Source organism: Rossellomorea sp. NRS-1567 (genome assembly GCF_050467885.1).
Classification (GTDB): domain Bacteria; phylum Bacillota; class Bacilli; order Bacillales; family Bacillaceae_B; genus Rossellomorea; species Rossellomorea aquimaris_C.
In genome coordinates this window covers 56,771-113,015 of record NZ_JBITPL010000006.1, presented here as the reverse complement: position 1 = coordinate 113,015, position 56,245 = coordinate 56,771, and the positions used below count along the sequence as shown (strand labels likewise).

The following is a 56,245-nucleotide window of genomic DNA, read 5'->3' as shown; positions in this document are numbered from 1 at the left end:
GTTTTCAGGGAATAAATTTTAATTTACCCCTTGAAAAATTTGAAAAATATTATATAATAATATTTGTCATTGTAAGCAATATGTCTGGTGATAATGGCGAAGAGGTCACACCCGTTCCCATGCCGAACACGGAAGTTAAGCTCTTCAGCGCCGATGGTAGTTGGGGGATCTCCCCCTGTGAGAGTAGGACGTCGCCAGGCTATATCATTCCGCAGTAGCTCAGTGGTAGAGCTATCGGCTGTTAACCGATCGGTCGCAAGTTCGAATCTTGCCTGCGGAGCCATTGCTTCCATAGCTCAGCAGGTAGAGTGCTTCCATGGTAAGGAAGAGGTCACCGGTTCGAGCCCGGTTGGAAGCTTTTATATTTTTATTCAGAATGGCCCATTGGTCAAGCGGTTAAGACACCGCCCTTTCACGGCGGTAACACGGGTTCGAATCCCGTATGGGTCACCAAAGTTTTTTGCGGAAGTACATAATGGAGGATTAGCTCAGCTGGGAGAGCATCTGCCTTACAAGCAGAGGGTCGGCGGTTCGATCCCGTCATCCTCCACCAAGTTTTTTGCGAATGCAAAATAAACCTCATTATTTGAAAAAATGTTTGATAATCATATACGCCGGTGTAGCTCAACTGGTAGAGCAACTGACTTGTAATCAGTAGGTTGGGGGTTCAAGTCCTCTTGCCGGCACCATTTTTTTTAGCTGGAGGGGTAGCGAAGTGGCTAAACGCGGCGGACTGTAAATCCGCTCCTTCGGGTTCGGCAGTTCGAATCTGCCCCCCTCCACCACTGTATATTTAAGTGTAAAATGGACATCCTATAAATGTCCCTTTTTTATGCCATTAAAGTAATTATTGGGCTATAGCCAAGCGGTAAGGCATCGCACTTTGACTGCGACATGCGTTGGTTCGAATCCAGCTAGCCCAGCCATTACGAGCCATTAGCTCAGTTGGTAGAGCATCTGACTTTTAATCAGAGGGTCGAAGGTTCGAATCCTTCATGGCTCATCACACATTTTCTCACATGCTACCTAAGGTGTGAGAATTTCTCTATAATCTATAACATATGGGGCCTTAGCTCAGCTGGGAGAGCGCCTGCTTTGCACGCAGGAGGTCAGCGGTTCGATCCCGCTAGGCTCCACCAGATTTTTTTGCAAAAGCAAAATAAATGTCCTTTATGTTTGCGAAAGCAAAAAATCTATCCGCTTACGAAGCGTTAGCGGAGTGAAATAACCATACATACGACATGATTAAACCTTGAATCTTTTAGGAGATTTGAGGTTTTTTTGTTTGTGGTAGACAATTAGGTACAAAAATCATTCTATCCTCAGGAAAATCATTTCAAATTTCAACCTTTTTACTCAAAACTAAACAAAAACAGCCAGAACCCCTTTTAAAAAGCCGAATATCTGTCCTTAAAACCATATTAGCAAAAGGATATTTTCAAATTTCCTATATTTGTTTTCAAATTTAAGATTTTATTTTCAATTTTGGACTATTTATTTTCAAATTCCAGATTTTATTTTCAAATCGCTTTTTACCAAGGACCGTCACCACAATCGATTCCACACTAGCACCTTCGTCCAAAACCCGCCTACATAATCTTACACCAAAACACAGAAAACCCCTCTACACACGCATATATATACACAATCCTGTCCAGTTGAACCATGGGTCATAGTATGGATAGAATAGAGGTGTAAATAAATTTCGAATTGGGGGAATTTTTCATGAAGAAAAATATTTCTATTATTGGTGTACCGATGGATTTAGGTCAAATGCGTAGAGGCGTGGATATGGGGCCGAGCGCAATCCGTTATGCCGGGATTGTTGAGCGTCTTGAAAACCTTGGATATGACATTAAAGACTTGGGTGATATTGAGATTGGCCAGGCTGAGCGAGTACATAATAATCCTGATACGAATTTGCGTAATTTGAAAGCGGTTGCTGAAGCTAGCGAGACGTTGGCTGGTAAGGTGAACGATGTAATCGGGAGTGGAGATTTCCCATTAATCTTTGGCGGAGACCATAGTATTGCGATCGGAACATTGGCTGGTGTGTCTCCTCACTATGAAAACTTAGGTGTGATTTGGTATGACGCACACGGTGATTTGAATACAGGGGATACGTCTCCGTCAGGTAACATTCATGGAATGCCTCTTGCGGTAAGCCTGGGCATCGGCCATGAAGAGTTGACGGGTATCGGGCAGAGCTCACCAAAGATCAAGCCTGAGAATATCGTCATTATTGGAGCTCGTTCTTTAGATGAAGGAGAAAGAGAGTTAATTAAAGAAAAAGGCATTAAAGTATATACGATGCATGAAATCGATCGTCTTGGTATGACGAAGGTAATGGAAGAGTCCATTGACTACTTGAAGGACAGAACGGATGGAGTCCATTTATCACTTGATTTAGATGGATTGGATCCAAGCGATGCTCCTGGGGTAGGAACTCCTGTTCTTGGTGGAATAAGCTACCGTGAGAGTCACTTAGCGATGGAGATGCTGGAAGAGTCAGGATTGATTACATCTGCAGAATTTGTTGAGGTAAATCCTATCCTCGATGAGAAGAATAAAACCGCTACTGTTGCTGTAGCGTTGATGGGATCACTATTTGGAGAGAAATTACTATAATCTAAAGCAAAAAAATAAGGCTGAGAACCCTTCAAGGTTCTCAGCCTTCATCTATTTCCCTTCAATGGTGCTTGACCACTTGGTATTGATTTAATAGATCGTCAAGACGAGTACTCAAATCGACTACTTGCTCGTCGGCAAAGGATGACTTTAATGCTAGTTCGACCATTTGGCGACGGCAGTCTTCAATTTGAAATAATAAATCATTCATTCTTCCCCTCATTTCGAGATCCTCCCACAATAGAAATAATTAGTTCCTTTATACCCTTTTTCTAATAATTGTAAACATTTTTCCCGGAAAATTTGTTAGGATAGTAATATAAAAAATTTGAAACCTTTTGATAGGAAGTTACGTATATAAATATAGCCGCATAGAGCGGAGGTTGTGAAATGGAAGCGTTAGTGAAAAAGCGGATTAAGCAAGTATTGAAAGGTGATCAGAACGCCTTTGCCGAATTAGTCGAGCTTTATAAGGATAAAGTGTTCCAAATCTGCTACCGGATGCTTGGAAATCGTCATGAAGCAGAGGATATTGCCCAAGAGGCTTTTATCAGGGCATATGTCAATATTGAAACCTTTAACCAGAAGAGAAAGTTCTCGACCTGGCTATTCAGGATAGCGACGAATCTTTGTATCGACAGGATCCGTAAGAAGAAACCGGATTATTTCTTAGATGCAGAGGTAGCGGGAACTGAGGGCTTGACGATGTACTCACAAGTGGCTGCGGATGTTCAGCTGCCTGAAGAAGAAGTAGAGAATATGGAGCTTCAGGAAACCATTCAAAAGGAAATTTCCAAGTTGCCTGAGAAGTATCGATCGGTCATTGTCTTAAAATATATCGAGGAGCTTCCTCTTCAAGAAATCAGCGAGATATTGGATCTACCCCTGGGAACGGTTAAAACAAGAGTACATAGGGGGCGTGAAGCTCTCCGTAAACAATTAAGATCACTGTAGAGAGGGTGAGTGAATATGAAACCTTGTCCTGAAGAAATCATCGAGTATATGCACGATTATTTAGATGGAGATTTAAATAGAGAAAAAGAAGAAATGCTGAAGCATCATTTACAGGAATGCAGTGGGTGTCAGCATCACTTTCATGAGCTGAAAAAAGCTATTGCGTTTGTACAGAGCACTTCTCATATTAGTGCTTCTGCAGACTTTACGGATAAACTTATGTCAAGATTGCCGAAAGAGAAGAAGAAAGTGGGCGTTAAGAGGTGGTTCCGCCACCATCCGCTACTCACGGCTGCGGCCCTATTCCTTTTCTTTATGACCGGCAGCTTCTTAACTTCATGGAATGACGATCAGGATTTTTCATTTACGAAGAATGCGAAGTTAGTGGTTCAGGATCATACGGTTGTGGTGCCTGAGGGGGAAGTCGTGAATGGAGATCTGACGGTCCGGAATGGTGATGTGAAAATTGAAGGAAAAGTAACGGGGAATGTCACGGTCATTAACGGAAAGCAGTATTTGGCTTCAGCGGGAAGCGTGACTGGAGAAATCCATGAAATCGATGCGGCCTTTGAGTGGCTTTGGTACCAGATCAAAAAAGGGGCTAAAGACACGGTGGATTGGGGAAATTCGCAACTTGAAGAAAAGTAGGATAAAATAGAGGGGATGGAAGTAAGGTCCGTCCCTAAAAAGGACTGACATGTATGAATCCATGTCGGTTTTTTTATGTAAAAACGTGAGTTCATGAATAGAAGAGAAAGAATCATGAAGCCGTGGGTGTCTTTCATTTGACAGTGATAAAATATGCTATAATAGGAACGTTACGAAAATGGAGAAGCCACACATGGCGGCTTACGCTTTCGATTAAGCTATTGGAGGATGTAATATGCCGTTTATCGATATTTTTTCGGATTACTCCGCGCTGGATTATGTCTCGGATATAGTAGATATACTCGTAGTATGGTTTGTAATCTATAAACTGATCATGCTGATAAAAGGAACGAAAGCAGTACAATTATTAAAAGGTATTTTTGTCATTATCATTGTAAGAGGTCTTAGTAGTATCTTTGGATTGGATACACTGGGGTGGATGATGGAGCAAGCCCTCACATGGGGGTTCCTGGCGATTATCATCATCTTCCAGCCTGAACTCCGCAGAGCCCTTGAACAATTGGGAAGGGGCCGTTTATTCTCAAGGACGGGACTGCAGGAAGAAGAAGAGCAGGAGCAGATGATCGAAGCAATGACGAAAGCCGTAAGCTATATGGCAAAACGTCGAATTGGTGCCCTCCTTACTCTCGAACGGGAAACAGGGATGAGTGATTATATTGAAACAGGTATACCACTCGATGCCAAGATTACGTCCCAGTTGCTCATTAATATCTTTATTCCCAATACACCTCTTCATGATGGAGCTGTTATCCTTCAAAAAAATCAAATTGCTGCAGCGGCTTGTTATCTTCCCTTATCGGAAAGCCCGTTCATTTCGAAAGAATTGGGAACAAGACACCGGGCAGCACTTGGCGTCAGTGAGGTAACAGATAGTATTACGATTGTTGTATCAGAAGAAACGGGAGCTATCTCCATTACGAAAAATGGAGAGTTACATCGCGACCTCTCTTTGGAGCGCTTCACAGAAATTCTTATGGTAGAGCTCATTGGCGATAAGACAAATGCTTCCTCGACGAAATGGAGTTTTAGGGGGAAGAAAGAAAATGGATAAATTCATGGAAAGTCGTTGGTTCATGCGAATTGTGGGGCTGATGTTAGCATTCATTCTCTATCTGTCCGTCAACTTTGATGATATTCAGAAGACGGCTAACAACAATAACGGCAACTCTCAAGATGCGATTGAAACGATCCAAGACGTCCCGCTTGAAGTTTTCTATGATCGTGAGAATTTAGAAGTGAGCGGCTTGCCTGATACGGTGAATGTGACTGTAGAAGGATCTAAAGCGATTGTGCAACAAGCCAAACAAGTGAAGGATTTCAGGGTCTATGTAGACTTAAATGATATCGGTATCGGTGAGCATCAGGTGAAAATAAAGATAGATAATATTTCTGAAAAACTCGATGTGAAACTCGATCCGGATACTGTCAATATATCGGTTCAAGAAAAGGTAACCGAAGAATTTACGATTGAACCTCAATTCAATGAGAGTATTTTATCCAATGGATATGAAGCAGAAGGACTGGCTGTTGATCCGAAAACGGTGAAAGTGACGGGCTCTAAGGATGAAGTGGAACGGATTGCCTATGTCATAGCCACCCTTGATCTTGATGAGGAAATCAATGAGAATGTGACAAGGGAAGCCAGGGTGCAAGTCTTAGACCGTGAGTATAATAAATTAGATGTTCAAATTGATCCGGAAGTGGTCGATGTGACCGTTTCGGTTGTAAACAAAAGTAAGAGTGTTCCCGTGACGATTAAGCAAAAAGGCAGTCTTCCAGAAGGGACGACGCTGGAGTCGATTTCAATTGATCCTAAAGAGGCAACCATTTTCGGCAGACAGGATGTACTGGACACAGTAGAAGAGTTGCTTGCAGAAATAGACCTTTCTAAGATTACGAAGGATTCAACCATTACGGTACCACTCGCCCTGCAAGATGGCTTAAATAAAGTGGCTCCTGAAGAAGTTAAGGTGAAGGTTGATGTCAACACAACCGAGGAAAAGAGCCTGTCAGGTCTTGAAATCACCCCACAAGGATTAGCCGAAGAATATGAATATACCATCATGTCACCTGAAGAAGGTGTCGTCGATGTAGCGATGATAGGTCAGAATGCACAGGTGAGTAAAGTGACGAAGGAAGACTTCTCACTTGCTCTTGATCTTTCAGGGCTCGAGCCCGGTGAACATGAGGTGGAAATAGAGGCAGAAGGACCGGAAGATATTGAATGGACCCTGTCTCAGCAAACAGTGAAAGTAGAAATTAAAGAAAAGAACACATCAGCATAAGAGCTGTAAAAAGGAGAGAATGACAATGGGTAAGTATTTTGGAACTGATGGAGTAAGAGGTGTAGCGAACACAGAATTAACACCGGAATTAGCATTTAAGCTTGGACGTTTTGGTGGTTATGTTCTAACAAAGGATGCTACGCGCCCCAAAATATTGATTGGAAGAGATACTCGAATTTCCGGACATATGCTGGAAGGAGCTCTTGTAGCCGGACTTCTATCAATTGGTGCTGAAGTGATGCGCTTAGGTGTCATTTCAACTCCAGGGGTAGCTTATTTAACAAAAGCGTTAGGTGCTCAAGCTGGTGTCATGATTTCAGCTTCTCATAATCCTGTAGGGGATAACGGAATTAAATTCTTCGGACCGGATGGTTTCAAGTTATCGGATGACCAGGAAAATGAAATTGAAGATCTATTAGATCAAACAGTTGATCAGCTTCCTCGTCCAATCGGTGCTGACTTAGGACAAGTAAGTGACTATTTCGAAGGCGGACAAAAATATCTGCAGTATTTAAAACAGTCAGTAGACGAAGATTTCGATGGTTTACATATTGCGTTAGATTGTGCACATGGTGCAACATCCGCTCTTGCTACTCATCTGTTTGCTGATTTGGACGCTGACATCTCGACGATGGGAGCATCACCAAACGGGTTGAATATCAATGAGGGTGTAGGATCTACCCACCCTGAAACACTTGCTGAGATGGTGAAAGAAAAAGGTGCAGACCTAGGTCTTGCCTTTGATGGTGATGGTGACCGTATTATAGCAATCGATGAGCATGGACAAATCGTGGATGGTGACCAGATCATGTACATCTGCGGTAAATACTTGAAGTCACAAGGTCAGTTAAAACAGTCTACAGTCGTATCTACAGTCATGAGTAACCTTGGCTTCCATAAAGGGCTTGAAGAGAATGGGATCCAAAGCATTCAAACTGCGGTTGGAGATCGTTATGTAGTGGAAGAAATGAAGAAACACGGCTATACTCTTGGCGGTGAGCAATCAGGCCACATCATCTTTCTGGAATACAATACAACAGGAGACGGTCTGTTAACGGGTATCCAACTTGTGAACATTATGAAAATGACCGGTAAATCATTATCTGAACTAGCGGGAGAAATGCAAAAGTTCCCACAAAAACTTGTGAATGTACGAGTGACAGACAAGCACCATGTAACGGATAATGAAACAGTTAAAAAAGTGATTCAAAAGGTTGAAGAAGAAATGAACGGAAATGGACGTATCCTTGTTCGTCCATCTGGAACTGAACCATTAGTACGTGTCATGGCAGAAGCTCCTACTGAAGAACTTTGTGATCGATATGTAAATGAAATCGTACAAGTTGTTGATGAAGAAATGGGTCTGAACGAATAGTGGAATTTATATGCATAAGGGGTCAATACGTGCCCCTTATGCATATTTAATAAGTAGAGTACAATTGAATATCATCGAACTACCGTTCTGAAAACGACAGTTGTCTCCCAAGGGTTTATCACTGCTCTGTTTCGGGAACATGACAATAGGATAACAACTTCTTGTTCTTGTAAGATTTATATTGACTAGGGGAAACCTGCTAGTGTATGATGATTTTGTTTTCGTTTTTCAAATTATATGGAAATGAGTTAAGAAGGAAAGGTGGATAGTAAGCAATCATCCTTATAAAGCGCCAGGGCTAAACGATGGATACGACAAGGATCGTTTAGTTGACGAGGTGGAGGTTTATCGAGCATTCGGCGGATGCCTCCCGGTTCGTATGTGTCACCGAACCGAAAGTTTCTTCCTTAAATCGTTGAGGCAACTTAATGGACAAAGGGAAGAAAAAAGTGGCTAAACATACTAATGACAAACAGAGATAAGGGGGCAAGTTGTCCCCAAAAGAGTTCTTGCCCCCTTGCATGTTCAGGGAGGATATATTAATTATGTGTGGAATTGTTGGATATATTGGAAGTTCAGATACTAAGGAAATTCTTTTAAAAGGTCTTGAAAAGCTTGAGTACCGCGGTTATGACTCTGCAGGTATTGCCGTTCAAAATGATGAAGGCATCCATGTGTTTAAAGAGAAGGGTCGTATCGCCGACCTTCGCGGTATCGTTGATGAGAGTGTATCAAGCAACACAGGAATCGGTCACACTCGCTGGGCTACGCACGGTGTACCAAGCAAGGTGAATGCTCACCCTCATCAAAGCAATTCAGGCCGTTTTACAATCGTTCATAACGGAGTAATCGAAAATTACTCTCAGCTTAAGCGTGAATATTTAACGGATGTAACGTTAAAGAGTGACACGGATACGGAAGTCATCGTTCAGCTAATTGAAAAGATTGTAGAAGAAGGCAACACGGTAGAGGAAGCTTTCCGTCAAACGCTCATGCTTCTTAAAGGGTCTTATGCCATTGCTCTTTTAGACGCTGAAAATGATGAGACAATCTTTGTAGCGAAAAATAAAAGTCCACTGCTTGTAGGTCTTGGAGAAGACTTTAACGTTGTAGCAAGTGATGCTATGGCGATGATTCAAGTAACAGACCAATACGTTGAACTTATGGATAAAGAAATGGTTATCGTAACGAAAGAAAAGGTTGAAATTCAAAATCTGATCGGTGAAGTAATGGAACGTGCTCCTTACACCGCTGAAATCGATGCGAGTGATATCGAAAAAGGAACATACCCTCACTATATGCTTAAAGAAATCGATGAGCAGCCACTAGTGATGCGTAAAATCATTCAAGCTTACCAAAACGAGAGCAATGAGCTTCACATCGATGAGCCGATCGTCGGCGCGATGAAGGAAGCGGATCGTGTCTACATCATTGCATGTGGAACGAGCTACCACGCTGGTCTTGTTGGAAAGCAATTCATCGAGAAGAGTGCAGGAATTCCTGTAGAAGTTCATGTAGCAAGCGAATTCAGCTACAATATGCCTTTGCTTTCTAAGAAACCATTATTTATCTTTATTTCTCAAAGTGGTGAAACGGCAGATAGTCGTGCCGTACTGGTTCAAGTCAAAGAACTTGGTCATAAATCATTAACGATCACAAACGTAGCGGGTTCTACGCTGTCCCGAGAAGCGGATTACACATTGCTTCTTCATGCCGGACCTGAAATCGCCGTTGCTTCAACTAAAGCGTACACAGCTCAGCTGGCAGTACTTGCGATCCTTGCACACGTTGCCGGGCAGGCATGTGGAAACAACCAGGACTTTGACCTTGTTCAAGAGCTTGGTATTGTTGCCACTGCGATGGAAGCACTTTGCGATACGAAAGAAGAGTTCGAAGATATCGCACGCGAATATCTGTCAACGACCCGCAACTGTTTCTTCATCGGTCGTTCACTGGACTTCTATGTAGGTCTGGAAGGCGCTTTGAAGCTGAAAGAAATCTCTTACATCCAGGCAGAAGGATTTGCCGGAGGAGAGCTTAAACACGGTACGATCGCTCTGATCGAAGAAGGAACACCGATCGTTGCACTTGCAACTCAAGAAGAAGTAAACTTAGGCATCAGAGGAAATGTGAAAGAGGTAGTCGCTCGTGGAGCAAACCCTTGTATCATTTCCATGAAAGGCTTAGAAGACGAAGAAGATCGCTTCGTCATCCCGGAGGTTAACCCATTGTTAACACCTCTTATCTCTGTCATCCCATTACAATTAATTTCTTACTATGCTGCTCTGCACCGCGATTGTGATGTAGATAAGCCGCGTAACCTGGCGAAGTCCGTTACGGTTGAGTAAGGGTTAAATAGATGGAAACCGGTTGGTCCCTTGGGCCAACCGGTTTTTTTATGCTATTAGGTGTAATATCTTATAATCTCCTGTATGTGGAATGAATATATTCACCTTTACTTTCAGAGAATCATTTGAAAGGTCATAGATAGTCAAATAAATTATAATGAATAAATTGGAAAACAGCTTTATTCTTTATAAAGAACGTGATAATGTTTATTAAAGAACAAAATTTATTGTAAAGTGAATATAAGGGGGAAAAATGAAATATGAGAAAGGTAAATTCTAATTTCTCTAAGACAAACGAATTGTTAGAGGGAAATGTATCAATTTTTCTAGATTTAATACGAGGGATATCAGCTATTTTAGTAGTAATGGAACATTTGAGTTCTAGATTGTTTGTAGGCTATGGAAATGTACAGAATCAAAATGTACTATCCAAGATTCTATATCTTTTAAATATTCTAGGGGGACCTTCAGTAATAATATTTTTTGTGCTTAGTGGCTTGTTCATCTCAAGGTCTGTTCTAAAAGCAGTTTATGAAAATAAATGGTCATGGCAATCCTACTTGATCAATCGTTTATCGAGACTATTTGTTGTGTTAGTACCTGCTTTAGTACTCACGTTAATCTTAGACATTATTGCTGTAAATTTCTTTGGATACGTTGGATATACAAATATTTTTCAAAATCTAAAAGCTTTTATTGGAAATTTATTTTTTCTTCAAAATATCTTTGTTGGAGTCTATGGTTCAAATGCGCCATTATGGAGCTTGAATTATGAGTTTTGGTACTATATGTTATTTCCGGTATTATTACTATTATTCTTTAATAAACAGGGAAAAGTTTTTAAGCTTTTATACACTATAATAGCAATTTTAATATTTTCAACTGTTGGAATGAAAATGAATTCCTATTTTTTTATATGGTTAATTGGAACATTCGTCCTTTTATTACCGAGAGTGAATTTTTTAAGGAGAGGGTTTGTTCCGGTATTAGCTCTTATTTTAGTATTTGTAGCTATGATTGTTAGACCTCTTGTGATGACCGGAAGACTGTTTACAGACAAATGGACAGAGAATCTCTTTGTTGTAGACCTTTTTGTTGGTCTAGCTTTCGGTTTTTTCATCTATACAATGTTACATATAGTAGCTGAAAGAATAAGGTACATCGAATTTAGTGAGCTAGGTAAGATTTCAAAATTGATTGCCGGATTTTCATTCAGCCTCTATTTAATTCACTATCCTATAATAAATACTGTTTACTACTGGGCAGCAAAGAATGGTTTCTCTGGCTTACAGCCTAATTTAATATCGGTTATTGTGGAAGTTGTTCTTGTTCTACTTGTTTGTATAACCGCATATTACTTCTCGAGAATAACGGAAGCTCAAACTCATGTTATACGTAAATTCTTAAATATGAAAACTAATACTTTTATGTTTAATAAAAGAAATAAAGAAATTAGAAAGCAGAAAGTTGCAGGATGAAAAATCCACTTTCACTCTACTGTTTAGTAAAAGATAAACATGTTTACTTTTAATAAATCTAATAAATATTTAAAAATAAATTGACATGTTCTTTATACAGAACTAGAATAGAAGAAGAATAGATTGAATGAAGAAAAAATAGGTACATTAGCTTAGAAGATGTTTTTCTGAAACGACTTTCTTGCATGGAATCTTTTTTTTTGAACCTGATGTTCGTTATAAAGAATTAGGTATTCTCTCATAAGTGTTTCTCAAAATAACTTCAATAAAGGTGGTTTCCATGGGAAGTTCTAAACAACCGAATTATATTGTGAACAATGTCGCTAGAGAAATAAACTTAAAGGAATATTATGAGGTCATTAAAAAAAGAGCTTTGCTCATTATCCTGATCACATTTGTAACTACTGTTGCAGGCTACTTTTACAACTCCTACACACAAACCAACCTCTATGAATCATCAACACGGGTGATCATTGGTTCAGACAGCGGAAATATGAGTACTTTAATGGTTATGATAAAGGACCCGATCATTATGGAGAAGGTCAGAAATGAATTGAATCTTTCCCGATCCCCTGAAGGAATAGCCAATCAAATTACGGTGGCTCAAATTGATGATTCGCAAGTAATAAAAATCTCAGCTATTGATGCAGATCCTAAAGTAGCCATGGCAATTGTGAATTCGACAGCCAAACTTTTTAAGAGTGAAATCGCTACTATTTTGGATTTCAAAGGAGTTCAATTATTATCTGAAGCGAAAGAAAATCCATATCCGATAAATCCACCAGGGAACCGGATCACGATTATTGCTTTTGTCTTAGGAATGATTACAGCTATCGGACTGGTATTCTTATTAGATTCGCTGGATCAGACCATTAAAACGAATAAGGATATCGAGGAATACTTGGATATAACGGTACTTGGAAAAGTATCCAATATGAATAAGAAGAAATTTGTCACCAAGCGGAAATCTCAACCTGAAATGGAGTTAAGGGGTGACACAGTTGGAATTAAATAGGAAGAAACAATTAAGTAAGATGAAAAGAAGACATCTTGTCACTTATTCCCATCCAGAGTCGATTATTTCTGAACAGTTTCGCGAAATTAGAACGAATATGAAATTCATCAATAAAAGTGAGAACAAAATCTTCCTCATCACATCACCCAAGGATGGGGAAGGGAAATCAACCATGGTCGCCAATTTAGCAGTTTCCATGGCACAACAGAAAGAAAAGATACTAGTGATTGATGCCAACTTAAGGAAGCCGATTATTCATTCGATCTTTAAAATTCCGAATGAAAAGGGGCTGACGAATGTATTGACTGGGAATGCAACGCTAGAAGAAGCACTGTATCAAACAGAGGTAAGTCGATTAGAAGTATTAACAAGCGGATCTCACTCCTTTAACCCTGCTGAACTATTAGAAACGAAGAGGATGAAGGAACTTCTTAAGACACTAGCTGAGTTATATGATGTTGTGCTAATCGATGCTCCCTCTGCGATAAAGTCAACTGAAACGAGAGTCATCGCCAATCAATGTGATGGAGTCGTGTTAGTGCTGAATAAAGGGAAAACAGAGATCGAACAGGCAATAGAAACAAAAAAAGTGCTGGAACTTGCCCATGCTAAGATTGTTGGGGCCATTCTGAATGAAGGCTAAAAAATTTTAAACCGCATGTTCGTTATTGAGAATTTGATGTGCGTTAAACTTGAATATTCTATCGGTGATGTCTCCTTACCGTTATCCATGGAGGCACTCGGTCATGCTGTGGGTTGAATAAACCTTAGACGCTAAGTCGTCGATGGTGTGGTGTGAGGATGGGTTAGATGCCCATATTTTTAATGTTTTTATGTAGGAAATCTTTTTCCAAAGATAGAGTACATAAGGACATTAATTGAAAAAAGGAGATGTTATGAAGAAATGACTCAATTAGATGATCAACCTAAATCGATTAAGAAAGCGATCAGGTACATAAAGCAGGATGCCTCGAAGGAACAGCTGGAAGAAATCAGAAAGCTATTGGACTACGCTATATATAAGAGAATGAGAGTTCTTGCCCCGAATAATAACAAAGCAACGAACTAAGGAAAGGAGGCATAGTATGACATATCGACAGAGATTATCCCTATTTATTCTAGTAGATTCCCTTATTGTCCTGACCGCTGTCTTCGTTAGCAAAATGCTGACCAGCTCCACTATCCAGGTCATAACCATTCCTGTCATCATCAGCTCTATCACAATGCTCATCAGCCACCAAATATTTTCACTTAAGTTAAATCTTTATAAGAAAGCATGGGAATATGCAAGCATAGGGGAATTATTAATCATTTTTAAAGTAGTAAGCTATTCGGTTCTTTCAGGAGCGATCATCCAACAAGTAGCCCTGCAGGAGATCCAATTCAGACTTCTTGCCGTTACTTGGATGCTTCACTTAATGCTCATTGGAGGTTCAAGATTTGTATGGAGAGTCTACCGTGACACCTTTATCTCCAAGATAGATAATCGAAAACGGACATTAGTGGTGGGCGCCGGGGCAGCCGGCACGATGGTAGCGAGACAACTTCTTAAAAATGATGGGGATCTGGTCCCTGTTGCATTCATTGATGACAATATTAGAAAGCAGAAACTGGACATATTAGGAATTCCAGTAGTTGGAGGGGTAGATCGAATTGAAAAAGCGGTAGCCCAATATGATATCGAACATATCATTATTGCTATTCCCTCTCTTAGCAAACAAGAGCTGAATACAATCTTTCAGGAATGCTTGAAAACCAAAGCGAAGACTCAAACCCTTCCGATGCTGGAGGATTTGATTACAGGGAAAATATCGGTCAATCAATTCCGTGATGTACAGGTAGAGGACCTATTAGGCAGGGATACAGTAGAAATCGATATGTCCAGCATTTCAGAGTATGTAACAAACAAAGTGGTCCTTGTTTCAGGTGCTGGGGGGTCAATAGGATCTGAAATATCCCGACAAATTTCTCAGTTCAAACCGAAACAATTAATCCTCCTTGGACATGGAGAAAACAGTATTTACTCCATTGAAATGGAGTTGAAAGAAGCGTTTGCCGGAAAGGATATTGAATTCATACCTGTCATTGCTGATCTCCAGGATGAGAAGAAGATGATTCAAGTGATGAATGAACACACTCCGGATGTCGTCTATCATGCAGCGGCCCATAAGCATGTACCACTGATGGAGCGAAATCCAGAAGAAGCTGTCAAAAACAATCTTATCGGTACAACAAATATAGCCAAAGCCGCAAGCTGGAGTGGAGTCAAAACCTTTGTCATGATTTCCTCCGATAAAGCGGTGAACCCCACCAGTGTCATGGGTGCTACGAAACGATTGTCTGAAATGGTCATTCAAAGCATGGATCAAACGAGTTCAACGCGTTTTGTCGCCGTTCGATTTGGAAATGTATTAGGGAGCAGGGGAAGCGTCATCCCTTTATTTAAGAAGCAAATCGAAAAAGGTGGTCCCGTAACGGTTACACACCCTGATATGGTCAGGTACTTCATGACCATTCCTGAAGCATCGAGACTTGTCATTCAAGCGGGTGCACTGGCCCAGGGCGGAGAAATCTTCGTATTGGACATGGGAGAGCCGGTGAAAATTGTCGATTTGGCCAAAAATCTGATCAAGCTCTCAGGACATTCCATCGAGGAGGTTGGACTGAAGTTCACAGGTATGAGACCAGGGGAGAAGCTATACGAGGAACTTCTGAAGGATGAAGAGATCCACGAAGAACAAATCTACCCGAACATCTATATAGGAAAAACCGCACATCTTTATTTAGAAGAAATCGATGAAATTATTGAAACCTTTAATGATATGGATCGAGCTGCACTGAGAGAAAAATTAGTTACTTTAGCCAATACAAAAGAAATAGTTGAGCCAAAGCCAGTCATGTCTATATCAAGCTAATAGGAGTGATAATCAATGAAGGTAAGAAAAGCAATTATCCCTGCCGCTGGACTTGGAACAAGGTTTCTTCCAGCAACGAAAGCCATGCCAAAGGAAATGTTGCCGATTGTCGATAAGCCAACGATTCAATACATAATTGAAGAAGCCATTGAGTCGGGAATTGAAGATATCATCATCGTCACTGGAAAAGGAAAGAGAGCCATTGAGGATCATTTTGATCATTCCTTTGAGCTTGAACAGAATCTGCTTGATAAAGGCAAATTCGAATTGCTATCTGAAGTTCAAAAGTCTTCTAAACTAGTAGACATCCACTATATTCGCCAAAAGGAACCAAGAGGATTAGGTCACGCCATCTGGTGTGCACGTAAATTTGTGGGGGACGAACCATTCGCCGTTTTACTTGGTGATGACATCGTCAGAGCTGAAACCCCTTGCCTTAAGCAAATGATCAATCAATACAATCGATACCAATCTTCTATTCTGGGAGTTCAAACCGTGAATGAAGAAGAAGTATCCCGTTACGGCATTGTAGATGCTAATCAAATCGGTGATCGGTTTTATGGAGTGAACGGGCTTGTGGAAAAACCGGCAAGAGGAGAAGCCCCTTCAAATCTTGCGATCATGGGCCGATATATCCTAAGTCCACGAATATTCGATGTGCTGGAAAATCAGCCACCTGGAGCGGGAGGAGAAATCCAGCTGACGGATGCCATTGCCGAACTGAACAAGCACGAAGCGGTGTACGCCTATGACTTCGAGGGAACTCGCTATGATGTGGGTGAGAAGATGGGCTTTATTCAAACCACCATTGAATTCGCGTTACAGCGGGACGATTTAAAAGACAATTTGTTGGATTATCTTTCAACCGTCATGGATCGGGAATTAGCAAAGAAAGTGCAATAAGGTGATGGAAATGAGTAATTCGATCCTGTTTTGTGCAACCGTCGACTACCACTTTAAAGCTTTTCATTTACCTTATATGAAATGGTTCAAGGAACAAGGCTGGGAGGTCCATGTTGCAGCGAGTGGCGAAATGGAGCTTCCTTATGTTGATAAGAAGTTTACCATTCCGATTCAGAGATCACCGTTATCTCTGACAAACATAAAGGCCTACCAAGAACTAAAAGATATCATTGATGGACATCAGTATAGGCTGATTCATTGCCACACACCCATGGGAGGAGTGCTGGCTCGATTGGCATCTCGAGGGACAAGGGAGAATGGTACAAAGGTAATCTATACAGCTCATGGATTTCATTTCTGCAAAGGTGCTCCCATTCAAAACTGGCTGATTTATTATCCCATTGAAAAAATGTTGTCACGCTATACAGACTGCCTCATTACGATTAATGAAGAAGACTATACCTTGGCAAAACACCGATTCAATATTCCCACCATTGAACATGTTCATGGAGTGGGGGTAAACACCGAAACCTTCCAACCTGTTTCCGAAAAGGATAAAGCAGAAAGAAAGAAGTCATTTGGGTATCAACCAGATGACTTTTTACTATTTTATGCTGCCGAATTCAACGAGAACAAAAACCAACAAATGCTGATTAAATCGTTAGCATTCATCAAAGAAGAGGTTCCAAATGCGAAGCTGTTGCTTGCAGGAGAAGGAACCCTGCAGCATCCATGCAAGGAACTGGCAAAGAGGTTAGAAGTTGAACACATGGTCCATTTTCTGGGATTTCGAAAGGATATTTCTGAAATTCTTCCAATGTGCGATGTGGCGGTTGCATCAAGTCTTCGTGAAGGACTTCCGGTGAATATGATGGAAGCAATGGCTTGTGGACTGCCAATAGTGGCGAGTGTGAATCGGGGACACAGGGAGTTGGTGAAGGACCATCAAAATGGTTGGATTGTATCTCCAACAGATATTGAAGGCTTTTCTCATAAGCTTAAACTCCTTGCTGCGTCAGAAGATATAAGAAGGCAGATGGGAATGACCGGAAGAGACATGATTGAGAGTACATTTAGTGTCCAACGAATAGTAAATGATAAAAGTCGAATTTACCAATTTTATATGAAAGAGAAGGAGGTGGAAAAATGGGCAGTCCATTGAGGGTTCTGCATGTGGTCGTGAATATGAACCGTGGCGGAGCAGAGACACTGATTATGAATCTGTACCGGAATATCGATCGAACGAAGGTTCAATTCGATTTCTTAACATGTAAAGAAGGTGTTTTCGATTCTGAAATTCTTGAGATGGGCGGAAAGATTCATAGGATTTCTTACGTGACAGAAGTTGGGCACTCAGGGTATGTAGAAGAACTGGATATATTCTTTAAAGAACATTCCTATTATCAAATTGTTCACTCACATCTGGACAAGATGAGTGGGTTGGTTTTAAGAGCTGCAAAGAAAGCGGATGTTCCTGTAAGAATTGCTCATAGTCATAATACCCAGAGTGAGGGAGGAACAGGGGCAAAGGTTTATAAATGGTTAGTCGGCCAGCAGATAAAGCGGAGTGCTACTCACTTGTTTGCTTGTTCAAATGCTGCCTCTAAGTGGTTATTCAGAAATCAGGCAGATAAAGCACAGCTTATAAAAAACGGAATCGAGTTCGATAAATTTCAATTTTCCTTCTATATTCGAAATCAGGTTAGAGCTGAACTTCAGCTAAATAATGACACGGTGGTTTTAGGTCACGTTGGAAGGTTTTGTGAACAAAAAAATCATATGTTTTTACTCGAAACCTTTGCCGAGATTCACAAAAAAATACCCGATTCAAAATTAGTCCTGGTGGGGGACGGACCTTTAAAAGGGAAAATCATCGATAAAATACGAAGTCTGCATTTACAACATGCGGTCATGATTCTGGGCGTAAGGGATGACATTCCTTATTTACTACAGGCATTCGATATTTTCATATTGCCGTCTTTTCACGAGGGTCTTCCGGTTACATTGATTGAAGCACAAGGTGCAGGATTGCCTTGTTATATTTCAGAAACCATTACAGAAGAAGTAGACATGGGAAATGGTTTAGTTCGTTTCTTACCTATTACGAATAAGAGAGTTTGGGTGGAACAGATAGTGAAGGAGAAAAATACACAGTCAGCAAGAAATATCTCTCATGCTGCCCTTACTCTTAAAGGTTATGACATTCGTAAAACAGCTGAAGATACTGAAAAGTCATACATCATGCTGGGAGGGAGAACGGGATGAAGCAATTAACGGTCTTCACTCCAACCTATAACCGGGCATTCTGTCTTGGTCAGTGTTATGAAAGTCTAAAAAGGCAAACAAATAAAAATTTCACTTGGCTGATCATTGATGACGGGTCAACAGATCATACAAATGAACTTGTGGCGAAATGGATCAAGGAGAAACATTTTCACATTATTTATCACTGGCAGGAAAATCAGGGAATGCATGGAGCTCACAATACCGCCTATCAATTAATCCATACAGAGCTGAATGTATGCATCGATTCCGATGATTATATGCCAGACGATGCTGTTGAAAAGATCCTGTCATTTTGGAATGATCATGGAAGCTCTAAAGTAAGTGGAATGATTGGGTTGGATGCCTACCATGACGGGGGTGTCATCGGAACAAAGTTACCAGACACAGTTGGCTCTTCCACCTTATTTGATTTATATAATAAATATGGGGTAACAGGGGATAAAAAATTAGTCTACCGTACAGAGTTAACGAAGAAATACCCTTATCCCATCTTTCATCAAGAAAAATACGTCGGCCTTGCGTATAAGTACTTCATGCTTGATATGGAATATAAAATGCTTCTGATGAATGAAGTGATCTGTCGTGTGGAATATTTAGCTGACGGATCTTCCGTAAATATGTTGAATCAGTATCGGAAGAATCCGAAAGGGTTTGCCTTTTACCGGAAAGAACTGATGAAATTGCCATTCGCCAGTACTACGTTTAAATTTAGGCAGGCGATTCATTATGTTTCCAGCTGTTTAATCAGTCGGAATTGGAATTTTATGAGTGATACGCCTAATAAACGATTAACTCTATTGGCACTCCCTTTTGGAATCATGCTATACCTCTACATCAATCAGAAAACAAAAATAGCCGTTAATTGACAAATGATTTTCTTTTGAAAGGATCCTATTAATGACCATTTTATGGATTAATCTTTTCCTGGTCTTCCTTTTCTCCTCTTTCTCCAGGTATGCCGCTTCAACTGGGACGATGACAATGACAAGTCCGGTTCCAATCAGGCCGAATAAGCTGATAGCCATTGGTGCGTTGTTATCCCTTGTACTTGTATCGGGACTTCGCTCAAATATCGGGGATACTTACTTCTATAAGCATGCATATGAAGTAAGCCAGTTCACCTGGGAGTATATCTTAAGCCAAAAGGATATTGGTTTTGGCATCCTTCAAATGGTGTTGAAAAATTATGTTTCTGAAGATCCACAAGTACTGTTGTTTACAACAGCGTTATTGACTAATACCCTGATATTTTTCGTATTATACAAGTACTCAAGGATGCTTGAGCTTAGCTTATATGTGTATATAGCCGGGGGATTATTCCTTATTTCTATGAATGGGATCAGACAGCTGCTTGCGGCGGCAATCATTTTCACAGCCACAAAGTATTTAATAGATGGTAACTGGGTGAAGTACTTTACTATTGTCATTATCGCTTCTTTCTTTCATCAAAGCGCACTCATATTGCTTCCAATATATTTTTTAGTTCGGTCAAAGGCATGGTCCAAATCAACGGTTGTACTCATCATTTTCGCTCTCATCATTGTAGTGGGATTTGATCAGTTTACCTCTTTCTTGTTTTCAGCCATTGAGGACACCCAATACGGGCACTACAAAGACTTTGCAGAAGGTGGCGCGAACATCTTAAGAGTACTCGTTGAGATGGTTCCCATTGTCATTGCCTATCTTGGGAGGGATAAGCTACGAGAGATCTTCCCTGAAAGTGATGTGATTGTTAATATGGCTCTCCTGGGATTGGTGTTTATGTTGATTTCTACTCAGAATTGGATCTTTGCCAGGTTCTCCATCTATTTTAGTTTATACCAGCTGATCCTCATATCCTGGATCGTTAAATTGTTTGAAAAAAAGGATCGAAAAATCATTTATCTTGGAATTGTGAGTTGTTATTTTCTGTATTTTTTTTATGAAAATATTATAAGTTTAAACATTCTTTACAAGAGTGACTATATTAATTGGTAAGAACGGAGGATGAATATGGCTATATTGATTACTGGCGGCGCAGGTTATATCGGAAGCCACACATGCATTGAACTATTGAATGCTGGCCATGACATTATCGTAGTGGACAATTTTTCAAACAGTAAACCTGAAGCACTCAAGAGAGTTTCAGAAATCACGAGAAAATACTTTCGAACATACTGTCTTGATTTGCAAAACCGGGAAGGTCTGGAAAAGGTATTTACAGATAACGACATTGAGGCGGTGATTCATTTTGCCGGCTCCAAGGCGGTTGGAGAGTCGGTCCATTTTCCACTTAAATATTATGAAAATAATATGAACAGCACCATCACTCTCTGTGAAGTCATGAAAAAGTTCAATGTGAATAAACTCGTATTCAGTTCATCAGCCACTGTATATGGTACGACGGATACGGTACCGATTACAGAGGAGACTCCCTTAAAAGCGACGAATCCATACGGTCGTACAAAGCAGATGATTGAAGAGTTATTGCAGGATCTTTATGATTCAGACCGTGAATGGAGCATTGCCCTGCTTCGTTATTTCAACCCTGTAGGGGCTCATGAAAGTGGGCGGATTGGTGAGGACCCTAATGGAATCCCAAATAATCTCATGCCATATATATCTCAAGTAGCGATTGGGAAACTGGAAAAACTCCAAGTATTTGGTGACGATTACCCAACAGTAGACGGCACCGGGGTAAGAGATTATATTCATGTGGTAGATTTGGCCTTTGGGCATGTCAAAGCTTTGGAAAGCATACTTACTACTAGCGGAATCGATGCATATAATTTAGGCACCGGTAAAGGATACAGTGTGCTTGAAGTCTTATCCACATATGAAAGAGCAGCAGGGAAAACCATTCCATATACGGTAGTGGAAAAGCGGCCGGGGGATGTAGCCGTTTGTTATGCTGATACATCAAAAGCAAAAGAGAAACTAAACTGGGAAGCGGTTAAAGGGATTGATGAGATGTGTAAGGATTCCTGGAGATGGCAACAACATAATCCTTTTGGTTACGAGAAACAATTCAAAATGTTAGTGAAGAACTAGGTACAGGTGCTACTCATAGCAGCTGCTTTTTTTATTTATGTTCAATGTAAGGAGAAAAAATATGAATTTAACTGAAAATCTAACAGTCGAAGATCTTCAGGAGCTTTTAAAAACAATGTATCAAAAGGGTATTCAAGAAGAATTAAATACAAGGGAATTTCTAAACGAAATAAAAGAAAACATCATCTCCCTCTGTACTACAAATGAGATCGATAACTGATCATCAAGGAAGTGATTTCAAATGATCAAACGAATAATGGATATTAGTATTTCATCGATTTTACTTTTGATCCTGATCCCGTTAATGGTTCCTGTCATGTTAGGGATCAAGATGAAAATGGGATCACCTCTATTGTTTTGTCAGCAACGACCAGGGTTATACGGAAAACCATTCATCCTATATAAATTGAGAACCATGTTAAATGGTGATGGTATAGCGGATGAACTGAGATTGACTCCTCTTGGAAGATTTCTTAGAAAGTATAGTCTTGATGAATTTCCCCAGTTATTCAATGTGCTTAAGGGTGACATGAGTTTAGTGGGTCCAAGGCCATTGTTAATGGAGTATCTGCCACTTTATTCTGAAGAACAATACATTCGGCATCACACGAAGCCCGGAATAACCGGATGGGCTCAGGTGAACGGGAGGAATGCAATCTCATGGGAAGAAAAATTCTTATTGGATATTTGGTACGTCAAGAATCAAAGTTTCCTTCTCGATATAAAAATCCTTGCCAAAACCCTCATCAAAGTGATCAAAAAAGAGGGAATCACTGGTCAGAATCATGTCACGATGGAAAAGTTCAAAGGGTCGAAAGAAGTGGTCTGATATGAAGGTCGTAATGATTGGAAATGGTGGGCATAGTAAAGTCGTTCAGGAGATGGTAATAAGGCAGGGGTACAGTGTTCATGCCGTATTAGATGACAAATATGAAAGTGAGCAGATAATTGAAGGGATTGTGTATGCTCCATTGTCTTCCATTCATAAAATACTGGATAAAGAGATGAAAGTGGTCATAGCGATTGGCAGTAATATGGTTAGAAATCATGTGGTAAGGAAGTTAAAGCTTCCTAGTGAGCGGTATTTAACCGTCATTGATCCTACTGCAGTAGTAAGCAGCTCGGCAGTCATTGGATACGGAACAGTTGTTATGCCAAAAGCTGTGATCAATTCAGATGCCCATATCCATGATCACTGTATCATCAACACTGGAGCTGTCATTGAACATGATAACTCAGTATGGGATTACTCACATATTTCCCCTCACGCAACATTAACAGGAAACGTAACGATCGACGAAGGTGTACATATAGGGGCTGGTGCTACAATCATTCCTGGTGTGAAGGTCGGGGAATGGTCGATCATTGGAGCCGGGGCGACAGTCATTCGATCTATTCCTGCTCATAGTAAGGCAGTGGGGACACCAGCCAGGATCATTAATAGGAGCCTTGGAGTAGTGAAAGATATCATGTAGAGAAAAGGTGGTTGTTAGATGAAGAAACAGAGAATCTACCTTTCCCCTCCCCATATGAGTGGAAGGGAACAAGAATATATTAAGGAAGCCTTCCAGACCAATTGGATTGCCCCATTAGGTCCGAATGTGGACGCATTTGAAAAAGAGTTAGCCTCATACGTAAGAGCCAGTGAAGCGGTAGCCGTTAATTCGGGAACATCCGCGATCCACTTGGCTCTTTCTTTATTGGGAGTCACCCGGGGAGATAGCGTTTTCTGTTCAACACTGACATTTGTGGCGAGTGCGAATCCCATTCTATATCAAGGAGCAGATCCGGTTTTTATTGACTCGGACTTCGATTCCTGGAATATGTCCCCCCAGGCGCTTCAACGGGCATTACAAGAAGCTGCTCTTCAAGGCAAGCTTCCCAAAGCCGTCATCATTGTGAACTTATATGGTCAAAGTGCGAAAATGGATGAACTTCTTACTCTCTGTGAACACTATCAGGTTCCAGTTGTAGAAGATGCAGCCGAGTCACTGGGCTCTACTTATAAGGGGAAACCAAGCGGGACATTTGGTCATTATGGAGTCTACTCATTTAACGGAAATAAAATTATCACAACATCCGGCGGGGGCATGCTGGTTTCCAACGATGTTGAGTCCTTGCAGAAAGCACGATTTCTCGCTACCCAGGCAAGAGACCCGGCCCCATATTATCAGCATAGCCAGGTAGGTCACAATTACAGATTAAGTAATATCTTAGCCGGTGTTGGGAGAGCCCAATTGGAGGTAATCGATGAAAGGGTAAAAGCCAGAAGGCTCATTTTTGATCGTTACCAGCAATCCTTATCCCATATACCGGGTATCTCATTCATGCCGGAATTAGAAAACAGTATGACAAACAGATGGCTAACAACCTTTATCATTGACGAGATAGAAACAGGAATAACATCATCTCAGTTAATAGAAGTTATGGAAAAAGAGAATATTGAAGCACGTCCAGTATGGAAACCTCTCCATATGCAGCCGTTATTTAAGGAGGCTTCTTATTTCTCTCATAGTGAAGATGAAGATGTCGCTCAGCAACTGTTTTCCAGAGGTGTTTGTCTTCCATCAGGTTCAAGTATGACTGAAGAAGAACAAATGAGAATTGTTGAGTGTGTAATGAATACGATTGAAGGTGCGTACGCAAGGCAGGATATAATATGATGTCAAAAAATATGAGGTAATGATGAATGATAGGTTCAAATATAAGTACGATTCGAAAACGCAGAGGACTCACTTTATCCGAACTTGCAGATCGGGCAAATGTCTCTAAATCCTATCTGAGTAATTTAGAGAGGAACTTAAATAAGAATCCCTCTATTCAAGTCATAGAGAAAATCTCGACTGTATTAGACGTGGGTTTAACAACCATTCTTCAGTTTAATTCACCAGAAGAAAACAAGCATCTCCTTGAGAGTGAATGGCTGGACTTTATACATGAATTGAAAGATTCAGGGGTCGAGAAAGAGCAATTGCAACAATATAAAACAGTGATTGAATTTATAAAGTGGCAGAATCATAAGGTAGAGGAAAAATAATCAGGGGAGGGGATAACGATGGGATTACCTAAACGAATACTTCACATAGTGGGAGCGATGAACCGAGCCGGGACAGAAACCATGTTAATGAATCTGTACCGAAATATGGATCATGAAAAGATTCAATTTGATTTCGTTTCTTATAGTGAAGACGAAGCCCATTATGATCAAGAAATTAATGAGCTTGGTGGGAAGGTGATAAGGTTATCCCAAACCCGGTCAATAATGGAACTCTACCAGGCAATCAAACATAATGGACCTTACAAAGCGGTTCATTCGCACACTTTATTTCACTGCGGTATATCAAGCGCAGCGGCGTACTTAGCAGGAATAAAAATTCGGATATCTCATGCTCATACAACTTTAGATAAACAAGATAGCTTGGTAAGAAAGATGTATATCGCCTCTATGAGAAAAATGATAGGTACCTTTTCCACACACCTGCTTGCTTGCAGCAAAGAAGCGGGAGAGTACTTATTTGGAGGGGAAGCTGTACATCGATCCAATTATTCCTATTTTCCTAATGTAATAGAGTTTGAGAAGTTGTTAACAAGTCCTCAATCACTCGTTAGTCAATTCAAAGTAGAAGAAGGGCTGGGAAAATCAATCGTCATTGGGCATATTGGCAGATTCATCCCTGCTAAGAACCACGATTTCTTGCTTGATGTGATGAAGAGTTTAATAAAAAGGAATCCAAATTATAAACTTTTGCTGGTAGGAGAAGGGGATCTAAAAAACCATATTCAAGAAAGGATTGAATATGGAGGGATCTATGAAAACATCCGACTTGTAGGAATCCGGGAAGACATCGGGACCATGTTACATAGTATGGATGTTTTTGTCTTTCCTTCTCTATACGAAGGCCTGGGACTTGTCCTCCTGGAAGCACAAGCCAGCGGTCTTCCATGTGTCGTATCCGAAGCCATTCAACCAGAAGCCGATCTGCAACTGGGTTTGGTCACACAGCTCCCTCTGAGGGACGGACCTGAAGTATGGGCCGAGGCTATCGTAAGACAGGCAAAAAGGAAAGAAAAAAACATCCATAAAATCAAACAACATTTTGAAAAAAATGAATATTCACCGGTAGCGGGAATTTCGAAGCTCATGAACTTATATGGAGTAGAGATAGCGAAGGGAGGATCTGATGAAAAAAGTATTGATCGCTTCGTTTGATATGGAAGTCGGCGGTGTGGAACGAAGTCTCATCAGCATGTTGAATCATTTTGATTACGACCAATACCAGGTTGATTTGATGTTGTACAGTCATACAGGTGACTTTATGGAACTATTGCCAGCAGGACCAACCCTACTTCCAGAGAATACCGTATACAAAACTTTTCGAATGCCGGTTTCAGCGGTGATGAAAAATGGAAACTGGGCCATTGGTTTAACAAGGATGTTAGCGAGATATAAGGCAAATCTCCAAAAAAACGCAGAAACAGGTTATAAGCAAATGCAATATATGTGGAAGTATGCCCTCCCCTTCTTGCCGAAGATGGAGAAAGAGTATGATATCGCCATCAGTTATTTATGGCCACATTATTTTGTTGCGGAAAAAGTAAAAGCGTCAACTAAGATTGCCTGGATTCACACTGATTATTCAACGGTTGAAACAGATAGTGATATGGACCTCCAGATGTGGCAACAATACAATAAAATAATGGCCGTTTCTGAAGAATGTAAGAAGGCATTTATAAATAAATATTCTTCCCTTCGTAAGAAAGTGTGTGTTATGGAGAACATCACGTCCCCCGATTTTGTAAAGGATTTAGCGCATGATCCCGTTGACAATCCGATGGTGAAAGATAATAGATTTAAATTAATAACAGTCGCACGTCTTTCGTATGCCAAAGGAATCGATCAAGCAGTCAAAGCACTAAAAATATTACATGATCGAGGCTATAAAGACATATCCTGGTACATCGTTGGATACGGAGGGGATGAAGCCTCCATAAGGGAATTAATAAAAGAACAGAAACTTGAGAACTCATTTATATTACTAGGGAAAAAGGTAAATCCTTACCCTTATATTAAAGCGGCCGACTTATATGTACAGCCTTCCAGATATGAGGGGAAGGCAGTAACCGTTGTGGAAGCGCAAATCTTAGCAAAGCCGGTATTGATTACTAATTATGCCACGGCTAAAAGCCAGGTGCGAATAGGCATTGACGGTGATATATGTCAGATGTCTGTCAAAGGGATAGCCGAGGGGATCGAGAAGTTATATAACGATCGACAGATGAGAGAAGCTCTTATTCAAAACTGTGAAAGAGCAGACTACTTCAATCATACAGAACTAAACAAACTATATCAGTTGGTATAAGGAGGAACAAACCTTGCACCATTCAATCGTAAGCGTAGTTGTTCCCATATACAAAGTAGAAAGATATATCCATAGATGTATTAAGAGCATACTACACCAAACTTATCCCTATTTAGAGATTATTCTTGTAAATGATGGATCTCCAGATCGATGTGGAGAGATAGCCGAAGAATATAAACACAAAGATTCCAGAATCATCGTCATACACAAAGAAAATGGTGGCTTATCAGATGCCAGAAATGAGGGCATGAAAGAGGCGAGAGGTGAATACACCGTATTCGTAGACAGTGATGACTGGCTCGAACCAACCATGATAGAAGACATGCTGCATTGCAGGCATGAACATCAAGCTGATTTAGTACAATCAGCTTTTTATTATGCTTATGATGATAAACTGCTGTTTGACAGCAATAACTATTCCAATGACGGAAGTATGCTTTTGCTGAATAATCAGGAATCCATGTACGAACTGATTAAAAACGATAAGGTGAAAAACTTCGCCTGGGGAAAGCTTTATAAAACGGAACTGATTAAGGATATTCCATTTAAAAAAGGGGTATTATTCGAAGATGTTTTTTGGGCTCATCAGGTGATGAAAAGAGTGAAGACATTCGTACTCCTTCATAAACCCCTCTGCCACTACTACCAGCGGAGTGACAGTATCGTAGCCACATACTCCATCAGGAACCTCGACATCCTGACAGGATTAAAGGAAAGGCTGGAATTTGTGAAAAAACACTATCCACATTATCAAGACGAGGTTTACAGGAGTATTTTGCAAAACAGTTTAATGCATTACAATCTTCTTTTTCGGAATAGGAAGATAGATAGGGGTGCAATCAGAAGAAAAGAAATTAACGAATACATCCAAGCAAATAATGATTTATTCAAAAAAGCAGTAGAGGAAATATCTGGTTTAAAAAAGGAATTTAAGCTATTTTGTATACATCCTTACGTTTTAATCGGTTATCGAGGAATAAAAAAGATAAGAAATAAGTTAGAGAACACTGATATTAAAATGAAAGAAGTCAAGTTATATATAGGTGATTCTAATGGAAGAATATAAAAATAATTCTTCATCAAAAGACATCTTAAAAAAGCTTAATCTTAATCGATTGAAAAATAGTTCTATTCAAAATTTCGACCAGACGGTTAAAGAGATGTCTCCTCATAAGTTAATAAGTAATAAGCGCTTTGATATTGTGGCTAAATATATATATGCAAAGTTTTATGAGGAAAATTATAAAAGCAAATGGGGCTTGAAACTATATAAAAATCATTTGTGGGCATTTAATAGATATGAAGAAGATGATAGAAGTGGCAAGGTTGGAATTAATAAATTTATTAATTCATTCCATAAAACATTAACATCTGTAAGGGAAGAAGGGTTTAATGATAACATTTCGATTTTACCAGTAAGCAGCAAAGGGGTTCCATTGGATGGTGCACATAGAATCAGCGCTGCAATATATCACAATAAAGAAGTGAAAGTAGTAAATATAGGGGGTCATGACCCAAATTATAATTATGAGTTTTTTAAAAGTAAGGGCTTATTAAATTGTTGGAGTGATGCTATTGCTTATGAATTCTGTAAAATCAATAAGAATATTCGGATTATTATTCAGGGAGAGGAGATTAATGAATTTATTTTAAGAAAGCTAAAAGAGTACGACTGTATATATTATGAAAAAACAATCCAACTGACTAAAAATGGAGTTCGAAACTTGGTAGAACTATTAAAGTTACCAGATCATAATATAAAACTAAAAGATGGATTGTTAGAAATAAAGATTATTTTTTTCGACAGCACTCATTGGAGTAATATATTTAATAACGCGCAGATACTAAAAGAGGAACATATTATCGGGGATGAACTTAGTTATATAAGTCAAAGCGAGGAAGAATCGTTTAAGTTAGCCCAAATTTTACTTAATGACAATAGTATCTCTTTTATTAATTTCACTAATAAGAAACAAGTTAAAGAGATGAAACATATCATCAACTTACTTCGAGGTGAAAGTAATTACAATGAATCTGAAGGTGAAGATATCTGCGTAATCTCTAACTCGGTAATACAGATATATGGGTTAGTCAATAGAAGGAACAATGTAGACATTATTAACTTCCACACTAAAAATAATACTAAAAATAAAGAAATTAATTTTTATGAAAAAAAGAAAGATGACATAATTTATAATCCGAAGAATCATTTTTATTTTGATGGTGTAAAATTTAGTACGTTAGACGTTGTAGGGGAAATGAAACTGAAAAGTATGAAATTCGAAGACTACTTAGCCATAAAAAAGTTGAGTGGATGGATCCCAAAAGTAAACTTCAAAGTTCTTAGATATGAAATATTTAAAATTTTAGAGATATGTAAGTTAATGATTATAAGATATAAATTATCTTTAATAAAAGTTAAGAGGGGTTTACATGAATAAGAAAAACCTTTTATTTGTAATTGATTCTCTTGAAGTTGCTGGTGCAGAAAAAAGCTTAGTATCTCTTTTATCATTGTTAAACTATTCACAGTATAATGTTGATCTAATGTTATTTTCCCATGGTGGGACTTTTGAAAAATTACTACCGAAAGAGGTCAATGTTCTAAAACCTTTAAAATATTCAACCTTTGCAAAACTAAGTATTAAAAGAGCTCTGTTAAAGTCACTAGAAAAGGGATATTTCAGAATGTTAATCTCAAGGATTAGTTATTCAATGGAAATCAAAAGAAAACAGTACTCAAATAGAGGAAAGGCTCGTATCTTCTGGGATAAATTATCTAATAATATTGAAAAAAACCCGAAAACTTATGACATTGCTATCAGTTATGCCCAAGGAGTGCCTACATTCTATGTAGCTGAAAAAGTCAAAGCAAAAAAGAAATTAGCCTGGGTTAATGTCAGCTACAGATTGACTGGAAAAGACAAAGTATTTCAGAAAAAATATTATGATCAATACGATAAAATTGTGGGAGTATCTGAATCAACAAAGGAAATATTCTTAGAAACTTTTCCAGAGTATCGTAGTAAAATGGAAGTTATTTATGATATTAATAATCCTCAATTCATTTCAGATATGGCAGATATCGGAGATGGGTATGAGGATTATTTTGATGGAGTAAGGATTCTCACTATTGGTAGGCTAGCTCGTCAAAAGGGATATGATATTGCACTTGAAGCATGTAAAAAACTGAAAGAAAAAGGGATTAACTTCAAATGGTATGTTCTCGGTAAAGGACCACTTGAAGAAGAGATACGTCAATATGTTGTTACCCACGATTTAACTGATCATTTCATTTTGTTAGGTGTAAAAGCAAATCCATATCCTTTTATAAAAAAATCCGATATATATGTTCAAACCTCAAAATTTGAAGGGTTCGGGTTGGCGATAGCTGAGGCTCGCATGTTAAATGTTCCTGTAGTCACCACAAATTTTGACGCTGTCTATAATCAGATGGTTCAAAATAAAAATGGATTAGTGGTGAATATGGATTCTGAAAGTGTTGCTGATGGAATAATAAATTTAATTATTAACCATGATCTCAGAAATGAAATAACCGAATATTTAAAACTTGAAAAGAAAGGGAATGTTGAGGAGATTGAGAAGTTTTATAATTTAGTCGTATAGGGTGAGAAAAGCATGAAGAAAAAGATAGTATTTATGGTTATTAATATGAATATAGGTGGAACCGAGAAGGCATTGCTCAATATGATTAATGAGATGCCCAAAGATCAGTATGAAATAACTATATTAATGCTGGAGAAATATGGAGGATTCTTAGACGCTATACCAAAAGAAGTTAAGGTTGAATATTTAGAAGACTATGCTGCTTATAAGCAATTACTAAATAGACCAGTCAAAACAACGGTAGCTGAATTAATTAAACAGGGGAAAATAGTGAAAAGTATTGCGCTTGGTTGTGTTCATACTCTTTCGAAAGTTTTTCGGAGTAAAATGCTTTATTATAACTATACCCTTAAAAATCTACCAAAATATAAAAAAAAATACGATATTGCAATAGCTTATGCAGGTCCAATGGACTTCATAAGCTATTTTGTTGCAAAGAAAATCAAAGCAGAAAAAAGAATTCAGTGGATTCATTTTGATGTTACAAAAATAGGGTTCGATAAGAGGTTGTGTAAAAAACTATATAAAATATTCGATAAGATTTATGTTGTATCAAACGAAGCGGAGAAGAAGTTAATTAAAGAGGCTCCATCCATTAAAGGAAAAACAGAGGTGTTCTTTAATGTAGTCTCTCAAAGCAATATACTATTGCAGTCGCAAATAGGAGACGGTTTTGATGATAATTTTGACGGAAAACGAATCTTAACAGTGGGGAGGTTATCTAAAGAGAAAGGACAGGATCTAGCAATAAGGGCTCTAGCAAGACTGGTAAAAGAAGGTCATAAAGTGAAATGGTATTGCATAGGCGAGGGAAATGCTCGATATGAATATGAACAACTTATTTCACAATTAAATGTAGAGGAACATTTTATATTGTTAGGTGCTAAGTCTAACCCTTACCCATATATAAAACAATGTGATTTATACGTTCAGCCTTCAAGGTATGAAGGTTATTGTATAACCTTAATTGAAGCAAGATGTTTAAGAAAGCCAATAGTTACTACTGATGTTAATGGAGCGAACGAGCAAATAAAGCAAGGAATTACGGGAGTAATAGTGAACAAGGATGAGTGGTCTATTTACAACTCATTGAAAACACTCATAATTAATAGAAAATTAATGAAAACTTACTCTAATAACTTATCTAAAGAACCAGTTAATAGCGATGAAATAAAAAAACTTCTGAAGTTTATTAAATAGGTTTAACCTGGAGAGGGAATAAAAAGAAAATATCGGTAAATGCAAATAACTTAGTTGATGATTTGTTATTGAAAGTTTTTTTTGATAGGAGCCAATGGTGAAATGATATCTACTAATTCCCAATACAATGTACAAGAATACATTTAAGCAATATTCAAATGTAAATATATTATAAAAAATTTGAATGTAAACATTCTGGGGGATAAGAAAAATAGTTTTCAATTTTTTTATAAAAATATTATTAACATAAGTTCTTTTGGTAGTGGCAATAGGAAAGTACAGTAATGTGAGGAAGGGTGTACAGTATTGAAAGAGTCGCTTAATAAGCTTCTTGTTATATTTAATAAAAATGATAAGAAGAGGTTATTTTATTTGTTTTTCTTAATGATCTTTGCAGCTTTATTTGAAACACTTGGAATAGGATTAATCTTACCTTTTGTCGGGATTTTAACAAACCCGGAGATGATACATGAAAACGATTTCCTGTCAGAAACATATAAACTGTTCAACTTCCCCTCTACAACTATGTATATTACTTTCTCAGTTATAGGACTACTTTTGATTTTTGTTCTTAAAAATCTTTATCTTCTCTTTTTTAATTATGCTCAATTTAGGGTCATACTAAATCAGCAAGTGAAATTATCTAGAGAATTATTTAAAGAGTATCTAACTAAACCATATACTTTCCACTTACAGAAGAATTCAGCGGACTTATTAAGAAATGTGGACGTAGAAGTTCCAAGAGTTTTTCAAGGCATAGTTATCTCCGGCTTCCAACTTATAACTGAAATACTTGTAATTTTTTGTATTCTGCTGTTACTTTTATTCGCAGCTCCCTTAGCAACTATTACAGCCTCGATTTTATTAGGAGGAAGTGTAATGGTCTTTTTTAAGTATTTCAGAAAAAAAATCACTCATTTAGGAAAAGAGCAGCAGACTGTAAACGGATCAATGATCAAATGGGTGAACCAGGGATTAGGAGCAAGTAAAGAAGTGAAAGTCTCAGGCAATGAGAAGTTTTTTATCAATTCTTATGCATATCAAAGCCAAATCAAAGCTAATAATAGCCGGTACATGAAAATGCTTGAACAAGTCCCACGATTGTTTATTGAAACATTATTAGTATCGGTGGTCCTCATTACCATGTTAATCATCGTTTTCCAGGATCGAAGCACTTCAGAACTCATTTCTACCATGGCACTATTTGCAATGGCTGCATTTAGATTAATGCCTTCTATCACCCGAGTGGTTGCGTTAATTACTACCATTAAATACAGCCAACCAGCACTCGCTGTGGTATATAACGACTTGTTTTTAAACAAGGAAAAGAAACAAGTTAGTACAAAATCTTCTCACATTACAACAGGTAATAATGATTCGAAAACTTATAAAGATTCTATAGAATTGAAAAATATTTCATTTAGATATCCAAATCAAAAGAATTACTCAGTAAAAGAGGCATCAATTATTATCCCAATTGGTCAATCAGTCGCATTTATCGGAGAGTCGGGAGCAGGTAAAACCACAATCGTGGATATTATTCTTGGTTTGTTCACCCCGGAAAAAGGTCAAGTACTGGTGGATGGAACAGACTTGGAAGAGCAAAAATCAACCTGGCAGAAAAAGATTGGATATATACCGCAGTCCATTTTTTTATCAGATGACACGATTCGTGGGAATATCGCATTTGGAGTAGACAACAAGGATATAGATGAAAAAGCGGTTTGGCGGGCGCTGAAACAGGCACAATTAAAAGAATTCGTTGAAGCGCTCCCAGAGCAACTTGAAACTTCAGTGGGTGAGCGAGGGGTAAGACTTTCAGGAGGACAGCGTCAGCGAATAGGCATTGCCCGTGCGCTCTATCATAACCCGGAAATTATATTCATGGATGAAGCTACATCTGCTCTGGACAATGAGACAGAAAAAGAAATCATGAAGGCAATTGATGCATTAAAAGGTGATAAAACACTCATTATTATTGCTCACAGACTTAGCACCATCGAAAATTGCGACATTGTATACAGAATGAACAATGGAAAAGTTGTAGCTATAAATAATCAACTTGTACAGTCATCATAAAAGTATAATCTTAACTTTGGACGAGATAAGGGTGATCCCAATGAAACAAAGACTAATCGACCTTGATCTCTTAAAAGGATTCGGCATCATAATGGTAGTTGCAGTCCACTCCAATATGCCGCAGCCCATCACTGCTTTCTTACAGTCGTTTGGAATGCCTTTGTTTTTCATGTTAGCGGGCTACACATTCAATTCAAAGAAATATAAAGGGAACTTTTATCTGTTTGTAAAGAAACGTTCCTTTAGTTTATTAGTACCTTATGTTATCGGGTGTTTACTTTCGTACTTATATTGGATCGTAACGAAGTTCACAGGTGATTATAGGGAAAGCTTTCTCTGGTATGAACCATTATCGGGAATACTTAAGGGAAACATTGAGGGGTTGATCAATTACCCTTTGTGGTTTTTGGTTTGCTTATACGGGGCTTTAATAATGTATGCCGCCAGCCAGAAGTATCTGCAAAGGTTCGTATTAGCTCAGCAGTTTGCTATTTACGCGGTTATCGGGTGGATTGGGGCAGTTATTGGAAGCGTGGTCCACCTTCCATGGGGACTGGATATTTCAATGGTATCACTACTGTTCATCTTTATAGGGGATCGCCTAAGACAGGGGTTGCGATTTCCTGGGGGCATTGGGTTGAGCTTGGTCCTGTGTTCAGCTTTTCTTATCAATGAGCCTGTCAGTATGGGTTTAAGAGAGTATGGAAACCTCTTATTGTTTTATATTAGCGGAGTTTCGGGGAGCCTGCTTAGTCTGGAAATTGTAAGGGGAATTACTGCAATACACCACTGGTTTAGAGCCATTAGTCATATAGGAAGAGAGTCTGTGTATATTTTAATCCTGCATGCAGGGATTTCATTTCCCCTGGTGAGTTACATCAATCATTTTTTACTACCAGGAGTAGCTTTTCCTTGGTTTGTATATTTAGTTGGAGGTATAATTATACCACTTTTTATCCGTTACGTATTTAAGAAGTTATACCAATTCATTCAGCAGCTAAGAATCAATAAATCGTTAATGAATAGTGAAAAAAGGATAGCCTAATTTATTTTGGAATAATCATTATTACACCTTGCGTTCTTTATAAAATTATAGTATTGTTCTCTATATGGTACAAATTAGGTATTTCTAACCAGATTGGGAGCTGAGTACAATTTGACCCTTTTTCTAAAGAAAATAATTTTAGCATTAGTTATTTTAGGCTACATGATACTAATCTGGTTCCAATCAAGTCATTTTAATCCTGAAATCATCTATTACACCGGTCTCACTCTTGATCCACGTATTATATTATTTGCTGGCCTATTATTGGAATCGCTCCATTTAATTGAATTCGGCATTTTATATGTACTCATTGTTCTTTTTCAACTGTCTTTTGGCAACCTCAACCGACGCAAAGAAATTACTGCAATCATCCTTTCCTTTTTATATTCAGTTACTGATGAGATACATCAATTATTCGTTCCGTTCCGGACCTTTTCAGTAGGTGACCTTATTAAGAATTTAATTGGAATTCTTATAATGTGGTGGCTATTTAGATATTTACATAACAGAAAAAGAATGGAAGCAAGAGAAGAAACTTTTCCTTATTAAAAATGAGTATTAATTATATGTTCGTTATTAAGAATTGAGTGGGAGATAGGGGAGGATTTTCATGAGTGCAATTGCTGGAAGTTACAATATTAATCAAGAGCCTATATCTTATGACCACATATCTACAGTAATGAATGCCTTAAACAAATTCCCGGCTGATGATATACAGATTCTCCATAAGGATAACCTGTTTTTCGGGTGTCATACTCAATGGATTACCCCTGAATCAGTTGGGGAGAAAAACCCTTTATACGATTCTGAAAGGCAACTGGTCATTACAGCAGACGCCATAATCGACAATAGGGATGAACTTTTTAATAAATTGAATATAAACAAGAGTAATAGAAAAGCGATCTCCGACAGTAAACTAATTTTACTATCTTATCATAAGTGGCAAGAAGATTGTCCGAGGTATTTAATTGGGGATTTTGCATTTATGATTTGGGATGAAAAGAGACAAAAGTTATTTGGAGCAAGAGATTTTTCAGGAGCCCGTACGCTCTATTATTATAGTGATTCCAATAGGCTAGCCTTTTGCTCATTAATGAAGCCGTTGCTTAAGCTTCCCTATGTGGAAAATGAAATTAGTGAACAATGGACGGCAGAGTTCCTGGCCATTCCATGGAATTTTGAAACCGTTGATACTGGAAGCACTGTATATAAAAAGATTAAACAAATTCCACCTTCTCACTCCATTGCTTTGTGCGGTGGGAAATTGAAACTAAATCGGTATTCAACCCTGGTAGCAAAAGAAAAGCTGAATCTGAAATCCAATGAAGAATACGAAGAAGCATTTATAGAAGTGTTTAATGAAGCTATTCATTCAAGATTACGTTCTAACTATCCAATTGGTGCACACTTAAGTGGAGGTTTGGATTCAGGCTCAGTGGCATGTTTAGCTGCAAATTCTCTTAAGGAAGAAAAAAAGAAGTTACATACCTTTAGCTATATTCCTATTGAAGGATTTATCGATTGGACACCGAAAAGCCGGGTTGCAAATGAAAGACCTCTCATCCAATCAACCGTAAATTTTAACGGAAACATCAACGATCATTATTTCACCTTCGAAGAAAAGAGTCCCCTTAGCGAAATAGATGGCTGGTTAGATGCTCTTGAAATGCCTTACAAGTACTTTGAAAATACATTCTGGCTTAAAGGAATGTTTGAAAAAGCGCAAGAACAAGGAATCAGAGTTCTGCTGAATGGGCAAAGGGGGAATTGGACAGTTTCTTGGGGACCTGCGATTGATTATCAAGCAAATTTAATGAGGAAATTTAAATTTCTTCGATTTTACAAAGAAATATCAGAGTACAGTGCAAATGTTGGTGTTCCTAAATCCAGAGTATTGTCTGTAGTCTCAAAAAAGATGTATTCAACTATTTATAAGTCTAAAAATCAGGAATTATTACCTTCGATGATCAGTTCAGACTTTGCTAAGAAAACAAGTGTATATGAAACGTTACATCGGCATGAGATAGATTTAACAGGTACCCTAACCGATTCATATGAAATAAAGAAAAAGCAATTTGAACAGCTTTTTTATTGGAATATAACAGGTACTTATAGTTCTAAATTATCCATCCATCACGCTGTATGGGATCGGGACCCTACAAACGACTTAAGGGTAGTGAATTTTTGTTTATCCGTTCCTGAGGAGCAATATGTACAAAATGGATTTAGTAGATCGCTTATTAGAAGGTCCACAAAGGGTATTTTACCGGATAGCATTAGGCTCAACCAGCGTACCAGAGGGGTTCAAGGTGCCGATGGCATACACAGAATGATGCCTGTCTGGAGAGAGTTTATTCGAGAGCTTGAGGAATTAAGTAATGACTCATTGGTAGCTGATGTACTAAATATTCCGGCGATAAAGAATGCGATTGAAATGTATAAACACGAACCAAAGCCTGAACAGGTTTATGATTTAGATTTTAGACTATTAATGCGTAGTTTAATTTTTTATCGATTTATGAAGAAGGTATCTTGAAAGGGGGTGGGAAAATGAAAAAAACGTGGGAGAAACCAGTTTTAGAAGTTCTAGATGTAAATATGACAATGGCTGGACCAGGAATCAAGACTCCAGATGCAGTACAGCCGGATGCAGATGAAACCATACATTACAGCTAATTATTTTTTGTATTAATCTTTAGCCCTTATATCAGCATTTGAAATATAAGGGCTTTTACAAAATATATCTTTGGAGTGAAAAAATGATTAGTACGATAAATAATACGATTTATAAAGCCTTTGGATTATACATATCCAGTGAAATAAGATTACCAGAGGTTCCAATTGCGTCAATTTTAATGAATGACGTCAATGTCAAGATTGAATTAGGAGATCTAACAGAGTGTTGGAGTCAAAAGGGAACAGAAGGGAAGATTGTAGTATTAGAAGAAATGATAGTGTTTAAGGTAAAGAACCTGGCGATCTTTTCAATTCAAGAAGGAAAAAGAGTTATCGTATCACCATTATCTGAATGGGATGAAAATAAAACAAGGCTTTATCTGTTGGGAACTTGTATGGGAGTTATTTTACTACAGAGAGGGATGATCCCATTACATGGGAGTGCAATCGTGATTGATGGAAAAGCATACGGGATTGTAGGAGATTCCGGAGTAGGGAAATCAACTTTAACTACAGCGTTTATTAAAGCAGGGTATAAGTTTTTAAGTGATGATGTGATAGCTGTTTCTCTTTCTAAAAGGAACATTCCATTCGTTAATCCGTCCTACCCGCAACAGAAATTATGGCAGGATAGCTTGGATGTGTTTGGGTTTGATTCTAATCAATTTAAACCATTGTTTGATCGGGAAAATAAATATGCAGTTCCTGTAGAGAAGAATTTTCATGCTGAACCCAAACCTCTCGCAGGAATAATTGAATTAATTAAAACAGAAGATAGGCATTTGGAAATTTGCCAACTGAGCAACTTGAATAAGGTACATACCTTATATAAACACACATTTCGTAATTTCCTGGTTCAAAGATTAAGCTTATTGGATTGGCACTTCCACTTTTCAACCGAAATAGCTAATCAAATACAGATACATCAGATGAAAAGACCCTCACGAGGAGTTGCTCCAGAACAATTGGTTCATCACTTATTAACATTAATAGAAGAAGGGGGAATTTAAATGATTAAGCACAAAAATTTAATTATGACTAATCACATTCAACAAAAAAAAGGAAACATTGTAAGCAATATGAATGGAGAAATGGTGATGTTAAGTATTTATAATGGTAAGTATTATAACTTAGGAGAAATTGGAGGACAAATATGGGAATCAATGAAAGGTACAACTTCCATTGATTCCTTAATAGGTACTTTAATGGAAACGTATGAAATTGAGGAAGAAAGATGTAGAGAGCAGGTACTTTTATTCTTAGAAAATTTGCTGACTGAACAGTTAATCGAAGTGGTTAAATATGACTGAATACTATTAGGTGATTATTTTGAAGAAGATGTTAGCTCTTATTTCATTAAGTCATAGAGAGCGAGTAATGTTGCTTGAGGCTTATTTTTTATTAGGGTGGGCAAGAGTTTTAAAGTACCTTCCTTTTTCAAAGGTAGCTCCTTCACTTGGTGAATTTATGATTGAATCTACCTATCTTCCTAAAGAAAAGGATATAGAAGTGATAAAAAACGTTAAAAGCTCTATTGAGATTATGAGCAAATATACTTTTTGGGAAAGTCAATGCTTAGTCAAAGCAATTGCCGGGATGAAAATGTTAAGGAGTAGAGGTATTGAATCAACCCTTTATCTGGGGACTGGTAGAGAAGAAGATAGATTAATTGCGCATGCATGGTTACGCAGTGGATCTTTGTATATTTCTGGAGCTGAGGGGATGGAGAAGTTTACGGTAGTAGGAAAATTCACTAAGAAAATAAATGGTAAAGGTGAAAAAAATGACTCCCAAACAGAGGCTTAATTTAAGTGGAATACCAAATGAACTTCTATTGATTATAGATATTCTTAAACATGATAAATTGCAGGAAAATCGATTCCGGGTATCTTCAGTAGATTGGGAAGAATTTGTCAGACTTGTTAAACATCATCGTGTATATCCTCAAGTGTATATAAAGCTAGTTGAATATCCAATCACCTTTATTCCCGATTATGTAATGAAGATACTGAAACAACTCTATCAAAAAAATACTTTTCATATGCTTCACTTAAGTGGAGCAATGGTGAAGGTAAGCCAGTTATTTAGTGATAATAGTATTAAAGCATTATTCTTAAAAGGACCCATTCTCGCCACAGATATTTATGGGGAACTTTCATTGAGGACATGCAGTGATCTAGATGTTCTAATACATATAGATAATCTTGAGGAAGTTGATGCCCTTCTAAAATATAACGGATATAAAAAAGATGATTATATCACTACAATTTTGAGTGACTGGAAATGGAGACACCATCATGTCACTTACTATCATCCAGAGAATAAAGTGAAAGTTGAAATTCATTGGAGGCTTAATCCAGGGCCAAGTAAGGAACCAGGCTTTAAGGAATTATGGTCCTCAAGAAGAGAAAAGCCCATCAGCAGCCATAATTCCCTTGCGTATTTAGGTAGGGAACATCTACTTTGCTTCTTACTTACTCATGGAGCCAGGCATGGATGGTCCAGACTTAGGTGGTTAGAAGATGTACGTTTACTCTTACAACAAGATATTGAGTGGGAAAATGTCGATGGAATTTTACGTGAATATCAATGTACTCATTTATACAAAAAAACTCTGCTTTTATGCACTGAGTTATTTAGTACTTCTACTCATTTGGAAACCCAAAGAAATTTTGAAGATCAACAATCTGTCCATTTAGCGCAGCAAACACTTTATTATCTTGAGAATAAGGTGAACCTGCACTCAACACCTCTTCCCGTTGATATTGCTGAGTTCCATAAAAAGTATTTATTTCTAATTAAACCATTTCAACAAAAGGTATGGTTTTATCTAAGTCTTTTACATCCTTATCCAGAAGACTTACACACATTGTACCTTCCAAAAAAACTTCACTTTTTATACTTTCCTTTACGACCATTCTTATCAGTTTGGAGAAGAACAAGGAAAAATGCGTTGCAATAGGAGGGGGAAATATGAGTTCTGTGTGGTATTACCTTAAAAAACTACGATCCATCTCTGGAAAAATATTATATCTCAATCTGATAGGTATGGTGATCATCAGTCTTCTGGAAGGATTAGGAATTTTGTTACTTATTCCTTTATTAGAGGTAAGCGGTTTACTTGAAATGAATACCATCATAGAATCTAATCAACTATTCTCTCGATTCACTTCTGAGTTACCTCCGTCTATATTACTTATCATTATACTAACAGGATTTCTACTGATAATGGCTGGACAGCATCTGTTACACAGAAAAGTTGTCATACAAAATGTTAAAATTCAAGAAAAGTTCGGTAGGCAAATTAGAATAGATTTATATAAATCAATCTTACATTCAAACTGGAGTTTTTTCTTAAGAAAGAAAAAGTCCGATCTAATTAATTCTTTAACTACAGAGTTGGCTCGTGTAATTGGAGGAGTTAACTTAGTTCTTCAGCTAACGTCAAGTATTATCTTTACAGGAATACAAATTGGTTTAGCTTTTTGGTTGTCGGCAGAAATGACATTCATTGTAGTAGCGTTTGGTCTCATTCTTAGTTTCTTTTCTAAAAATTTCATTATCAGATCAAAAAAAATAGGGTCACAAACATCACTAAATGCTCAAGAGTATTTATCTGGAGTCACCGACCAATTTAATGGAATCAAAGAAGTGAAAAGCAATTTGTTAGAAGAAACTCATTTCCGCTGGATACAAGGATTAACAGCAAAAATGAGTGATGAGCAAATAAATTATATTAAGTTAACCACTTCTTCTCAATTATTTTATAAGATCTCTTCAGCGTGCTTGATTGTTATCTTTTTATACGTATCATTAACGTTTTTTACGATTCAAAAAGAACAACTATTATTGGTCATTCTTATTTTATCCCGTTTGTGGCCGAGATTTACGAGCATACAAACAAATATTGAAAAAATTGCATCAACTCTACCAGCATTTATTTCGATTAATGATCTTCATAAAGATTGTGTAGAAGCAACAGAATTCAATTGTGAAATCAAGCATGATGATAATGAACAAATAGAGATAATGAAAAGCCTCAGTTGCAGGGACATAGCATTTCGTTACCAGAAGGAAAATCCGTTATTCGCTTTAAAGGATATCAACCTAAGCTTCCCTATCTATAAAATGACCGCCATTGTAGGACCTTCCGGAGCAGGGAAAAGCACATTAATTGATATTATAATGGGACTTAATCGACCTGAAAAAGGAGAGATTCTTATAGATGGAACGCCTCCCAAAACAGGAAGTCTTTTGGCTTTAAGAAAAGCAATTAGTTATGTTCCACAAGATCCATTCCTCTTTAATGCAAGCATACGTGAAAATCTACAAATGATTCAGCCAGATGCTACTGATGAAGATATCTGGGAAGCACTACAATTCTCGTCAGCAGCTGAATTTGTAACGAACCTGCCTGAAGGACTAGATACACTAATAGGTGACAGGGGTATTCGCTTATCCGGAGGGGAAAGACAAAGGATCGTACTAGCTAGAGCAATCTTGAAAAAACCATCGATCCTCATATTAGACGAAGCCACCAGCGCCCTCGACAGCGAAAACGAAGCCAAAATCCAAAAAGCGATCGAACGACTCAAAGGCAAAATGACCATCATCGTCATCGCCCATCGTCTATCAACCATCCGAAATGCGGATCAAGTGATAGTACTGGATAAAGGCAGAATCGTCCAATCTGGTTCGTTTAATCAATTAGCTCAAGAAAAGAAGAGCATGTTTAGTAATTTGCTTGAGAAACAAATACGGGCTATCCCATGAATGTAGAATTCTGTCGGACGAAATGTTCTTTAAAAAGAACAAAGTTAGTAATATAATTAGGTTAATAGTAGTATGCACGATGTTATTATCTTTGTGAAGAATTCTATAACAATAGGGAAGTGAAATAATGAAAAGACAAGAAACATACACCAAACCTGAAGTGCTAGCCCACCAGCCGATCCAATTCGAAACAGCCCAAAGTTGGAATGAAGGACATGGGAACCTAGATCATCCTGGTACAGGTAATGGAGGTATTCATTACCCGAATGACCCATACACAGGTCCAAGACCTAAACCGTGGCATGGTGGAGGAGGAGGGAAACCAGGCGGAGGTAACGGAAAAGGTAAAAACAGATAGTTTTCAAGTTAGAGATCAATAGAACGATAAGTTGATCTCTCTTTCATCAACTTGACAGTTAAAGGAGAAGCATATGACTCCATTTTATATAAAGATAGCAGACCACAAATTCAAGATCATTCAGGCCTCGAATGAATTTCTGCCTTTTCTATCGGAACGATTCTCTTTTGCTATTGGCCAAGGAAATAGTCATGATTTAAATCTACGTATTAATCATGGTTATGGAGAGCCTTTCGAAGATTATGATGTGAAAATAATAAAGAAAGAGAATCATATTGTATACCTTAGGAAGGATTATTTCATTGAAGTTGATTCCAGTTTCAGAAATGCAACGATTTCAGCTCACGACGATCTGGCCCTGAAGCATGCTCTTATGAACCTTTACAGTTCGTTCATTCTCCATCACAACTGGGGCCTGTTACTTCATTCCTCTTGTGTTATAGATGGACACAAAGCCCACATTTTTGCAGGTCACTCAGGAGCAGGGAAGTCTACCGCAGCCAGACTATCAGCCCCAAGAGAGCTTCTGTCAGATGAAGCTACACTAATAAAGATTACAGATCGTTCCATACTCATCTATGATTCCCCGTTCAGAAGTGAATTGGAGACGGTTGGTCACAAAGAGAATGCACCTTTATCCAGTATTCAATTACTGTACCAGGCGGACTTCAATGAACGAACTCAAGTTAAACAATCGGATGCCTTCATGAAGCTGATGGATAAAGTATTTTATTGGACTTATAAAGAAGATGAGGTGGTCAAGGTATTAGACTTTTTGAAGAAAATAGTTAGGGATGTGCCGGTATATGATCTTCATTTTCAAAAGAATAATACATTCTGGGAGTTGATTTCGTAATGACTGAAAGATACGTCCAAAGAAAAGAATATGAAGCGTCTCAATTTGATGATGAGTGGATTATCCTGAATACAGATCTATATACCGTTACTAAGGTGAATGAGGTGGGGGGCTTTTGTTGGGCATTATTAGAAAGTGCTCAAACCATCGATTCGATTGCTGTAGCGGTAGAGGGGCATTTTAACATAACAGAAGCCCGCGCAGTGTTAAAGGATGATATTAAAGATTTTTTAAAGGAACTTCAACATTACGGATTGGTTGAATATGCAAGTTAGTCCACAGGCTATCCAGGTGGTTGAGAAGGTGATCAGGAAGCACCGGTGGATTGAACTCCCTGCTAAAGGGACATCTATGTATCCTTATATCAGAGAAGGGGATGCATGTACATTTGAAACCTGCTCTCCGTCTGATCTGGAAAAAGGGGATGTGATATTGTTTCACAATGTCCAGGGTCAATTGATTTCACACCGATTTATCAGAACAATCATGATTGATGGTGGAAAATACTTGATGTGCAAAGGGGATACAAATCTGGGATTTGATGAACCCATTCTTCCACAACAGGTAATTGGGAAGCTTATGTACATCAAAAGAAGGGATATCCAGTTTTCTGCATCAACGTGGGGTTCATTCGTATGGAGGGAAGCTATCCTTCGTTTTCCCTCATTGACTCAAATGTTAAGAGTGTTTCTAGATAGGAAAGCGGTACGTTACTAGTCTTTAAGGTGGAGAGAACGATGAAGATGGGAATCAATCAACTTTCAGCTTTAGTTAAGCAATATTTGAACTTGCAGGATATGAAGAGGACATTTAAGATGTTGAAGCCTTTTATTTTTCGTCAATGGAAGGCTTATATGGCGATGTTCATGCTTTTATTTGTTGATATATTCCTGACCATTGCTTTTGCATGGTTCTTTGGAAACATGACGGATGCAGCTGTTAAGAGTGACTTCCCTGAATTAAGACGATTGATTCCGATTGGTATCATTCTTGTACTTGTTGGAATTGCTTCTAACTTCTTTTCGATTATTATTGAAACCATTACCTCCAATGGTTTAAAAAGGGACTTGAAAAACCATTTATTCCATCACATTCTTCGTCTTCCGTTAAGGCAGGTGTCCTCTCGCCGGTCTGGAGACATGATTTCTCATTTTACAAACGATATCAATAGCGTGGATGGGGTAGTCGGAAGTAGCTTAATGGATCTTCTCAGACTTCCCCTTACCTATATAGCAGTATTTATATATTTAATCCAAATACACTGGAAGCTTTCCCTGATAAGCGTTTCCGTGGCTCCTTTAGCTATAGTGGCAGGTGTCTATTTTGGGTTATTGCTGAGAAATAATAGCCGCTTAATACACAGTTTGATCGGAAAGATAAATAATACGTTAACAGAGACATTCCAGGGATTTCAGGTGATCCGGTCTTTTACGATGGAGAAGTTTCTATATAGAAAGTATTCCAGTGCAAACCAGAAGTTATATGAATTAGAGATGGAGAACGCTAAGCTTAGCGGATGGTTCAGTTCGGGAGGACAGGTGGTAAGTTCTATCACCTATCTGATTAGCTTGTGCTTAGGAGCTTATTATGTTTCAAAGGGAGTAATAAGTGTAGGGTCCCTACTTACATTTGTCAGTTTGGTCAGTTATTTGGTGAATCCTTTAACGGGACTCGCGAGTCAATGGGCAGGGTTTCAATGGTCCGTGTCTGCATTGGAGAGAGTAGTAAATGTGTTAGATGAGTCTGCTGAATCTCCTGTCATAAATGAGTATTCTCCTCTATTCCAAGGATTAACGTCTATAGAATTCAAGAATGTATCTTTCAGCTATGATGAAGAAAAGGTGATCTTTGATAAGTTCAGTCTTGCTGTACCAAAAGGGAAAACATTGGCTGTAGTGGGTCCGAGTGGAGCCGGTAAAAGTACAATGTTAAATCTTCTGCTGGGATTGTATACACCCCAACAAGGAGCCATTTTGATAAACGGAAAATCCAGGGAGGAATATACGCTTGCTCAATTGCGCAGTTCCATCGCTCACGTACCGCAAGAAACATTCCTCTTTGCAGGAACAATAAAGGATAATTTGTTGTTAGCTCGTCCGGGTTTGTCCCATGGAGAAATAGTGAATGCAGTAAAATCCGCTAATATATACGAATTCATTCTTTCCCTTCCAAATGGATTTGAAACGGAAATCGGAGAGAGAGGAATAAGGCTTTCCGGAGGACAAAAGCAACGATTGGCAATTGCGAGAGCTATATTAAAAGACGCTCCTATTCTTTTACTTGATGAAGCAACATCTTCCCTTGATAGTGAAACGGAATATTATGTGAAGAGTGCTTTAAAAGCTTTAATGAAAGGGCGCACTACAATCGTCATTGCCCACCGGTTATCAACCATCCAGGAAGCTGACTCTATTGTAGTGATGGAGGCAGGGAAAGTTGTACAACAAGGTAGCCACTTAGACTTATTAAATGAGGAAGGGCTTTATAAACGATTACATCAACTTCAGTATTTTGAAAGTGAGAAAACAACAAGTATTGTCGCTGTAAATGCATGACAGAAGGGAAGGGAAAACAATGCTCAAATCTCTCATACACTCACTATTGGATAAAAAATCAAGCCTTCCTCACAAGGCTTCTTACTACCACCAGGCAATCCATGAAATAGAATCCCACTCCATTTCCCCCCAAATCTATCACTTATTAAAAGAAAAAGGAGACCTGGAAAAAACACCATTATTCTTTCAAGTACGTCTAAAGCAAAAATACGATGAGGTATTATTCCAAAATATCCTCATTAAAAGTGAAACAGACAAAATCCTGAACGAACTTGATAAAGGAAATATAGAAGCCATTCCTCTAAAGGGAGTATATTTTGCTCAAGAATATTTCGGTCACATGGCTGCCAGAGGGACATCGGATATTGATATCCTCATTAAAAAAGAATCGGTAGGAGAGACAGTACAACTGGTTAAGTCCATGGGATTTGAACAGGAGGAAGAATGGATACCAGAGCACTTCCATTGTTCTTTCAGTAAACAAATCCCGGGTTCCCCTGTGCCTCTTGTTGTGGAGATCCATTGGGGTATCGTGAAAGAAAAGACTTCTCATTTGGAGATTGATACCTTCTGGGAAGAGGCTGAAGCTGTAAAGGAAAGCTCTTATATTAAAAGGTTATCGTATCAACATACCTTTTATATGATTTGTTTGCACGGGTGGAGGCATAATTTAGATTCTCCACGATATTACCTTGATATTATTCAGTTGATTTTCCGGTTGAACAATCGAGTAGATCTTCATCGATTATTTCAACAAGCTAAAAAAGATGGGACGTTTAAAAGACTGGTTCGTACTCTTTCCATTGTGTATGAAGAGTATCCAATACTGGAGAACGTTATGAAACTGCCTGTTAAACGAAGTGTGAGGAAACGGAGAAAGGGACGATTGTTTCATTACTTGGATTTTATCGACTTTCAATTTCTAAGCTATGACACTTCTCAACATAGTTTGAGAGAGGTATACAATTGGTGTTTTCCTAGAAAGAAGGACATTTTTACGGAATTAAACGTAGAGTATCAAAGGTCTTCCTATATAAAAAGTATATTCTTCTTATATAAAGCAAGGGTAGGAAAAGGATTAAGAGCAACTTATTTGTTAGTCAGAGGTGCCAATCAGCCTTAGCACCAAGCACTTTCCTTTACCCAACCACGTAAAACCCTTATAATCATACAAATAGATTCAATTTCTCTTCGTGCACCAGCGAATAAAGAGTAACCTGCTGCTTCCGCAGTCCAGGTTACTTTTTTATTGGAACGGGTACGATAATAGAGAATGAAAAACGGTGTGAAAGTAAGGGTATGATGATAAATGAAACAGTTACATAGACAGCATGTATGGCTGGGGAGGATTCTCGCGTCAGATCCAGGCAGGAAGAGATTTCAGCAGGCAGGTAAGGCAACGATCAGTTTAATATCGGCTGTGTTTACGATGCTTTTATTATTAAAACTATTCGATTACACAGCCATCACACCGGCCATTGTGTCAGGGATGGTGGGGATGCTCGGTATCTTCGTCGTTATGGATGACACAACGGCTAAAAAGAAGGTGACGACTCCGTTGATCGGTGTGGCGGTAGCGGTTGGAATCACATTAGGCTCCGCCTTTGCCCATTTTAGTCTCGTGGTGAATATCCTATTGGTAGGAGCGATTTTCAGTGCTTTTTACTTTTCGCGCTTTGCCATCCGGTATTTTTCCATGGGAATGGCAGGATTTATGTCGATTTATATTTCGTCGATTCTGCAGCTTGATGTGGCGCACCTATCATGGTTCTATATTGGGATTGTGATTGGTGTCGTGTACGCCTTTCTTTATAACTTCATTATTTTTAAAGGCTCGGTTCATGTGCTAAGAAGGAGTATGCGTTCGTTTCATATTCAATCCAATTTGACGTTTACGATTTTGATGAAGATGATCGAGGATCCGGACACGAGTAGTAAACGTAGGAAGCTTCTCGATCGAAATGTTCGAAGGCTGAATGAGTATGCAAGAATCGTAGCCAGTGATATCAATGAGAATGATTTGAAGAAGCATTGGCCTGGTATCGAGCCCTCCCAATTGCGTCTCTATGTTTTTGATACAGAGATGTTGATTCAGACGTTAACCGATTCTTTGAAGCGCCTCAAAGAGTTGGATGCCTTAGAGGTTAAGGAGCTTAGACGCCTGCTGGTCTGGGTTCTCCGTTCGCTCCGTGATGCCGAGGTACTGGCCCAGGATTATGATCCCCGTTCTCTTGAAGAAGCGGAAATAGCCATACAGGGCCTTCGCCTTCTTTTATCAGAGATGTTGAATCAAGAAGAAAAGCCTGAAGGCTGGGTGTATCTTCTAAGGCGCATCGAGTCCATTGCCAATCATGTGCTGGAAGCAGCCATCACCATTCAAGAGTCGTTGAAGGTTTCAGAAAGCAAGGAAACGGACATAGAGAATAATGACGAGTCCCTTGATGAGGAAAAAGAGGATAAGCCTGAAGAAGAGACCAAGAGTTTAAAGCCTTCTACCCGTAAGGCGATTCAAGCTCTTGTAGCCGGTACGTTAGCGATTATTACAGGGGAGCTGATTGCTCCTGCACAGCCCTATTGGGTACTGTTAACGACCTTTATTATTCAAATTGGTACAGAGTCAGTAGGAAGAACCTATATGAAGGCCTTTCAGCGATCGGTCGGAACGGTGATTGGGGCCATACTTGGATTCGGAGCGGCAAAGCTCGTTTCAGGAAATTCTGAGCTTGAAGTATTTCTTCTGTTTGTCGTTCTGTTTCTTGCCTTCTATCTTTTTACGGTTTCGTATACTCTCATGAGCTTGTTCATTACGATGCTCATCGCGTTTATGTATGACCTGCTCCTGGGCGGAATCAGTATGCAGCTGATGGGGGCACGGGTCATTGATACCATTGCTGGAGCGGCGATTGCCCTCTCTGTCTCGGCGTTTGTATTTCCAAAGAAAACAAAGGACAAGGTGGCAGACGCCTTTGATGATTTTCTTGAAGAGCTTGGAGGATATGTTTCTTCCTATATAAAAACCTTTACGAATATTGAAGACAAACCATTAACAGATCAAGCCTTTGATCTCGATCAGAAGCTTCAGGGTATAAAGGATGAAGCACAATCGCTTCTGCAACGACCTGGTTCCATGACACGATCGGGGATTGGGCGTTGGATCACGGTGGTGACAGCCATAAACTATTATGCAAAGCATTTGCTTGCTTCGTCACATAGAAAAGTACCTGCAAAGGTTTCAGATGAACTAAATAGCGTTTTTCAGCAGACAGAAGAGAAAATTACTTATAACATTGAAACGTTACGTGAGCTCCTAAAAGAAAAAGAGAGCGCACGAGTTTTTTGGAGTTTAAGTGAGGAACGGGAAAAGATCGAAACTCTGGCACCGAGCAGACTGAAGTCACAAATAGATCTGATTCATCACCTCTACTATGTGTGGAAAATCAATCAATCGATTGTGGCACTAGGAGAGGAACTGGGAGCGGAAGTGAAGGAAACTCAAACAAAAGGGTAAAGCGAATTCGCTTTGCCCTTTTGTTTATTGCGCTTATTTCACCTGTCGGGATAGTCGTTTTAGATAACTTCTTGTCAGAAATTGTTTTAACCCGTCACTCTTCGGGAAAACCATACCATCTATACATTTATATGATCGTGAGGTGGAGGAGATGGCAAACAAAAGCTTATTGCTGACCAAAGAAGATATGAAGAACCCTGATCTTGTTCCCCAATGGGTGATGGAAGAATATAAGAATTTTCACGAGGTAGTAACAGATCGAACGTTTCCTTGTTACTTCGGTATGACCGGAGAGAAAAAAGGAGAGCTTCGCTATTCGTATATAAGTCACGATAATTGGGAGCATCTGCCCCAAACGATTCAAGAGTTTATCGACTTGTTCGATGTACCAGAAGGTGAGCGGCTGATTCGTCACGGATTCTTTTTGTTTGTTGAACCGGAGGATGAGGAAAGGTCCGTCCCTCATTACCGGGAGTATTTCTGGAAGATTCTGCAGTTTCTTCATGAGGAGGATGAGGAGGCTTGGCCAGAGGATTATCCGGAGGATCCGGATCATCATTTGTGGGCATTTTCGTTTGCCGGGGAGCCGTTTTTCGTGTTTGGGAATGCTCCTGCTTATAAGCAGCGAAAGACGAGAGACCTTGGGAATAGCTTGGTATTAGGCTTTCAGCCGAGAAGGATCTTTGAAGGGTTGGAAGGAACGTCAAAGGGTGGCATTATGTCCCGTGAGAAAGTAAGGGAGCGGGTCGAGAAGTGGGACGGCTTACCGAAGCATCCGAATATCAGCCATTACGGGGATCCTGAACACCGTGAATGGAAGCAATACTTCATTGGAGACGATGTGGAGCCGATTGAAGGCAAATGCCCTTTTCACCATAATTAAGAGAAAGAGTGTCAGGTCAAGCCTGACACTCTTTTCCTTAATAAATATCCACATTTCCACTGGAAACCGAAACATTGATGTTGTATTTACCAGACCCTGCCACACCTGAAATATCGCCATCTTCTATCTTCTGATTCTTTAATGGCAGGTTGCAGGAGATATCTCCGCTGCTTGCTTTTCCGTTCAGCTTAAAGCTTGCATCTTCCGGCAGATCCAGGTTGACACCTCCAGAGCTTACATCAAAATTCAGGTCTCCCTTTAGAGTGTCCATCGAGACTGTTAATTCACCAGATGATAAGTCACCTTCCAGAGGACCTTCGTAGTTCGACAATTCTACGTCCCCGGAGCTGATGTCCACATTCCCTTCTTTTGTAGAGAGAGCATTCACGACCAAGTCTCCGGAAGAACCATCATGTTCGAATGCATTCGTCTCAAGGTTTTCAAGAGTCATGTTTCCGGAACCCATTTCTACAGTTAACTCATCCAGCTTCATTCGATTCGTTTCGGATTCTCCTGCAAACTGCAGGTTACCGGAGCCAATCTCGATTTCCATGCTTCGATCATATTCTTTTGGAATGTACACGGTTACGTTTGATTTGCGGTTGAATCCTATCCATTCATACCATTTATGCTTTACAGCCACTTCAATGGTGTCTCCTTTTTTAGCTAAAGTCAGCGCTCCTTTTCCTTCAATGTCGACCTTTACTTCATTCTGATCCACAGGAATGACTTCTGTGTCGCTGCCTTCCATTTTAAGATCGATGTGATCGATTCTGTCCGTTACCCCGATGCGTTCCCCTGACTTACTTTCTTTAGCAAATAACGATGTATTGTCATTCAGGATGACGTATAGGGTTCCAAGTGCAAGCAGTGCAATGATCACGGCAAAAGCATTTTTCATTAATATCCCTCACTTTGGTTTGTTTTTCCATTTTATAGTTTTATTTTAATGCAGCTGCCGGTTCATCACAATGAGCCATGGGATTATTTTTGAATCAGACCAGAGGCCGAGTTCGGTGCAGGCTATGTAATAGAAAAAGACCGGTCATAGAGGTGACCGGTCTGAACCTTTATTTTGCGATAAACATCTGCGTCCAATAGATTCCCTGGCTTGGATCCTTCGCTGTTCCCACGCCAATATGAGTGACTTGTTTGTTTAAAATGTTTTTGCGGTGTCCGGGACTGTTCATCCAAGCGTTAACGACAGATTCAGGTGTTTTTTGTCCAACGGCAATGTTCTCTGCTGCCGTGGAGTAATCCACCCCGAAGTTCTCCATCATTTCAAAAGGAGACCCATACGTTGGAGAAGTATGAGAGAAATAGTCATTTTCCTTCATGTCTTCTGATTTCATCTCCGCTACATTCGCTAACTCTCCATCCATTTTCAAGGCACCAAGTCCATTTTTCTTGCGTTCCTGGTTGGTTAAATCAACTACCTGCTTCACAAATCCACTTGCATCGGATGCCTGTGCATCCTGTTTGGGCTGACCCTCTGCAGGTGGTTCCGGTTTTGCCGTATTCGGTTCTTGTGCAGGCTGATTCGGCTGACGGGCTTCTTCATTACCTGGCGCATTTTCCCCTGGGTCTAGGTGGGTAAATTCACGTAAGTCCCCATTGGGGTCTATCGGAGCCATGAAACGGTGAAGGGGAGTTTGGTTACCTTGCATTCCATCCATCCGATCTCTACCACCGTTATCATAAGTTACAGGATCGTAATTCACGTTTTGTGTATCCATCAGGTTATCGTTTGCATCGTTATTGTTACAGGCAGTCATCAGCATAAACGGGATGACAGCACAGGCTGTAATGGAAAAAAATCGTTTTCTCATGTCAGGTCCTCCAATGTTTTTAATTGCCTTTTACAAGCATTTAACAGTCTTTAATATGTACTCTCTACGTGCTCTTTATCCTGTTAAAAATAGGGTTGCCTCTTTCTTAAAGAGGGTTTTGTGATTTAGGCACGAATAGTATTGATAAGAAAAAAAGGGGGTAATTCATCCATGGAACGAAAGAGATTACGGGAATTGGGAGGAAGTATCGGCTCCTATACATGTGGGAAATATAACAGCATTACCGATATTGAGGGAGTGAAGGTCGGACATAAAACCCTTCACTATGAGAATGAGGGTACCGTGGTACGAACGGGTGTAACGGCGGTATTACCTCATTCCGGCAATCTGTTTCGTGATAAGGTATGCACGGGTTACCATGTGATCAATGGCTTTGGAAAAACAGTCGGGACGATTCAAATGGAGGAGCTGGGTGTCCTTGAAAGTCCGATTCTCTTGACGAATACTCTTTCAGTTGGAGATGTGTTAAAAGGGACGGTTCAATATATGCTGGACGAGACACCTGAAATCGGAGACACAACGGGGACAGTAAATGTCGTTGTGGGAGAATGCAATGATGGGTTCTTGAATGATATCCGCGGTCTTCATGTAAAGCCTGAAGATGCCCGGGAAGCCATTGTTCATGCACAATCTGGACCTGTCGATGAAGGGTGCGTTGGAGCGGGGACGGGAATGCTTTGTTTCGGTTACAAAGGTGGAATAGGGACGAGTTCCAGGGAGTATACTTTTGGAGGTGAGAAGTATACGGTGGGTGCCCTCGTGTTAACAAATTTCGGTCAGAGGAAAGATCTAAGGGTTCCCATTCTTAACAACGGGGAGGATCAAAATGCACCGGATGGATCAATCATGATCATCCTTGCGACGGATGCACCTCTAAACGAAAGGCAGCTTAAACGACTGGCGAAACGTGCTTCATTCGGCCTTTCAAGAACGGGTTCATATGCAGCTCATGGGAGTGGTGATGTTGTTCTTGCGTTTTCTACTGCACACCGCATTCCACATCAGCCTTCCAGTGATAACACGATTCCGTACGGTTTCATTAAAGAAGACGGACCGATCATCTCTACTCTATTTGAAATGGCAGTGGATAGTGTAGAAGAAGCCATATGGAACTCTCTCTGTAAAGCGGAAACCACAACGGGGAGGAATGGACGGAAGGTGGAAGCGGTGCCTTTAGATTTACTTTATGGACTGGTGAAATAAGAACAGTGTTACCTATTCAGGATTTTTTCTTTAATGAAAATTTATTTAACCAACAAATAAATGGGGTATACCATACATATGTGTACGAATTATTGGTTGAAGGAAGTGACAGTCATGAATGATACCCCTATGCCTCTTTCGTTTTTCCAACAGCCCACTTTGGAACTTGCAAAGTCTTTGTTGGGATGTGTGTTATTGAAAGAGACGGAGGAGGGAACAGCTTCAGGTTATATTGTGGAGACGGAAGCGTACTTAGGGCCAGCGGATCGGGCGGCTCACAGCTATGGGAATAGACGGACGAAGCGGACGGAAGTCATGTTTCAGGAAGCCGGCAGGATCTATACATACGTTATGCATACTCACTGCCTGGTCAATGTAGTGAGCGGGGAAAAAGAGAAACCCGAAGCGATTCTCATTAGAGCGGTCGAACCCCTTGAAGGCTTGGAGCTAATGGAAAGAAGAAGACCGGGTCATGTGAGAAAAAATTGGACAAGTGGTCCAGGAAAGCTGACAAAAGCGTTAGGCATTACAATGGAGGATTACGGGGGCAGCTTTTTGGAACCCCCTCTCATCATTTCAAAGGGATACCAGCCTGAAGACATCGTGGAAGGAAAACGAATTGGAATCGATAACTCGGGAGAAGCCAGGGATTATCCGTGGAGGTTCTGGGTAAAGGGCAATCCTTATGTATCAAGATAATCATTTTTGGGAATTTTCTAATAATCAATTAAAAAATAACCCATAAGTACTATGTTTGTGGTATATTTTTCTTATAAGATAAAATCATATACTGACAATTCGAATGGGAGCTTTGAACCTAAATGATAGATGGGCGCTTACATTTAGGGGAGCTAGTAGCGCAACCGGCCACATACGAACGTAGGAATACGTTTTTGTGTGGTTTTTTTTATAAACTATAGAGAGTATAGGGGTCCTATGAATATCTTTACTATTTTTCAAAACGACTATATTTATCATGATTTTCAGCCCTTATATGAAATGGGCAAGCATCAATCCCTCTATGCATATGAGGGCCTGTTACGAAACAAGTATAACGAAAATCCCGAAAATGTTTTTCAGTCTGCGATGAAAGCCAACATCTTGTATAAGCTTGATACCTTATCCATTTCAAAAGCTCTTGAAAGCTTTACAGAGAAGGGACTGAAGGATTGTAAGTTATTTCTTAATATTTATATCACAACGATTCTTCACCCAAGCTTTCATACCTATTTTTATGACCTGATGAAGAAACATCCGGACATATTGGGGCGTCTCGTGCTGGAGATTAATGAGTCGAGTGCGGAGGAGCTGTGGCAGAACCCAATATTAAAAGAGTCTCTTAAAGAACTTAAGCAATATGGTGTTTGGTATGCGATTGATGACTTCGGGCAAGGGACCTCTTCCATCAAGAAATCCATTGAATATGAACCGGAGATCATTAAACTCGATCGTTATTTTGCTTTGAATCTGGCTCAAGATGATAAGAAACAACGATTCCTTTCCTTTTTTAATCAATTCTACGGTAAGGATACGTTAATTGTGTTAGAAGGCATTGAAACCAAACAGGATATGCAAGTGGCAAAGGATATTGGGATTACAATCGGGCAAGGCTATTATCTGGGAAGGCCGAGTCGATTATTAGCTTAAACAGGAAGGGTGACTCTGAAATGTAGGAGTCACCTTTTTTCGTGGACATCTACTATGAGATTGTCCGAATTAAAATAAAATTGAAAATATTTAACATTTCCATTAAACTGAGGAAAAAGAGAAAAAAAGGGGATCAGGGTATGAGGCTTCTCACATTTCCGCTGAAATTTATGTTCTATTATATTCTCGGATTGATCGGTATTCTAGCCGTGAGTATTGCTCCTGAAGTATTTAAGGAGAAGGGTTTATACAATTTAGTCGGATTCATGGAAGAGTTTTTTAAGTTTGTTTTTGTATTTATGGACGGTGAAAATTGGAGCTATTCTTATAAAGGGATAACAGTCGATTTTCTGGACATGCTTTGGGGACCTTATCTGTATTCTTTACAGATTATCGGTGGAGCATTGGGTTTAGGCCTGGGAACAGCATTTGTCCTTACCATCTTCACAGTGTTTTTGCCCCGATGGGTTACGTCTTCTCTAAAGAAGGTATTAAACCTCTTTGAGACGGTGCCTGACTTAATGTTTGCGTTTATGCTTCAGCTTTTGATTGTCTATGTCTTTAAACATTTTGGCTTTGAATTAATGAGCTTTACAGAGCTCGGAGATGAAAAGATCTTTCTTGCTCCCATCATCACACTATCCATTATTCCCATGATCTCTTTCTTTCGGATTCTTCTTTTTATTATGGAAGAAGAAATGCTTAAGCCGCATATTGAGTTTGCCCAAAGTAAAGGCAT

54 protein-coding genes, 9 tRNA genes, 1 rRNA gene and 1 riboswitch (1 of these 65 only partly in view) are annotated in these 56,245 nt (G+C 39.1%); of the genes, 61 read left to right on the top strand and 3 right to left on the bottom strand.

Annotated features, from left to right (window positions below):
• Positions 1-83 precede the first annotated feature (83 nt).
• The 11 genes from rrf to rocF all read left to right on the top strand — a co-directional run bounded on the left by rrf (position 84) and on the right by rocF (position 2,628).
• Positions 84-200: ribosomal RNA gene (gene rrf, locus ACIFOD_RS04550) — 5S ribosomal RNA — on the top strand.
• An 8-nt stretch (positions 201-208) separates the two neighbouring features.
• Positions 209-283: transfer RNA gene (locus tag ACIFOD_RS04545), tRNA-Asn, on the top strand.
• Positions 284-285: 2 nt separating this feature from the next.
• Positions 286-358 (top strand) — tRNA-Thr (locus tag ACIFOD_RS04540).
• Positions 359-378: 20 nt separating this feature from the next.
• Positions 379-453 (top strand) — tRNA-Glu (locus ACIFOD_RS04535).
• Between the two features lie 24 nt (positions 454-477).
• Positions 478-553 (top strand) — tRNA-Val (locus ACIFOD_RS04530).
• Positions 554-613: 60 nt separating this feature from the next.
• Positions 614-689 (top strand) — tRNA-Thr (locus ACIFOD_RS04525).
• Positions 690-701: 12 nt separating this feature from the next.
• A tRNA-Tyr gene (locus ACIFOD_RS04520) sits at positions 702-785 on the top strand.
• Between the two features lie 66 nt (positions 786-851).
• A tRNA-Gln gene (locus tag ACIFOD_RS04515) sits at positions 852-926 on the top strand.
• A gap of 4 nt (positions 927-930) precedes the next feature.
• A tRNA-Lys gene (locus ACIFOD_RS04510) sits at positions 931-1,003 on the top strand.
• 60 nt (positions 1,004-1,063) lie between these two features.
• A tRNA-Ala gene (locus ACIFOD_RS04505) sits at positions 1,064-1,139 on the top strand.
• A gap of 586 nt (positions 1,140-1,725) precedes the next feature.
• Positions 1,726-2,628 (top strand): arginase, encoded by a 903-nt coding sequence (gene rocF / locus ACIFOD_RS04500; protein WP_113970156.1) that lies wholly within the window; start codon positions 1,726-1,728, stop codon positions 2,626-2,628.
• 61 nt (positions 2,629-2,689) lie between these two features.
• On the opposite strand, the gene ACIFOD_RS04495 is transcribed toward rocF, so the two are convergent.
• Positions 2,690-2,851, bottom strand: coding sequence for an aspartyl-phosphate phosphatase Spo0E family protein (locus ACIFOD_RS04495; protein WP_098351124.1), 162 nt, complete (start codon positions 2,849-2,851; stop codon positions 2,690-2,692).
• 167 nt (positions 2,852-3,018) lie between these two features.
• On the opposite strand from ACIFOD_RS04495, the gene sigW reads away from it, so the two are divergent.
• From sigW to ACIFOD_RS04265, 46 genes are all read left to right on the top strand, one after another.
• The gene (gene sigW / locus ACIFOD_RS04490; RefSeq protein WP_113970158.1) at positions 3,019-3,582 is read left to right on the top strand and encodes an RNA polymerase sigma factor SigW; all 564 of its coding nucleotides are present in this window, start codon (positions 3,019-3,021) and stop codon (positions 3,580-3,582) included.
• Positions 3,583-3,597: 15 nt separating this feature from the next.
• Complete coding sequence (locus tag ACIFOD_RS04485; protein WP_430313600.1) at positions 3,598-4,230, top strand: anti-sigma factor family protein; 633 nt, start codon at positions 3,598-3,600, stop codon at positions 4,228-4,230.
• Between the two features lie 235 nt (positions 4,231-4,465).
• A complete protein-coding gene (gene cdaA, locus ACIFOD_RS04480) occupies positions 4,466-5,302 on the top strand; it encodes a diadenylate cyclase CdaA (protein ID WP_113970160.1) in 837 nt (278 codons plus the stop codon).
• Positions 5,295-6,536, top strand: a complete 1,242-nt coding sequence (locus ACIFOD_RS04475) for a YbbR-like domain-containing protein (protein WP_397554432.1) — start codon at positions 5,295-5,297, stop codon at positions 6,534-6,536. Before cdaA ends, ACIFOD_RS04475 begins: the two co-directional genes overlap by 8 nt.
• A 25-nt stretch (positions 6,537-6,561) precedes the next feature.
• Positions 6,562-7,911, top strand: coding sequence for a phosphoglucosamine mutase (glmM, locus tag ACIFOD_RS04470; protein ID WP_430313599.1), 1,350 nt, complete (start codon positions 6,562-6,564; stop codon positions 7,909-7,911).
• A gap of 545 nt (positions 7,912-8,456) precedes the next feature.
• The gene (glmS, locus tag ACIFOD_RS04465; RefSeq protein WP_430313598.1) at positions 8,457-10,259 is read left to right on the top strand and encodes a glutamine--fructose-6-phosphate transaminase (isomerizing); all 1,803 of its coding nucleotides are present in this window, start codon (positions 8,457-8,459) and stop codon (positions 10,257-10,259) included.
• A gap of 260 nt (positions 10,260-10,519) precedes the next feature.
• Positions 10,520-11,737: an acyltransferase family protein gene (locus ACIFOD_RS04460; RefSeq protein WP_430313597.1), complete on the top strand. Its 1,218-nt coding sequence runs from the start codon at positions 10,520-10,522 to the stop codon at positions 11,735-11,737.
• Between the two features lie 280 nt (positions 11,738-12,017).
• On the top strand, positions 12,018-12,752 hold the full coding sequence (locus tag ACIFOD_RS04455; protein WP_430313596.1) for a YveK family protein: 735 nt from the start codon (positions 12,018-12,020) through the stop codon (positions 12,750-12,752).
• The gene (locus ACIFOD_RS04450; protein WP_430313595.1) at positions 12,739-13,395 is read left to right on the top strand and encodes a CpsD/CapB family tyrosine-protein kinase; all 657 of its coding nucleotides are present in this window, start codon (positions 12,739-12,741) and stop codon (positions 13,393-13,395) included. The genes ACIFOD_RS04455 and ACIFOD_RS04450 overlap by 14 nt, the downstream gene beginning before the upstream one ends.
• 261 nt (positions 13,396-13,656) lie before the next feature.
• Positions 13,657-13,821, top strand: coding sequence for a hypothetical protein (locus ACIFOD_RS04445; protein ID WP_430313594.1), 165 nt, complete (start codon positions 13,657-13,659; stop codon positions 13,819-13,821).
• 16 nt (positions 13,822-13,837) lie between these two features.
• Entirely contained in the window at positions 13,838-15,667 is a 1,830-nt protein-coding gene (locus ACIFOD_RS04440; RefSeq protein ID WP_430313593.1) for a polysaccharide biosynthesis protein, read from the top strand.
• A gap of 15 nt (positions 15,668-15,682) precedes the next feature.
• Positions 15,683-16,570, top strand: a complete 888-nt coding sequence (gene galU, locus ACIFOD_RS04435) for a UTP--glucose-1-phosphate uridylyltransferase GalU (protein WP_430313592.1) — start codon at positions 15,683-15,685, stop codon at positions 16,568-16,570.
• Between the two features lie 10 nt (positions 16,571-16,580).
• The gene (locus tag ACIFOD_RS04430; RefSeq protein WP_430313591.1) at positions 16,581-17,732 is read left to right on the top strand and encodes a glycosyltransferase family 4 protein; all 1,152 of its coding nucleotides are present in this window, start codon (positions 16,581-16,583) and stop codon (positions 17,730-17,732) included.
• Positions 17,717-18,835: a glycosyltransferase family 1 protein gene (locus ACIFOD_RS04425; protein WP_430313590.1), complete on the top strand. Its 1,119-nt coding sequence runs from the start codon at positions 17,717-17,719 to the stop codon at positions 18,833-18,835. The genes ACIFOD_RS04430 and ACIFOD_RS04425 overlap by 16 nt, the downstream gene beginning before the upstream one ends.
• Positions 18,832-19,722 (top strand): glycosyltransferase family 2 protein, encoded by an 891-nt coding sequence (locus ACIFOD_RS04420; protein ID WP_430313589.1) that lies wholly within the window; start codon positions 18,832-18,834, stop codon positions 19,720-19,722. The genes ACIFOD_RS04425 and ACIFOD_RS04420 overlap by 4 nt, the downstream gene beginning before the upstream one ends.
• 31 nt (positions 19,723-19,753) lie before the next feature.
• The gene (locus tag ACIFOD_RS04415; protein ID WP_430313588.1) at positions 19,754-20,833 is read left to right on the top strand and encodes an EpsG family protein; all 1,080 of its coding nucleotides are present in this window, start codon (positions 19,754-19,756) and stop codon (positions 20,831-20,833) included.
• Positions 20,834-20,848: 15 nt separating this feature from the next.
• Positions 20,849-21,886: a UDP-glucose 4-epimerase GalE gene (gene galE / locus ACIFOD_RS04410; protein WP_430313587.1), complete on the top strand. Its 1,038-nt coding sequence runs from the start codon at positions 20,849-20,851 to the stop codon at positions 21,884-21,886.
• 61 nt (positions 21,887-21,947) lie between these two features.
• Complete coding sequence (locus tag ACIFOD_RS04405) at positions 21,948-22,106, top strand: hypothetical protein (protein WP_430313586.1); 159 nt, start codon at positions 21,948-21,950, stop codon at positions 22,104-22,106.
• A 24-nt stretch (positions 22,107-22,130) separates the two neighbouring features.
• Positions 22,131-22,715, top strand: coding sequence for a sugar transferase (locus ACIFOD_RS04400; protein ID WP_430313604.1), 585 nt, complete (start codon positions 22,131-22,133; stop codon positions 22,713-22,715).
• Position 22,716: 1 nt separating this feature from the next.
• Complete coding sequence (locus tag ACIFOD_RS04395; RefSeq protein WP_430313603.1) at positions 22,717-23,361, top strand: acetyltransferase; 645 nt, start codon at positions 22,717-22,719, stop codon at positions 23,359-23,361.
• A gap of 18 nt (positions 23,362-23,379) precedes the next feature.
• Positions 23,380-24,549 carry an aminotransferase class I/II-fold pyridoxal phosphate-dependent enzyme gene (locus ACIFOD_RS04390; protein ID WP_430313585.1) on the top strand — a complete coding sequence of 390 codons (1,170 nt, stop codon included), beginning with the start codon at positions 23,380-23,382 and terminating at the stop codon, positions 24,547-24,549.
• A 26-nt stretch (positions 24,550-24,575) separates the two neighbouring features.
• Positions 24,576-24,923, top strand: coding sequence for a helix-turn-helix domain-containing protein (locus ACIFOD_RS04385; RefSeq protein WP_430313584.1), 348 nt, complete (start codon positions 24,576-24,578; stop codon positions 24,921-24,923).
• 18 nt (positions 24,924-24,941) lie between these two features.
• Positions 24,942-26,096, top strand: a complete 1,155-nt coding sequence (locus ACIFOD_RS04380; protein ID WP_430313583.1) for a glycosyltransferase family 1 protein — start codon at positions 24,942-24,944, stop codon at positions 26,094-26,096.
• Complete coding sequence (locus ACIFOD_RS04375; protein ID WP_430313582.1) at positions 26,068-27,246, top strand: glycosyltransferase; 1,179 nt, start codon at positions 26,068-26,070, stop codon at positions 27,244-27,246. The genes ACIFOD_RS04380 and ACIFOD_RS04375 overlap by 29 nt, the downstream gene beginning before the upstream one ends.
• 13 nt (positions 27,247-27,259) lie before the next feature.
• Positions 27,260-28,312: a glycosyltransferase family 2 protein gene (locus ACIFOD_RS04370; RefSeq protein WP_430313581.1), complete on the top strand. Its 1,053-nt coding sequence runs from the start codon at positions 27,260-27,262 to the stop codon at positions 28,310-28,312.
• A complete protein-coding gene (locus ACIFOD_RS04365; RefSeq protein WP_430313580.1) occupies positions 28,299-29,687 on the top strand; it encodes a hypothetical protein in 1,389 nt (462 codons plus the stop codon). Before ACIFOD_RS04370 ends, ACIFOD_RS04365 begins: the two co-directional genes overlap by 14 nt.
• Positions 29,680-30,873, top strand: coding sequence for a glycosyltransferase (locus tag ACIFOD_RS04360; RefSeq protein WP_430313579.1), 1,194 nt, complete (start codon positions 29,680-29,682; stop codon positions 30,871-30,873). Before ACIFOD_RS04365 ends, ACIFOD_RS04360 begins: the two co-directional genes overlap by 8 nt.
• Before the next feature lie 12 nt (positions 30,874-30,885).
• Positions 30,886-32,073: a glycosyltransferase gene (locus tag ACIFOD_RS04355; protein ID WP_430313578.1), complete on the top strand. Its 1,188-nt coding sequence runs from the start codon at positions 30,886-30,888 to the stop codon at positions 32,071-32,073.
• Positions 32,074-32,379: 306 nt separating this feature from the next.
• On the top strand, positions 32,380-34,152 hold the full coding sequence (locus tag ACIFOD_RS04350) for an ABC transporter ATP-binding protein (protein WP_430313577.1): 1,773 nt from the start codon (positions 32,380-32,382) through the stop codon (positions 34,150-34,152).
• A gap of 40 nt (positions 34,153-34,192) precedes the next feature.
• Positions 34,193-35,197 (top strand): acyltransferase family protein, encoded by a 1,005-nt coding sequence (locus ACIFOD_RS04345; RefSeq protein WP_430313576.1) that lies wholly within the window; start codon positions 34,193-34,195, stop codon positions 35,195-35,197.
• Between the two features lie 162 nt (positions 35,198-35,359).
• A complete protein-coding gene (locus tag ACIFOD_RS04340) occupies positions 35,360-35,746 on the top strand; it encodes a VanZ family protein (protein ID WP_430313575.1) in 387 nt (128 codons plus the stop codon).
• A gap of 61 nt (positions 35,747-35,807) precedes the next feature.
• Complete coding sequence (locus ACIFOD_RS04335; RefSeq protein ID WP_430313574.1) at positions 35,808-37,733, top strand: asparagine synthase-related protein; 1,926 nt, start codon at positions 35,808-35,810, stop codon at positions 37,731-37,733.
• Positions 37,734-37,747: 14 nt separating this feature from the next.
• Positions 37,748-37,873 carry a paeninodin family lasso peptide gene (locus ACIFOD_RS04330; protein WP_430313573.1) on the top strand — a complete coding sequence of 42 codons (126 nt, stop codon included), beginning with the start codon at positions 37,748-37,750 and terminating at the stop codon, positions 37,871-37,873.
• An 83-nt stretch (positions 37,874-37,956) separates the two neighbouring features.
• The gene (locus ACIFOD_RS04325; RefSeq protein WP_430313572.1) at positions 37,957-38,883 is read left to right on the top strand and encodes an aldolase; all 927 of its coding nucleotides are present in this window, start codon (positions 37,957-37,959) and stop codon (positions 38,881-38,883) included.
• Entirely contained in the window at positions 38,884-39,183 is a 300-nt protein-coding gene (locus tag ACIFOD_RS04320; protein ID WP_430313571.1) for a lasso peptide biosynthesis PqqD family chaperone, read from the top strand.
• A 28-nt stretch (positions 39,184-39,211) separates the two neighbouring features.
• Complete coding sequence (locus ACIFOD_RS04315; protein WP_430313602.1) at positions 39,212-39,679, top strand: lasso peptide biosynthesis B2 protein; 468 nt, start codon at positions 39,212-39,214, stop codon at positions 39,677-39,679.
• Complete coding sequence (locus tag ACIFOD_RS04310) at positions 39,639-40,835, top strand: nucleotidyltransferase domain-containing protein (RefSeq protein WP_430313570.1); 1,197 nt, start codon at positions 39,639-39,641, stop codon at positions 40,833-40,835. Before ACIFOD_RS04315 ends, ACIFOD_RS04310 begins: the two co-directional genes overlap by 41 nt.
• An 11-nt stretch (positions 40,836-40,846) precedes the next feature.
• Complete coding sequence (locus ACIFOD_RS04305; RefSeq protein WP_430313569.1) at positions 40,847-42,646, top strand: ABC transporter ATP-binding protein; 1,800 nt, start codon at positions 40,847-40,849, stop codon at positions 42,644-42,646.
• 127 nt (positions 42,647-42,773) lie between these two features.
• Complete coding sequence (locus ACIFOD_RS04300; protein WP_430313568.1) at positions 42,774-43,004, top strand: hypothetical protein; 231 nt, start codon at positions 42,774-42,776, stop codon at positions 43,002-43,004.
• 73 nt (positions 43,005-43,077) lie between these two features.
• On the top strand, positions 43,078-43,860 hold the full coding sequence (locus tag ACIFOD_RS04295) for a hypothetical protein (protein WP_430313567.1): 783 nt from the start codon (positions 43,078-43,080) through the stop codon (positions 43,858-43,860).
• Complete coding sequence (locus tag ACIFOD_RS04290; RefSeq protein ID WP_430313566.1) at positions 43,860-44,135, top strand: PqqD family protein; 276 nt, start codon at positions 43,860-43,862, stop codon at positions 44,133-44,135. The genes ACIFOD_RS04295 and ACIFOD_RS04290 overlap by 1 nt, the downstream gene beginning before the upstream one ends.
• A 28-nt stretch (positions 44,136-44,163) precedes the next feature.
• Complete coding sequence (locus ACIFOD_RS04285; RefSeq protein ID WP_430313565.1) at positions 44,164-44,577, top strand: signal peptidase I; 414 nt, start codon at positions 44,164-44,166, stop codon at positions 44,575-44,577.
• Between the two features lie 20 nt (positions 44,578-44,597).
• The gene (locus ACIFOD_RS04280; RefSeq protein WP_430313564.1) at positions 44,598-46,415 is read left to right on the top strand and encodes an ABC transporter ATP-binding protein; all 1,818 of its coding nucleotides are present in this window, start codon (positions 44,598-44,600) and stop codon (positions 46,413-46,415) included.
• A gap of 46 nt (positions 46,416-46,461) precedes the next feature.
• Complete coding sequence (locus ACIFOD_RS04275) at positions 46,462-47,538, top strand: nucleotidyltransferase domain-containing protein (protein WP_430313563.1); 1,077 nt, start codon at positions 46,462-46,464, stop codon at positions 47,536-47,538.
• 186 nt (positions 47,539-47,724) lie between these two features.
• Complete coding sequence (locus ACIFOD_RS04270; protein ID WP_430313562.1) at positions 47,725-49,923, top strand: FUSC family protein; 2,199 nt, start codon at positions 47,725-47,727, stop codon at positions 49,921-49,923.
• A gap of 151 nt (positions 49,924-50,074) precedes the next feature.
• Entirely contained in the window at positions 50,075-50,806 is a 732-nt protein-coding gene (locus ACIFOD_RS04265; protein ID WP_430313561.1) for a YqcI/YcgG family protein, read from the top strand.
• Positions 50,807-50,843: 37 nt separating this feature from the next.
• Here ACIFOD_RS04265 and liaG read toward each other — a convergent pair whose 3' ends face one another.
• Together liaG and ACIFOD_RS04255 are read right to left on the bottom strand one after the other, a co-directional pair.
• The gene (gene liaG / locus ACIFOD_RS04260; protein WP_430313560.1) at positions 50,844-51,707 is read right to left on the bottom strand and encodes a LiaG family protein; all 864 of its coding nucleotides are present in this window, start codon (positions 51,705-51,707) and stop codon (positions 50,844-50,846) included.
• Between the two features lie 169 nt (positions 51,708-51,876).
• A complete protein-coding gene (locus ACIFOD_RS04255; RefSeq protein ID WP_430313559.1) occupies positions 51,877-52,635 on the bottom strand; it encodes a CAP domain-containing protein in 759 nt (252 codons plus the stop codon).
• 171 nt (positions 52,636-52,806) lie between these two features.
• On the opposite strand from ACIFOD_RS04255, the gene ACIFOD_RS04250 reads away from it, so the two are divergent.
• The 4 genes from ACIFOD_RS04250 to ACIFOD_RS04235 all read left to right on the top strand — a co-directional run.
• On the top strand, positions 52,807-53,859 hold the full coding sequence (locus ACIFOD_RS04250) for a P1 family peptidase (RefSeq protein WP_430313558.1): 1,053 nt from the start codon (positions 52,807-52,809) through the stop codon (positions 53,857-53,859).
• A 114-nt stretch (positions 53,860-53,973) separates the two neighbouring features.
• On the top strand, positions 53,974-54,558 hold the full coding sequence (locus ACIFOD_RS04245) for a DNA-3-methyladenine glycosylase (protein ID WP_430313557.1): 585 nt from the start codon (positions 53,974-53,976) through the stop codon (positions 54,556-54,558).
• A gap of 98 nt (positions 54,559-54,656) precedes the next feature.
• A riboswitch (cyclic di-GMP riboswitch) is annotated at positions 54,657-54,737 on the top strand.
• A 58-nt stretch (positions 54,738-54,795) separates the two neighbouring features.
• Positions 54,796-55,506 carry an EAL domain-containing protein gene (locus ACIFOD_RS04240; protein WP_397554424.1) on the top strand — a complete coding sequence of 237 codons (711 nt, stop codon included), beginning with the start codon at positions 54,796-54,798 and terminating at the stop codon, positions 55,504-55,506.
• Between the two features lie 140 nt (positions 55,507-55,646).
• A protein-coding gene (locus ACIFOD_RS04235) for an ABC transporter permease subunit (RefSeq protein WP_430313556.1) crosses the window boundary here: on the top strand, positions 55,647-56,245 show its 5' portion. The gene runs 1,381 nt beyond the window's last position; the window shows 599 of its 1,980 coding nt (coding positions 1-599); it begins with the start codon at positions 55,647-55,649; its stop codon lies beyond the right edge, outside the window.

Bases quoted from the DNA above. Each gene is read 5' to 3' on its own strand.
- ACIFOD_RS04390 (WP_430313585.1), top strand. From the start codon at position 23,380: ATGAAGAAACAGAGAATCTACCTTTCCCCTCCCCATATGAGTGGAAGG.
- ACIFOD_RS04255 (WP_430313559.1), bottom strand. From the start codon at position 52,635: ATGAGAAAACGATTTTTTTCCATTACAGCCTGTGCTGTCATCCCGTTT.
- ACIFOD_RS04420 (WP_430313589.1), top strand. From the start codon at position 18,832: ATGAAGCAATTAACGGTCTTCACTCCAACCTATAACCGGGCATTCTGT.
- ACIFOD_RS04445 (WP_430313594.1), top strand. From the start codon at position 13,657: ATGACTCAATTAGATGATCAACCTAAATCGATTAAGAAAGCGATCAGG.
- ACIFOD_RS04335 (WP_430313574.1), top strand. From the start codon at position 35,808: ATGAGTGCAATTGCTGGAAGTTACAATATTAATCAAGAGCCTATATCT.
- liaG (WP_430313560.1), bottom strand. From the start codon at position 51,707: ATGAAAAATGCTTTTGCCGTGATCATTGCACTGCTTGCACTTGGAACC.
- ACIFOD_RS04300 (WP_430313568.1), top strand. From the start codon at position 42,774: ATGAAAAGACAAGAAACATACACCAAACCTGAAGTGCTAGCCCACCAG.
- ACIFOD_RS04340 (WP_430313575.1), top strand. From the start codon at position 35,360: ATGATACTAATCTGGTTCCAATCAAGTCATTTTAATCCTGAAATCATC.
- ACIFOD_RS04240 (WP_397554424.1), top strand. From the start codon at position 54,796: ATGAATATCTTTACTATTTTTCAAAACGACTATATTTATCATGATTTT.
- ACIFOD_RS04425 (WP_430313590.1), top strand. From the start codon at position 17,717: ATGGGCAGTCCATTGAGGGTTCTGCATGTGGTCGTGAATATGAACCGT.
- ACIFOD_RS04460 (WP_430313597.1), top strand. From the start codon at position 10,520: ATGAGAAAGGTAAATTCTAATTTCTCTAAGACAAACGAATTGTTAGAG.
- ACIFOD_RS04290 (WP_430313566.1), top strand. From the start codon at position 43,860: ATGACTGAAAGATACGTCCAAAGAAAAGAATATGAAGCGTCTCAATTT.
- glmS (WP_430313598.1), top strand. From the start codon at position 8,457: ATGTGTGGAATTGTTGGATATATTGGAAGTTCAGATACTAAGGAAATT.
- ACIFOD_RS04295 (WP_430313567.1), top strand. From the start codon at position 43,078: ATGACTCCATTTTATATAAAGATAGCAGACCACAAATTCAAGATCATT.
- galU (WP_430313592.1), top strand. From the start codon at position 15,683: ATGAAGGTAAGAAAAGCAATTATCCCTGCCGCTGGACTTGGAACAAGG.
- ACIFOD_RS04305 (WP_430313569.1), top strand. From the start codon at position 40,847: ATGAGTTCTGTGTGGTATTACCTTAAAAAACTACGATCCATCTCTGGA.
- ACIFOD_RS04310 (WP_430313570.1), top strand. From the start codon at position 39,639: ATGGTAAAGGTGAAAAAAATGACTCCCAAACAGAGGCTTAATTTAAGT.
- cdaA (WP_113970160.1), top strand. From the start codon at position 4,466: ATGCCGTTTATCGATATTTTTTCGGATTACTCCGCGCTGGATTATGTC.
- galE (WP_430313587.1), top strand. From the start codon at position 20,849: ATGGCTATATTGATTACTGGCGGCGCAGGTTATATCGGAAGCCACACA.
- ACIFOD_RS04280 (WP_430313564.1), top strand. From the start codon at position 44,598: ATGAAGATGGGAATCAATCAACTTTCAGCTTTAGTTAAGCAATATTTG.
- rocF (WP_113970156.1), top strand. From the start codon at position 1,726: ATGAAGAAAAATATTTCTATTATTGGTGTACCGATGGATTTAGGTCAA.
- ACIFOD_RS04355 (WP_430313578.1), top strand. From the start codon at position 30,886: ATGAAGAAAAAGATAGTATTTATGGTTATTAATATGAATATAGGTGGA.
- ACIFOD_RS04360 (WP_430313579.1), top strand. From the start codon at position 29,680: ATGAATAAGAAAAACCTTTTATTTGTAATTGATTCTCTTGAAGTTGCT.
- ACIFOD_RS04315 (WP_430313602.1), top strand. From the start codon at position 39,212: ATGTTAGCTCTTATTTCATTAAGTCATAGAGAGCGAGTAATGTTGCTT.
- ACIFOD_RS04375 (WP_430313582.1), top strand. From the start codon at position 26,068: ATGAAAAAAGTATTGATCGCTTCGTTTGATATGGAAGTCGGCGGTGTG.
- ACIFOD_RS04485 (WP_430313600.1), top strand. From the start codon at position 3,598: ATGAAACCTTGTCCTGAAGAAATCATCGAGTATATGCACGATTATTTA.
- ACIFOD_RS04265 (WP_430313561.1), top strand. From the start codon at position 50,075: ATGGCAAACAAAAGCTTATTGCTGACCAAAGAAGATATGAAGAACCCT.
- ACIFOD_RS04330 (WP_430313573.1), top strand. From the start codon at position 37,748: ATGAAAAAAACGTGGGAGAAACCAGTTTTAGAAGTTCTAGATGTAAAT.
- ACIFOD_RS04385 (WP_430313584.1), top strand. From the start codon at position 24,576: ATGATAGGTTCAAATATAAGTACGATTCGAAAACGCAGAGGACTCACT.
- ACIFOD_RS04455 (WP_430313596.1), top strand. From the start codon at position 12,018: ATGGGAAGTTCTAAACAACCGAATTATATTGTGAACAATGTCGCTAGA.
- ACIFOD_RS04325 (WP_430313572.1), top strand. From the start codon at position 37,957: ATGATTAGTACGATAAATAATACGATTTATAAAGCCTTTGGATTATAC.
- ACIFOD_RS04475 (WP_397554432.1), top strand. From the start codon at position 5,295: ATGGATAAATTCATGGAAAGTCGTTGGTTCATGCGAATTGTGGGGCTG.
- ACIFOD_RS04415 (WP_430313588.1), top strand. From the start codon at position 19,754: ATGACCATTTTATGGATTAATCTTTTCCTGGTCTTCCTTTTCTCCTCT.
- glmM (WP_430313599.1), top strand. From the start codon at position 6,562: ATGGGTAAGTATTTTGGAACTGATGGAGTAAGAGGTGTAGCGAACACA.
- ACIFOD_RS04365 (WP_430313580.1), top strand. From the start codon at position 28,299: ATGGAAGAATATAAAAATAATTCTTCATCAAAAGACATCTTAAAAAAG.
- ACIFOD_RS04270 (WP_430313562.1), top strand. From the start codon at position 47,725: ATGAAACAGTTACATAGACAGCATGTATGGCTGGGGAGGATTCTCGCG.
- ACIFOD_RS04245 (WP_430313557.1), top strand. From the start codon at position 53,974: ATGAATGATACCCCTATGCCTCTTTCGTTTTTCCAACAGCCCACTTTG.
- ACIFOD_RS04395 (WP_430313603.1), top strand. From the start codon at position 22,717: ATGAAGGTCGTAATGATTGGAAATGGTGGGCATAGTAAAGTCGTTCAG.
- ACIFOD_RS04430 (WP_430313591.1), top strand. From the start codon at position 16,581: ATGAGTAATTCGATCCTGTTTTGTGCAACCGTCGACTACCACTTTAAA.
- ACIFOD_RS04345 (WP_430313576.1), top strand. From the start codon at position 34,193: ATGAAACAAAGACTAATCGACCTTGATCTCTTAAAAGGATTCGGCATC.
- ACIFOD_RS04380 (WP_430313583.1), top strand. From the start codon at position 24,942: ATGGGATTACCTAAACGAATACTTCACATAGTGGGAGCGATGAACCGA.
- ACIFOD_RS04320 (WP_430313571.1), top strand. From the start codon at position 38,884: ATGATTAAGCACAAAAATTTAATTATGACTAATCACATTCAACAAAAA.
- ACIFOD_RS04405 (WP_430313586.1), top strand. From the start codon at position 21,948: ATGAATTTAACTGAAAATCTAACAGTCGAAGATCTTCAGGAGCTTTTA.
- ACIFOD_RS04495 (WP_098351124.1), bottom strand. From the start codon at position 2,851: ATGAGGGGAAGAATGAATGATTTATTATTTCAAATTGAAGACTGCCGT.
- ACIFOD_RS04440 (WP_430313593.1), top strand. From the start codon at position 13,838: ATGACATATCGACAGAGATTATCCCTATTTATTCTAGTAGATTCCCTT.
- ACIFOD_RS04250 (WP_430313558.1), top strand. From the start codon at position 52,807: ATGGAACGAAAGAGATTACGGGAATTGGGAGGAAGTATCGGCTCCTAT.
- sigW (WP_113970158.1), top strand. From the start codon at position 3,019: ATGGAAGCGTTAGTGAAAAAGCGGATTAAGCAAGTATTGAAAGGTGAT.